The organism is Paenarthrobacter nicotinovorans, assembly GCF_007670255.1.
In the GTDB taxonomy this organism is placed as follows: Bacteria; Actinomycetota; Actinomycetes; order Actinomycetales; family Micrococcaceae; genus Arthrobacter; species Arthrobacter nicotinovorans_B.
In genome coordinates, this window is record NZ_SZVS01000006.1 from 57,006 (window position 1) to 114,169 (window position 57,164).

Sequence of the window (57,164 nt, forward strand, 5' to 3'; positions counted from 1 at the left end):
CAGCCGACGACGTCAGGAAGCGAATCCGATGACCAGCCTCTACAGCATTCCCATCACCTTCAACGACGGCTCCGAAGGCGACTTCGGCCGGTTCGAGGGCAAAGCGGTGATGGTGGTCAACGTCGCTTCCAAGTGTGGCTACACCCGCCAATACGCTGGCCTGGAAGAGCTGTACGGCGAATACCGCGGGCAGGGGCTGGAAATCCTCGGCGTGCCCTGCAACCAATTCGGCGGCCAGGAACCGGGCGCCGATGAGGAAATCGCCGAATTCTGCGAGCGGAATTTCGGTGTCACCTTCCCGTTGACCAGCAAGGCGAACGTCCTCGGCAAGGAGCAGCACCCCCTGTTCGCCGAGCTGACCCGGGATGACGACGGCCAGCCGGTCAAGGTGAAATGGAACTTCGAGAAGTTCGTCATTAACCGTTCAGGCGAACTCGTGGGACGGTTCCCATCCGCAGTGGAGCCTGACTCCGAAGACCTGTTGAAAGCAGTGGAAGAAGCGTTGGCGTAAGCCGGCAGAGCTGAAGGGGAGGAAAGTAATTTTCCAACATTCCGCCGGGAGTTAGCCGGTTGTTGGCTTTCTGTCTGGTTGGATTGGACCTACTGGGGTTGACACGGGAGGCGCCGTCTCCCACCAAACGCTAAGGCAGCTATGGAGTTCATCGAGGCCGAATATCCCAAACCAGGTCATGTGCTGCTGCACTTGAGCGATCTTCACCTGGTTGGTGGTCCGGGCACGCTCTATGGCTCTGTGGACAGCTCTGCCAGGATGCAGGAGATCTGCGACCAGATTGTCGCTTCCAGGCTCAAGCCCGAAGCCATCATTTTTACCGGAGACCTCGCGGACCGGGGCGAGCTGGAAGCCTACAAGCGTCTCCGGGACATGATCGAACCGGTGTGCGATTCGCTGGGAGCCAAGGCCATCTGGGCCATGGGAAACCACGACGACCGCGCGAACTTCCGATCCGCCTTCGCCGATGCCTCAGAGGCCAGCAAGCCCGAAGACCCGGTAGACCGCAGCTACTTCATCAATGGGCTTCGGATTATCACCCTGGACACCACGGTTCCGGGCTACCACTACGGCCAATTGTCGGAATCGCAGCTGGACTGGCTGGCAGCCGAACTGGCCACACCGGCGCCCGACGGAACCATCCTCGCACTGCACCACCCGCCGGTACCCTGCGTGCAGGACCTCGCGGTCCTGGTGGAGCTGCGCGGCCAAGCCGCACTGGCCGCCGTCGTCCGTAATACGGACGTCCGCACCATCCTGGGTGGGCACCTGCACTATTCGACGACGGCGAGCTTCGCCGGCATCCCGGTCTCGGTCGCCTCGGCCACCTGTTACACGCAGGATCTCGGGGTACGCGCCGGAGGCCAACGGGGACGCGACGGAGCCCAGTCCTACAACATGATCCACGTGTACGAACACACCATCGTGCACTCGGTGGTCCCCTTGTCCGGCGGTGTCACCGTGGGCGAGCCGGTGGACGCGGAGGAAGTACAGCGTCGACTGGCAGCCGCAGGTATCCGCATCCCACGCGAGTCCCGGGTGGGCACGCACACCTCACCCGGTACCTTGACGTCGTCGCTGCCTCTTATTTCTCCCAGGGTGCCTTGACGGGGAAGTACTTCTCCAGGAAGTCGGTTACCAGTTCGGCACGTTCATCCGCCTCGACCTCGGGGAAACTGCCGTCGTTCAGGCAGAAGAAGTCCATGTGGCGCTTGGCCAGCAGCTTGGGCAGGTAGTGCAGTCCGGCCCACATGGTCGAATCCACATAGCGGACCTTGGCAGCCGTCTGGGTGACTGCGCGGCCCGTGAGCAGGGCGTAGTAGTGGTAGAACGAGTTCGTGACCGAGATGTTGTCCGCGGCGCGGAAGCGGCTGGCTGCGGTCTTGGCGAACTCGGCCGGGAATTCCTCCTCCATCTGTGCCACTACGCTGCGCCGCAACGGAGCAGCGGTGTGCTCCAGGTGCCGGGTGGTGATACGGCCGAAGCGTTCCCAGAGGAGCTTCCGGTTGACCCGGGCCGCGTTCTCGAAGCCACTGCGCTCGGCATCGTTCTCGCCCAGGCCGATGCGGGTGTCCGCTTCGATGAACTTGGTAATGCCGCCGGGCGTGAAGAACATGTCCGGTCCTACGGGACGGCCGAAGAACATGTCGTCATTGGAGTACAGGAAGTGCTCGGACAGGCCCTCGATGTGGTGCAGCTGGCATTCCACAGCCTGCGAATTGTGGGTGGGCAGGACGGAGGGATCGGCGAAGAATTCCTCGCTCCGAACGATCGTCACGGACGGGTGGTCGGCCAGCCATTCCGGAGCGGGAGAGTCTGTGGCGATAAAGATCCGTCGGATCCATGGCGCGAACATGTGCACCGAACGCAGGGCATATTTCAGCTCGTTGATTTGCCGGAAGCGTGCCTCGTGGTCGTCGCCTTCGCCAAGGACGGCGCCGGCCTGCTGGGCGCGGCGGCGTGCAATGTACTCCGGGTCGCTGCCATCAACCCACGAAAAGACGATGTCGATGTCGAAGGCAATGTCGCTGGCGTGGTCGGCGAACATGTTCTCGATGGTGGGCCAGGTGAGGCCATGCCGCTGCACGGTTCCACGGACGGCGTCCTGCCGCAGGAGTGTCCGGCGCGTCAACGAGTTCTCCACCGGGAGTTCCAGGTGGTCGCCCTCGAACCTCCACAGCTCGAGCTGGACACCCAGCGCCGGGCCGTACCAGAGGCCGCCGCCGACTTCGACCCGGGGCCGGTAGAGGCGGAAGATCCGGGCCTTCCGGTTGGCCGAGAGCTCGCCGTCGGCTACTAGCACGGACGTCTTCTTCCTGGCATCCACTGTCATGGCGTAGAAGGGTTCATTCCGGAACGCGTCAACCAGGGCGTCCCTGACGTCCTTGCGGGCCTCCCAATCGACGGCGATCACGGGCCGCTCATCATTGCCGCGCACCAGGATGAAATCGATGCCTGCGGCATCCAGGGCTGCCCGAACCGCCAGGAGATCGGAAACCATGGCCTGTTGCGGTGTGAGGTCGGCGTTGACCAGGGCGTACCGCCCGCGGTGACGGACGACGTCGGACCTGTGCCTGAGATGCGCAACGACGGCAGGCGAGACCGCCTCCGCAATCGTGTCCTCTTCGACAGATGGGCTGCCGTGGTAAATCGGATCGACCTGTGCTTGTGTGATGGCTGTTTCTCCGGGATCGTCGGTGGTGCGTGTGTCAGTGGTGGTGAAGCTCTAGATGGCCAGGGCCCCGCGCCAGCTGCGCAGGAAGGCTCCGCCGGCGTCGTCGTGGATCACGTCGTCGGCAAGGTCCAGGTCCGCGGCGGTCAGGATGGCGTACGGCTTCACCGGCACGCCGTCCGCAGGCCGGACATCCACGTGCTTCACGTCGTGGTCGTTGTGGTGCAGCCAGTCTGCCATGGCGTAGTCCGTGCGGGAATCTCCGACGGTGCGCCAGGAGCGCGGCGTAATGCCCTGGGCGGCCAGGAGCTCCACTGCGCGGCTTGCTCCGAGGTCCTTGCCGAGCCGGACGGACTCGATGTCCGTGGAGATGATGGTGGGGTCCAGGCGGTAGTCGGCGGTGTCGTCGGAGCCGGGAGCGTGGTGGTCCAGGATGGCGGCGTTGAGGCCGTGCTGTTCCATGATGCCCAGCGCGTCGGCGTCGAACAGCTTCTGCTCAGCCAGGTAATCTGCGCTGGCCACATCCAGGTGTTGCTCCACGGAGACCATGGCGCGCTTTGTCTCGTCGAAGAACATGTGCGCCGAGTAATCCTCCGCCACGAGCCTGCGGATGTCGTCACCGTAGGCCTTGGGGACGGCGAGTTCGTGGTCCACGTGGATGGGGCCGGGCCCTTCGGCGGTGTAGCTGAACCAGACGGCGCCCTTCTCGCAAATCGCGTGGATCACTGTATTGGCGGGCATACCCGCGGCAATCATGGGTTCCATGACCTGCTGGGCTATGAAGGCGTCGGAACGGCCGGTGTTGAAGATGACCGGAATGCCGGCCGAGGCGAGGGCCACCAGATCAGCGATGATGTCCGGCTTGACATCGCGCGTCACGGGGCTGGCGATGGGGCCATCGACATCCAGCAGCAAAGCCAGTTCGGGCTCAGTGCGGGCAGCGGTCCGGTCGGTACCTTGGAGCGGTTGGGTCATGCCCCTATTCTGTCAGTCCCGCAGAGTCCCCACACAGCTGTGACGTTCGACGACGATTAGTCACCTTTTGGCTACAACCTGCCTGTGCCGCGGGTCACAAGTTCCGTTAGGGCGGCATCTTCCATAGGCTTGCAGGGTGATCTTCAAAGCTGTGGGCGAGGGACGCCCGTACCCCGACCATGGATACACCGCGCCCAGGGACTGGGCGGCACTGCCACCGCGCCCTGTGCGGTTGGATGACCTGGTCACCACCAAACGGACCTTGGACCTGGAAGCGTTGCTGGCTGAAGACTCCACCTTCTTTGGAGATTTGTTCCCGCACGTGGTCCAGTACCAGGGCGTGATGTACCTCGAGGATGGCCTCCACCGCGCGGTCCGCACGGCGCTGCACCAGAGGACCGCAATCCACGCACGTGTATTGGTGATCGATGGCTAGGGTGTCCGGGCCGGACCAGATCGAGTCCCGGGCAAAAAAACGTAAGCGTCCCAAGGATGTGACGCAGTTGCACGGCCATCACGTGGTGACAGGGCCGGAGCTCAGGGCGACGTTTGCCGATGACGAACCGGTCCGGCGCGGCAGCTTCGGGCGCCGCTTGTTCCACGGAATTGTCCTGGTCTTGCTACTGGGCGTGATAGCGGCCGGTGCCGTGGGTGCCTGGGCCATCATGAACGGCGTCATCAAGGTGCCGACAGCGATTGCCAGCAAAGCGCCCTCAAGCCTGTGCCCTTCCGCGACGTTCGACTACGTGCCCAACGAGACCGTCCAGCTCAACGTCCTCAATGCCACCTCGCGCAGCGGGCTGGCGGCGACGGTGGCTGACCAGTTCACCGCACGTGGCTACAAAGTAGCTTCCGTCGGGAACAGTGACACCGCCTATTCCGGTATTGGCGTGGTGGTCTCCGGCGTCAAGGGCCAAGCGGCTGCCTTCAACATCCAGCGCAACCTTGCCGGCACTGACTACTTCCAGGACAACAGGGAAGACGAGTCGGTGGATGTGATCATTACACCGGGCTATGAGGGTCTGGTGGAGCCCCAGTTGGTGGACCAGACTCCCGGCAAGCTCATGTGCCCGCGCGAGGAACTGCGGATCGCCGACAACTCCAAGTGGCCCATCATTCCCACGAGGCCCGCCGGCTGACACACCAGGCGCTTATCGCCACTCAAAGCGGCGGGCGATGGTGGTTTCAGGCCGTTGCCGTGGCCGTGGCCAGCAGGATCGGCCTGCCCGCTTCATCGAAGCGTGCACCGGCTCCGAGCTGGATAAAGCGCACGGTTTGGGCGGTTTGCGCCTCTTGCGCGGCAAGAAGCCCGACGTCGGAGGTTGCGGACGGCGCGGAAGTGTCGCCGTCGGGCGTCCGGTTGCGTCGTGCGGCGCTGGCCGACAGCGTTCCGTGGATGAGGCGCGCGAGCTGGGCGACATCGGTGTCCGGAAGGTAACCCTGCTGCACCCCATCCTGGAGGATGTCCTGGAGCAGGGCATTGAGCTCACCCACGTGGTCTGCGAGCTTGGCGAAGGAACCGGGGGAGAGGACGGCGGCCATTGCCGGCCCTGGAGGCAGGTGGCGGCGGCTGAGGTCCTCCACCTGCGCCCGGACGTAGAGTGCCAGGCGATCCACCGGGTTGTGGAGCGCGGCCAGTGAGTCGCGGAGGTCCACGAGGAATCTCTCGGTCTCATCCAGGGCATAGGCGATGAGGAGCTGCTCCATGTCCGCGTAGTAGTTGTAGACCGCGGTCCGGCCCACACCGGCGTGGCGGGCAACATCGGTCATGGTCAGTCCGGGCAGGCCATGGGTGAAGAGGAGCTCGCCAAAGGCAGTGAGAATCCGACGTTGGGTCTCGGCGCGTTGGGCAGCGTTCGTGGCGGCCGTGATCCTGGGCATATAGACACTTTACAGCGATCTGTCAGCAAACCGGGTCTCGGCGCGTAAGCTGCCCAACCGGGCGGTAACATCGTGGAAAACCGGGAAACCGGAGAACCGGAAAACTTGCAGCAAGGGGGCGTCTTGCGCGCAACGGTCAAGGACGTGGCGCGCCGCGCGGGGGTCTCACCCAAAACGGTCTCGAATGTCATGAATGGAATCGTCCCGGTGAGCGGACCTACGCGGCTCAGGGTTGAACGGGCCATGCAGGAGCTGGACTACGTCCCGAATCTTTCGGCGCGGGGACTCCGAAACGGCCGCTCAGGCGTCATCGGCTTGGCCCTGCCGAACCTGGGCACACCGTTCTCCGCGGAGCTCGCCCAAAGTGTCGTCGAGCTGGCCCACGCGCAAGGTTGGAGCGTGCAGATCGAGGAGACGGGTTCCGATCCGCATCGTGAGCACGAGCTGATGACCCGCGCTCGCGCCAATTTGATCGACGGCCTGATTCTCAACCCGGTGGTGCTTGATGAGAGTGCCGTGCGGGTGGGGGTGGCACTGCCTCCGGTGGTCTTGCTGGGTGAAGTCTCCCAGGAGCTGGCCGACCGCGTTTTCGTGGACAGCTTTGCCGCGGCCCGTGACATGACCCTGGCGCTCGCCCGGCCCGGCCGCCGCCGCATCGCGGTCCTGGGCATTAACCGGGGAAGGAAATCCGCCACTGCCATTCAGCGCACGCAAGGATATGAGGCAGCCCTGCAGTCCCTGGGCATCCCGCGGGATGAGTCGCTGATGATCGCCTGTGAAGAATGGACCCCGGCCTCAGCAGCGGAGTCACTGATGCGGTACCTCGACAGCAACCCGCTGCCGGAGGCGATCTTCTGCTTCACCGACTCGATGGCCCTGGGCGCCCTGAATGCCCTGTGGAAGCGGGGAGTCCGCGTTCCGGAGGACATTGCCGTGGCGGGTTTTGACGACATCGCTGACGGCCGCTTCGCCGTGCCGCCCCTCAGTACGGTGTCCGTGGACAAGAGGGCGATTGCCGCCGAGGCACTCCGCCTGCTCACTGAGCGCATGGCCGACAGGGATCACCCGCAGCGCGTTGTGTCTGTTCCCTACACCATCGAAGAGCGGGACAGCAGCCGCTGACGTTGCGCCAGCAGTCACTGAGATTGCTCAATAAGTAAAATTGTTCGCGCTAACAATTTTTCTTGCCCTGCCTATTACAACGATGTAATGTGAGAGCTGCGTCACCCTGGGGCCACCTTTTACCCACGCGAGGAGACGTACCGGAGCCGGACTTCAGTGCAGCAGTGTGTTTCCTTTCAGCGGACCCTTCCAAAGGAGTGACGGGTGAAGCAGTTTGAATCATTGACCGGGAGAAGTATGTCCCGGAGACAGCTCTTGACGGGCTCGGCGCTGCTTGGCGGCGGGCTCTTGGCCACCGGCCTCACAGGCTGTGGCGGCGCAGCAGGAGCCGCATCCACGCCGACCATCAATTTCTGGCATCTCCTCTCCGGAGGAGACGGCACCAAGATGCAGGCCATGATCGCCAACGCCAACAACGGGAATCCGGGCTTCAAGGTCCATCCCACGGTGTTGGCCTGGGGTGCGCCGTACTACACCAAGCTCGCCATGGCATCGGCGGGCGGCCGTCCGCCGGAAGTGGCCATCATGCACGCAAGCCGCGTACCCGGATATGCTCCCGGTGGCCTCATTGAGCCCTGGGATCTGGGCCTGCTGGCGGAGAACGGCATCACCCCGGAGAACTTTGCGCCGCGCATCTGGGAAAAGAGCCAACAAAACGGAAAAGTGTTCTCCCTGGCACTGGATTCCCACCCTTTCATCATGTTCTACAACACCGATATCGCGGGCAAGGCAGGATTGCTGGAAAGCAATGGCCAGCTGCGCGACGTGAGCTCGCCGGCGGAGTTCAAGGCCGTGGCCCTGGAGATGCAGAAGGTCACCAAATCCCATGGTTTGTCCTTCGGCTACCTGAACCTTGGCTCACAGATGTGGCGCCTGTTCTACACGCTCTACAAGCAGCACGGTGCCGAGATTGTCCTGACTCCGGGCCAACCCATGCAGGCAAACCGGGACGCAGCCGTAGAGTCACTGGAGTTCATGGCGTCGCTCTTTGACGACACCATCGCGGCCAAAGGCAACGACATCAACACCGGCATCGCCGAGTTCGTCCGTGGCGACTCGGGCATGCTCTTCAGCGGTGGCTGGGAACTGCCCACCATGAAAAAGGCAAAGCTGCCCGTTGACGCGCTCACCATTCCCACCCTGTACGGGACGCCGGCTTCCTACGCCGATTCGCATTCGTTCGTCCTTCCGCGGCAGCTCGCTGTTGACGAGGAAAAGCGCAGGGATGCCTACAAGTTTGTCAGCGACATCCTCAAAGGCTCGTTGTCGTGGGCCGAGGCAGGCCATATCCCGGCGTACCAACCCGTGGTGCAGTCACAGGCTTACAAGGAACTCACCCCGCAGGTCCATTACGCCAACGCCGCAGAGATCATTTCCTACGACCCCGAGGCCTGGTTCAGCGGATCCGGCTCGGACTGGCAGAACTACTTCGCCGAGTTCATCCAGAACGTGCTGCTGGGACGCAGCAAGGCACAGGACGGATGGGACGGCTTCGTAGGCCGCACCAACGACCTTCTATCCCGGCCCAACCCGGTCTGACCGGCACCCGCACACCGAGCGACAAAGGAGTCATTCATGAGTTCCTCTACTGTGTCCCGGCAGACCAGCCAAGCACGGACAACAACTGCACCCGGTAGCAAGACCGGTCCCTCCCTGCGCAGGAGCAGGGACAACGTGAGCGGATGGGCCTTCGCAGCCCCGTTCCTCGTCTTCTTCCTGGTGTTCCTCGTCTGGCCCATTTTCTACGGGTTCTACATGAGCCTTACGGGCAAGTCCCTTACCGGCGCCAACGACGCCCTCATTGGTTTTTCCAACTACTCCGAGGCCTTTGCCGATGCCGGGATGTGGCGTTCCCTGGGCAACACGCTCTACTTCACGGTGATCAGCACGGTGCCGCTGGTGCTGGTTGCACTGGTCATGGCCGCGCTGTTGAACATCGGCCTCCCGGCCCAGTGGCTCTGGCGGCTTTCCTACTTTGCCCCGTTCCTCCTGGCATCCACGGTTGTCTCCCTGTTCTTCGTCTGGATGTACAACCCGCAGCTTGGCCTGATCAACGATTTCCTGTCCAAGTTCGGCATCCCCAAGGTCGGCTGGCTCAACGACCCCAACGTGGCCATGTGGTCCATCGTGATCGCAACGCTTTGGTGGACGGTGGGGTTCAACTTCCTTCTCTACCTGGCGGCCATGCAGAACATCCCTGCCCAGCACTACGAAGCGGCCTCCCTGGACGGTGCCGGCGCGTGGAGGCAGTTCTTCTCCATCACGCTGCCGCAGCTCACGCCCACCACCGTGATGATCGTGCTTCTGCAGATCCTTGCTTCGCTGAAGGTCTTTGACCAGATCTACCAGATGACCTCCGGCGGCCCGGGTGGATCCACCCGTCCGGTGGTCCAGTACATCTTCGAAACCGGGTTCACCGGGTACCGGCTGGGATACTCCGCAGCCATCTCCTACATCTTCTTCGGACTGATCGTGCTGGTTTCCGCCTTGCAGTTCGTCGTCACCCGTCGCAGGAGCGCATAGCCATGGCAAATACAACCCTCACCCGTTCCATCCCACGTACCGGTCCCGGCCAGGTCATGCGTCAGCCACGCAAGAAGCTGACCGTAGGCAAAATCGCAGCGGTGGTGGTGGCTGCCGTCCTCGCAGTCCTCTGGTTGGTTCCCTTCGCCTGGGCGACTGTCACCGCCTTCAAATCCGAAGCGGATGCCTCGGCGTCGAAAGTCAGCTGGATCCCGCCGTCGGGCTTTACGTTCGATGCTTTCGCAAGCGTGTTCCAAGCCGGCAACATCCCGCTGTGGACGTGGAATTCGCTGTACACCTCGGCGGCCATCACCTTCATCACCCTGGTGATCTCCGCCTTGGTTGCCTACGCACTGTCCAGGATCGAGTTCAATTGCAAGAAGGTGCTGATGATGGCCATCATCGCCAGCATCATCGTGCCGCCACCGGTGCTCATGATCCCGCTCTTCTACCAGATGCTTGCGTTCAAGATGATCGATACGCCGTGGGCCATCGTGCTGCCGCAGGTCATCCATCCTGCCATGGTGTTTGTCCTCAAGAGGTTCTTCGACCAGATTCCGCATGAGCTCGAGGAAGCGGCAGTCATGGACGGGGCGAGCCGGCTCAGGATCTTCCTCCAGATCATCCTGCCGTTGTCCCGGCCGATCCTCGCCGCCGTCGCGATCTTTGTGTTCATCGGCGCGTGGAACAACTTCCTGTGGCCGTTCATCTCCACCAACGACGACGGTCTGCTGACCCTTCCCGTGGGTCTGCAAACCATCAAGAGCGCCTACGGCGTGCAGTATGCGCAGAACATGGCGTCGGCACTGCTGGCCGCGCTGCCCCTGATCGTCGTCTTCCTGTTCTTCCAGCGCCAGATCATCAAGGGCATCTCCACCACCGGCCTTGCCGGAACCTGACCGATACCAACCGCCTACCAACAGTTTTCAGAACACAACCAAGGAGATTCATGTCCCGCGCACGCATCACCCTCGACCGCGACTTCACGGTTGGGGAAGTACCCCGCCGCCTCTTCGGCTCCTTCGTGGAGCACATGGGCCGCTGCGTCTACACCGGAATCTACGAGCCCGGGCACCCCGAAGCGGACGAGCACGGTTTCCGCCAGGATGTCCTCAAGCTGGTCAAGGAACTCGGTGCCACCGTCATCCGGTACCCCGGCGGCAACTTCGTCTCGGGCTACAACTGGGAAGACGGAATCGGCCCGCGCGAAAACAGGCCCCGCCGTCTGGACGGCGCCTGGCACACGGTAGAGACCAACGCCTTTGGCCTGCATGAATTCGTGGACTGGTCCAGGCAGGCCGGCACCGAAATCATGGAAGCCATCAACCTGGGCACCAAGGGAGTGGAAGAAGCCCGCGCCATCGTGGAGTACTCCAACCATCCTTCAGGCACCTACTGGTCGGATCTGCGCGCCAAGAACGGCCACAAGGACCCGTTCGACATCAAACTCTGGTGCCTCGGCAACGAGATGGACGGACCGTGGCAGATCGGGCACAAGACGGCCGACGAATACGGCCGCCTGGCCCAGGAAGCCGCCAAGGCCATGCGATACGTGGATCCGTCCATTGAACTCGTGGCCTGCGGAAGCTCTAAATCCGCGATGCCCACGTTCGGCGAGTGGGAGCAGACTGTCCTCACGCACACCTATGACGAGGTCGACTACGTTTCCCTCCACGCCTACTACTTTGAAGAAGAAGGCGACGTCGGCAGCTTCCTGGCTTCCGCCGTCGACACCGATTTCTTCATCGAGTCGGTCATTGCCACAGCGGACGCTGTCCGGGCCAAGGGCAAGCACAAGAAGCACATCAACCTGTCCTTCGACGAGTGGAACGTCTGGTACCAGCGCGGCCGGGACACCGAGGACCAGCTGCGCAACATCGTCAAGGGGCCGTGGCGCGAGCACCCGCGGGTTATCGAGGATCACTACAACGTGACGGACGCCGTGGTGGTGGGGACCTTGCTCAACTCGTTGCTCCGGCACGGCGACAGGGTCAAGATCGCCAACCAGGCGCAGCTGGTCAACGTGATCGCGCCGATCCTTTCGGAGGAAAACGGCCCGGCGTGGAAGCAGACCATTTTCCACCCGTTCGCCCGGATGGCGGAACTCGCCAAAGGCCAGATCCTGCGGCTCTCGGTGGATTCGGACAAGTACTCCAATGCCCGTTTCGGGGACACCGACCTGGTGGATGTCAGTGCCACGTGGAACGAGGAAACGGGCCGGGTTGCCTTGTTCTTCGCGAACCGCGGCCTGGAGGAGGCGGCCGACGTCGAAACCGCCCTGCGCGGCTTCGACGCCCGCCAGGTTGTGCGCGCCGAAGTCCTGGAAATTCCCGAGGACGGCGACCGCTTCACCATCAACAGCCAGGAGCAGCAGGACCGGGTGGGTTTGAAGCCTTTGGAGAACGTCAAGGCCACTGGCTCGGAGCTACGCCTGACGCTGCCCGCATTGTCGTGGGCCGTCGTCGAGCTTGAGGTCGCGAAAGCCTAGCCCCGCACCCAACCGCGTGGCGCCCAACTGGGGGACAGATAACGTCGCTATGAACGCTCATAGCGACGTTATCTGTCCCCTACTTGGGTTAAAGTACGACGGCGGCCGGCTGGCTATACTGCGCAGCCGTCGGGGCCGCACGCCTCGGCGTCGGAGGCGCCCACCGGGATCAGCGGGTTGGCTTCCTGCCACGCCTGATTCAGGGCCTGGGAGAAGAGCTCGGCCGGCTGCGCGCCCGAAATGCCGTATTTGCGGTCAATGACGAAGAACGGAACGCCGGTCACCCCGATGGCGCGGGCCTCGTTGATGTCCTGGTTCACCTCTTCGGTGAACTTGTCGGTGCTGAAGAGTTCTTCCACTTCCTCGGAAGGAAGGCCCAGTGATGCGCCGAGTTCCGTCAGGTACGTCTGGTTGCCGATATCCTTGCCGTGCTCAAAGTGGTCGCTGAGCAACTGTTCCTTCGCGGCATCCTGCTTGCCGTGGGTCGCAGCGAGGTGGATGAGGCGGTGGGCGGTAAAGCTGTTGGCCACTACCACCTTGTCGAAGTGGTAATCCAGGCCTTCACCCTTGGCAGTGTCGGTCACGTGGGCGAACATCTGCTTGACCTGCTCCGGAGCCATGCCCTTGCGCTTGCTCAGGTAGTCCAATTCCGTGCCGTCATAGTGCTCGGGGACGGAGGGATCCAACTGGTAGCTCTTCCACTCAACATCCACTGAATCGCGGTGCGGGAACTGTGCCAAGGCAGTCTCAAAACGGCGCTTGCCGATGTAGCACCACGGGCACGCGACGTCTGACCAGATCTCAATCTTCATGGTCTCGTCAACCTTGGAGTGCACTGAGGCATTCCAAACACAAGCTGTTATTTTGCTCACTGCGCGAATAGCCTTGAGGAGGGTTGTGAAGCCAGCCCACCTTGGAGGGGTAATGCGCGGAGGCCCGCATGCGCATCGGACTCATTGTTGGACCCTGGTTTACCGTCCCGCCGGAACGCTATGGCGGAACGGAGCGCGTAGTCGACTGCCTGGCCCGGGGGCTGGTGGATGCCGGGCACGAAGTCCTGTTGGCCGCCGCCTCCGACAGCACGTGCCCGGTGCCCCAAATGCCCGGCTTCGGTCCCAGCCAGCCGGAGGAAATTGGCCTCAGTCTCAGCGAGCTGAGCCATGTGATCAAGGCATACCGCGGTATGGACGGGGTGGATATCATCCACGACCACACGCTGGCGGGGCCGCTCTACGCACACCGGCCTCCCGGCATACCGGTGGTCACCACCATCCACGGACAACTGACCGCCCAATCGGCGGAGCTGTACCGCGCCATGCAGAGGGACACGTCCATTATTGCGATCTCCCATGACCAGAGGTCGATGCTCCCGGACCTCAACGCAGCGGCCGTTATCCACCACGGCCTGGACCTGTCCACCGTGTCCGTGGGAAGCGGCAAAGGCGGCTACGTTTGCTTTGTAGGCCGGATGTGCGCGGACAAGGGCCTCATGGAAGCCCTGGCGATTGCCCGTGAAGCCGGAGTTCCCCTGAAGATCGCCGCCAAGATGCACGCCAAAGATGAACGGGAATTCTTCCGCGATGTCGTCGAGCCTGCGCTGGGGCCGCAGGAAGAGTTTTTGGGAGAACTCTCCGACCCCGAGAAATACGAGCTCATGGGCGGGGCCATCGCGCTGATCAACCCCATCCAGTGGCCCGAACCGTTCGGCCTGGTCATGATCGAGTCGCTGGCTACCGGCACGCCAGTAGTGGCTACTCCCATGGGGGCCGCCCCGGAAATCGTGAAGCACGGAGTGACAGGCTTCCTGGGGGAAATTCACCACCTGGCCGGTTTCGTGGACGCGGCTGCCCGGTTGAGCCGGGCGGACTGCCGGCGTTCCGTCGATGACTACTTCAGCGCCGGACGCATGGCAGCTGACCATCTGGACCTGTATTCACGAATCCTTGAACAATTCGGCAGCAAAGGGGTTCACGGCGGCGCCTACGTGCAAGAGAATCAAAGGCAGGCCCGTTAGGCTGCCGGCCCCGAACCCCAACCCTGAAGGAGCCTCGGCACATGACCGCATGGAACGCAGACACAGAAGCCGGAGCCTCCGAACTGGGGGCAGTGACGGTCGTCGAGGGCTCGTCCTTCTGCATCTCCGCGCACGCGGGGGACATCCACGGAGGTGGCTCGCAGGGCGCCTACTACCAGGACACGCGCATCGTGTCCCGCTGGGTGCTGCGGATCAACGGCGAACCCCGGGAGCCCCTGGTCGCCCGCAACCCCGCTTCCTTCCAGGCCGAATACGTCGGCAGGGCCTGCACCGAAGACGGACGCTTTGAGAGCCCGCTGCTTGTCCGACACCAGCGCAGTGTCGGCTCTGGACTGCGCGATGACATCACCATCACCAACTACTCCGGCATGCCATCAACCTGCACCATCGAACTGCTCCTCGACGCCGACCTCGCAGACCTCTTCGACGTCAAAGGCGGCAGGGTGGGAACCGCGGAGGAGACCATTCGGGCTGCACAGGAAGACGGCCTGCACATCGATGCCCTGCACTCCAGCGGCCAGCGTCGCGGGGTAATGTTCCAGGCCCAAGGGGCAAAAGTCACCAGTGAAGGGTTGACCTTCAACGTCACCATTCCCGCCCGCGAGGACTGGTCCACCACCATCATCGCCTTGCCCTTGGTCAACGGTGAGGCGCCGGAAGACCGCTTCACCGTGGGAACGCCCCTGCAGCACAGCACAGGTGCCCGCCGCCAAACGCAGTGGGAGGAACACGTTCCACGCGTCACGGTCACTGACCAGAACGTCACCGACGTCCTGGAGCAAAGCCAACGGGACCTGGGGGCGCTGCGGATTTTCGACGACGAACACCCCGGCCGTGCCGCCATCGCCGCCGGGGCGCCTTGGTTCATGGCCCTGTTCGGACGGGACTCGCTCCTGGCCTCCTACATGTCCCTCATGGTGGACCCGAGCCTGGCCGCGGGCACCCTCCAAACCTTGGCCGGGCTGCAGGGCAGCAAAGTGGACAACGACTCCGAAGAAGAACCCGGGCGCATGCCGCACGAGGTCAGGCTGGGAATTACCGCAGGACTCTCCTTGGGCGGCACGGCCTATTACGGAACAGCCGATGCCACCCCGCTGTTCGTCTCCACCCTCGGCGAACTGAGCCGCTGGGGACTCGGCGAAGACATCATTGAGTCCCTGCTGCCCCACGCCGACCGGGCCATCGAATGGATGGAGAAGTACGGAGACCGCGACGGCGACGGCTTCATCGAATACAAGCGGCCCAACGAGCACGGCCTGGTGAACCAGGGCTGGAAGGACTCATGGGACGGAATCAATTTCGCCGATGGGCGCATGGCCGAGGCCCCGATCGCGCTCTGCGAAGTCCAGGCCTACGCCTATGCGGCCTACGTGGGCCGGTCCCTGTTGGCACGCGCGGCGGGGGACACCGCCGTCGAACGCCGTTGCGCGGACCGCGCCGAAGAACTCAAGGAGGCCTTCAACAAGACGTTCTGGCTGCCGGACAAGGGCTACTTCGCGCTGGCGTTGGACAAGGACAAGCAGCCGGTGGATTCGTGCACTTCCAACATGGGGCATTGCCTGTGGGTGGGCATCGTGGATGAGGACAAGGCCGCGCAGGTCGCAGAGCGGCTCATGTCCCCGGAGATGTTTACCGGCTGGGGCATCCGCACCCTCGGCTCCGACATGGGCGCCTACAACCCCGTTAGCTACCACAACGGCTCGGTCTGGCCCCACGACACCGCGCTCGCGGCCACCGGTCTCATGCGCTACGGCTTCACGGACGAAGCCAGCCGGGTGGCCAGCGGACTGTTCGACGCCGCCGAGCACTTTGGCGGGCAGCTTCCCGAGTTGTTCTGCGGCTTTGACCGGCGGGACTTTTCGGAGCCGGTCCCGTATCCGACGGCGTGTTCCCCGCAGGCGTGGGCGGCTGCGGCTCCCGTCCAACTCGCCAGGATCCTGCTGCGGTTCGACCCCGACTTCACCCGCGACGTGCTGCATCTCGCGCCGATCCTCCCGGCTTCATTCGGTGAGTTCACGGCAGACAACGTGCTGCTGGGCAGTTCACGGCTCACGGTGCGGGCTGCGGGCACTTCCGGGACGGTGGAAGGACTGCCGGAGGGGCTCCAGTTGCGCAACGATCCGCGGCCGCCACTGGCCGGGGACCTGTTTGGCTAGAGCCTGTTCTCCATGACGAAGTCGTGCTCAACGGTGTTGCCGAGCGTGAACGACTTGGTACCAACGCGCTGGAAACCGCTCTTCTCGTAGAAGCGGATGGCCTTGGCGTTCTGGCTGTTCACGCCGAGCCACACACCCGCCGCGCCCTTGTCCGTGGCCAGTGCCAAGGATGCGTGGATCAGCCTCGACGCCGCGCCCTTGCCGTGGTGGTCGGGGTGGACGTAGCACTTGCTCAGCTCCGTCGAGGGCAGCGCCGAAAGCACGGAGGCGACGTCGGGGTCCCCGGTGGGCTTCGCGATCAGCATCGTGTACCCGTTGAGCTGCCCGTCGTCGTCGAGCACCATGATGGTGATGTTCGCGTCGGCGAGGTACTCCGAAAAGTTGGCTTCGCTCAGCGTCTTTTCAAGGTGTGCCTGGATGTCCGCCGGTGAGGAGCCTGGAGGGCACGCCAGCGGGAAGGTGACGGCCGCGAGCTCGGCCAGCTTCCCGGCGTCGTGTGCTGTTGCGGTACGGATGGTCTCGGCCACGTGGCCCCCCTTGCGAGTTTTTGTACAGGTAATGCCCCTAAGAACGCATCTTAAGGGCATTAGCTGTACGAAAACTCCACGTTAGGGGGTGGGGCGGATGGCGTTTGTGGCACGGTCTGCGATGATTTGTGGGTCCCGGCCGGAGTCGAGGATAGTGTTCCGCGCTGATTCCGGGTCCACCAGGACAGCTGTCACGGCCAGCTCCTTGGCGGCATCAGTGGTCAGCAGGGCATCCACCTGGGCCTCGAAGCAGTCGTCGCTGGCGGTGGCATGGACGTTCATGGCCACCACGTGGTTGTTCGACACGAGATTGCCCGTGCCTTCACGCAGCCGGATGGTGACCGGCGTCGCGCCCTCCGGACGGATGTGCTCCGAATCGATGATCTGTGAAAAGTGGTTGCCGATCACCGAATTGTTGTTGCCGCTGATGCTGAGGACCCCGTCGAGATCATCCTGCCCATTGTCGATCCCGAGGAACGGCGTCCAAGGCTCGTGGTCGCGGAGGAAATGGTTGGTGGCCACAAGATTCTCGGAGCTGTTCCGCTCCAGGACCACCATGCCGGGATAGAAGGAATGCAGCCGGTTGTTGGTGATGCTGGAGCGCGTCACCCCGCTGAAATGGACGCTGCTGGCACCCCGTGGGAAGACGTTGTTCGCCGTTACCAGGAGTCCGCCATGGTTCTCCGCGTAGATCGAGTGGCCCTTGAAACCTGCGCCGATCAGGTTGTCCGTGATCTTGGATGCCTGGCCCCAGCCGCGCAGCTCGATGCAGCTTCCACATTCGGCGATGAAGTTGTTGTGGATGGAGAGGGCATCGGCGTTGTGGATGGTCAGGGCGTGTTCGAGGTAGATGAAGCCCATCTCGTTGACCCGGAAGGAGTCGTTGGCGGTGGCAATGTGGATCCCGGTCTTGCCATTGACGTAGGTATTCTCCGCCGGCAGCTCCGAACCGTCCGCGGTGAAATGCAGCCCGTCGATGCAGAAGTTGGCGAACTCCACCGAACTGATCCGCGGGCTGCCGGCACGCTCAACCCGGAAGGCGGCCCCGCTGGCCGGGTCCGCGCTGTCAGCAGCAGGAAGATCAACCAGCACGCGGCTGCCACCGGGCCACAGCTCATGGAGATCGGGCCATTCGTCCTCGGGAACGTTGAACCTGATGCTCGAGGATGTGAAGCCGTGGCCTGAGCCCTGGATCCTGAGGAAACTGATGTCGATCAGCACCTGCGTTCGCAGGCGGTAGTCGCCCGGCGGCAAGTAGATCACGGCACCCGGCTTGCCGCCGTCGTTCACGTCCGTGTCGTGCTGGCGTTCCTTGATGTCGGCGATGATGCTGTTGATGACCTCGCCGATATCCTTGGACGGGTCGCCGATGGGCCAGGTGGTTACGTCGTAGTAGTTGCTGCTGGACATGGTGTGGATCCTCTTGGGGTGTTGGAGGTGGTCAGTTGGCGGGCTGGTGTTCCGGCAGTCCGGCCAGCAGTTCGTCCGACGTCGGCGGGTTGGCTCCGGCGCGACGCACGGTGATGGCTGCGGCCTTGGTGGCCCTGCCGCCCAACGACTCCAAAGCCTCCGGCGTGAGCCGGTCAACCCCGGTCTGGAGAAGCCCGTAGATCAGGGCGGACATGTACGAGTCGCCCGCGCCGATGGTGTCAGCCACGGCGGACTTGATGGACGGAACCAGTACCTGTGCTGCGGGGGTCGAGAGCATCGATCCCTCGGAGCCACGTGTAACCACCACAAGGCCGGTCCCCAGGTCCAGGATGCGCCGTGAAGTGTCTTCGAGGGACAGGCCCGGGTAAAGCCAGTGCGCATCCTCATCACTGAGTTTGACCACGTCGGTGAAGGGAATGAGTTCCTCGAAAGTGGTTTTCGCTTGGGCATGGCTGCCAACCAGGGCCGGCCGGATGTTGGGATCGTAGGTGACCACGCACCGCTGATGTGCCTGTGCAAGCAGCTCCCGCACCGCTGCTGCGCCGGGTTCCAGGAACGTGGCAATCGAGCCCGTGTGCAGGATCTTGGGCAGGGTAGTGGGGGTCGCCCGGGGGAGCTCCCACTGAATGTCGAAGTCATAGCGGGCCGAGCCGTCCGAGGCCAGGGTGGCGGTTGCCGTAGCGGTTCTGACGCCTGGGCGGGTGCCGGCCAGGAGTTCGACGCCGGCACTCGCCAAGTGCCGTTCGATGGCGGCCCCGTGGGGGTCGTCTCCGAACGAGGTCAACAATGCGGTGGGCACGCCGAGGCGTCCGAGGCCGTAGGCAACGTTCGCGGGCGAGCCTCCGGGGTGCTCCACGGTTCCCCGCGAGGAGACGACGATATCCACCAAGGCTTCACCGACAACTACGACTTCTGTCGCCTGATTCGATGCCGGCTCTTGAACGATGAGCGGCTCTGGGATGATCTGCATGACGTACTCCTTAGGCGTTTTGCGAGACAGCGAGCTTAAGAACCGTGGCGGTGCCGCCCTCCGCGGTAAGCCAGTTCTCCTGGCTGGTTGCATCCGGGAACACCAGATCCGTCAGGACCACCTTGCCGTCCTGGGCGAAGACCTCCACGGAGCACTGGTCCACCACAACAAGCAGCTTGAGGAGGCCGTCCTCCAGGGCAACAGGGGAGGACTCGGCGGAGGCGAACTTTTCGTGGAACGCGGTGTCCCCTGAACGGGTGCGGTCGAGGGTGAGCCGTCCGCTGCCTGCGGTGTAGCTCAGGACAGTGCCTTGGAGTCCGTCAGAGCTGGCGAGCAGGCGCAGCTCGACACGCTCTGCGGTTCCCGGGAGGATTTCAGCCTCGATCACCTGGGCTGCCCCTGGAACGGCGTCCGGCAAGCGGAGGGCTGATGCTCCCACGTCTGTGCTGACCGCGTGGAACAGCTCGTCTTGCGGGTTCCCGAGGACCGGGCGCTGGACCAGCCGGGCAGCCCCGTTCACCGTTTCAAGGCGCAATTCGCGGGCGAGAGTCATGGAGGACCGCCAAGGTGCAGTGGGCAGCTGGTTGGCGTAGTCCCAGTTGTTCATCCAGCCGATAATGATCCGCCGGTCGTCCGGGGTGTTGCTGAAGGAAACGGAGGCGTAGCAATCACGTCCCCAATCCAGCCACAGGCTCTGCTGCAGTGCTTCCGTCCGGGCAGAACCCTCCGGCAGGGAGGTGACTCCGCAAGGCGCCGCAAGTGAGCCTGCGTCCGGAACGAAAGCGACGCCGTCGAACCGTCCCACGAAGTACTGTCCGCCCGAGCCCCCTGCGACAGCGCCGGGATTGACGTTGATGATCAGCACCCACTTGATGTCCTCCGGATCCCCGTCCATGGGAAGGGGAAAGAGGTCCGGGCATTCCCATTCGCCGGCGTCGGCGTTGGCCGGGCCGAAGTCGCTGAGGAATTCCCAGGTCTTGAGGTCATCAGAGCGGTAGAGGACCACCTTTTGCTGCTGCGCTTCAACGGCGACCATCACCCAGAAGGAACCGCGGGCGCTTTCGTAGCGGAAGACCTTGGGATCGCGGAAGTGGGCAGAGTTTCTGGTCAGGACAGGATTTTGCCCGTATTTCCGCCATGTCATCCCGCCGTCTTTGCTGTAGGCGAGGGACTGGGCCTGCGTACCGCCGTGGGGTGTCCCTGCCTTGAAGGCGCTGGTGTACACAGCCACCAGGGCCGGCGACTCCAAAGTTCCGAAACCGGAGGTGTTGTCGTGGTCCACCACCACGCTTCCGGAGAAGATGTCCTCTGATTCATCCCCGGCAATGGCAACCGGATGCTCCGTCCAATGCAGGAGGTCGGGGGACGTGGCGTGGCCCCAGGACATGTTGCCCCAGACGTTGCCGAAGGGATTGTTCTGAAAGAAGAGGTGGTACAAACCGTCGTGGAAAACCAGCCCGTTGGGATCGTTCAGCCAGGTGTCACGTGCCGTGAAATGGATGGCAGGCCGGAACCTGGGGGTGAGGGCCGGGGCTGTTTCCGGGCGTGCGGCGTCAAGGCTACTGGACATGAAAGGCGTTCCTTTTGGGACGTTCGAAGTGGTTTGGTGGGGCTATCGAGGGGCCGCGACCGAGTCACGGCGGACCAGGGGACAGCCCAGGACAGTAGGGTGGAGCGCCATCAAGGAAAGGTCTTCTTTGCCCTCGATGGCGTCGATGAGGTGATCCGTTGCCCAGGCCCCCATCTCGTAGTGGGGGAGGGCCACGGTGGTGAGGCCGGGGTAGAGGTTGGCGGCGATGAGCTCCTGGTCATCGAAGCCCACCACGGAAAGGTCGCCCGGAATGCTGAGCCCCAACTCGGCGGCAGCCCGGTAGGCGCCCATGGCCATCCGGTCGTTGTAGCAGAACAGCCCGGTAGGCCGGTCTTCCCTGGACAGGATTCGTTTGGCTGCCTCATAGCCGCCTTGCACTTCGGAGACCTCGGACTCAACAGGTGCCGCACCGCCGTCGAGCCCTGCTTCGGTCAGCATGGCCCGGAAGGCCTGCAGCCGCTGGCGGGTAGCGGGAACATCATCGGTGTTGTTGATGAAGCCAACCTTGGTGTGGCCGGCGTCGAGAAGTGCCCCGACAGCAGCGCGGGCGCCGCCGTCCTCGTCCGGGACCACGGCCGTGATGTTCCCGGCAGTGGCAACGGAGTCCACCAGGACCGACGGTACGCTGCCCAGGTTGCCCGGAAGCTCGACGTTCCGGTGGTACATCGTGGCGTACAGGATGCCGTCAACCCGCCGCTCCAGCAGCGCCTGCACATCGGCTTGCCGTGATTCGAGACTGGCCGAGCCCGGGGTATTGATGATCATGAGGTTGTAGCCCCGGGCCTTCGCGGCCTCGTCCGCGCCCAAAATGATCCGGCCGGCGTGGGGCGTGGTGGCGATTTCCTCGCTCACCAAACCGAGCATGCCGGTCCGTTGCGTGCGCAGGGCCTGCGCCAGTCGGTTGGGGCCGTAGCCGAGCTGTTCGGCGGCTGAGCGGACTTTGTCCCGGGTTTCCTCGCTGATCCGGGCATACGAGACCTCGTTAAGAACGTGGGAAACGGTGGTGACGGACACACCGGCGGCGACGGCCACGTCCTTGATACCGATGTTCTTGCTGCTCATCTGACTCCCACGTCCTTATGGTTGGTGATGCCCCGGAGGGCTATCTGTAGGCTACTCGTTGATGGTGGCGCTAGCCCTTGGTGACGCCGGGCCCTTGGTGGCGCTAGCCCTTGACCGCGCCCAGCGTCATGCCCGCTACGATCTTGCGTTGCAGCAGGAGCGTGAGCAGGATGACCGGGATCGAGTACACGGCGGCGAGGGCCGTCATGGATCCCCAATCCAGGCCGAACTGGGTCTGGAAGTTCGCGATCACCACGGGCGTTGTCTGCGAACGGATGGCCGTCATGAGCAGCGCGAACAGGAACTCGTTCCAGGAAGCCAGGAAGGCAAAGATCGCTGTGACGGCAATGCCGCCGGACACCACGGGGATCACCACCCGCCACAGGGCGCCCAGCCGGCTGCAGCCGTCCACGGTTGCCGCTTCCTCCAGGTCCCGGGGCACGGACTCGAAGAAGCTGGACATCAGCCAAATTGAGAGCGGCAGCGAGATAGTGGTGTGCGCGATGGACAGCGCAATCGGTGTATCCGACAAGCCCACGGAGGCCATCATGGAGGCCAGCGGAATGCCGATTGCCACCGGCGGCACCATTCGGGTGACCAGGGCAGCCATGATGAAGACGCGTCCGCTGGGCGTCTTGTAGCGCGTGATTCCGTAGGCTGCCGGGACTGCAAGAACCAGCGACAGCAGGGTGCTGATGACGGCAGTCTGGATGCTGTTGATGAAGGACGCCACGACGCCGCTGCGGCCCAGCGCGTTGGTGTAATTCTCCAGCGTCCATTCCTTGGGGAGGATGGTTGGTGGGACAGCGATGGTATCGATCGGCGTTTTGAACGAGGTGAACAGCAGGTACAGGAACGGGAACCCGTAGAGGACCATGGCTACGGCCAGCAGGATCCACAGGATGGTCCGAGTGCTGCGGCGGCCCGCCTCCAGCCCTTCGCGGTTGACTCCCCGCCGCATGCGCAGCGGTTGCGGTTCCGAAATGTTCGACGGCGGTTGGCTGGCCATTGTGGCGACGCTTGTGGTGCTCATCAGTTGTCCTTTCCTGGCCGCCAGATGGTGCCCACTGCAACGAAGGCAATGGCAAGCATCGCCAGAAGGTAGATCGTGCCCATGGCACTGGCCAGGCCGGGGTCGCCGAAGCGGATCATGGTGCGGTAGATCAGCAAGCTCATGGTTTCGGAGGCCGACTGCGGGCCGCCGTTGGTCTGGATGAGGATGGTGTCGAAGGCCCTTGCCGCATCGATTCCGCGGACCACCAGTGCTACGGCGATCACGGGACGCAGCAGGGGGAGAATGATCCTGAACAAGAGCGCCGGAGCCCGTGCACCGTCCAGGCGTGCCGCCTCGAGGAGGTCGCCGGGGATGTTCTGGAGGCCGGCGAACAGGACGAGGCACATGAACGAGGTGGTGAGCCAGATGTCCGGGATGGCCACGGAGAACAACACGATGTTCGGATCGGAGAGCCATCCGATCTGGTTGGGGTCGGACAGGATGCCTGCCTGGTGGAGGAGCGTTCCGATCAGGCCGAAGTTGTCGATCATCAGGAACTTCCACAAAAGGCCTGCAACGATCGGGGCAATCATCAGCGGGTAGAGGAAGACGGTCCGCCAGATCTGGGACTTCTTTCCCAGTGTGGTGAACAGCAAGGCCATGCCGAGCCCGAGCGCGAACTCGAGGGTCACCACCACAAGGGTGTAGGCGAACGTACGCCATCCGGCGCTGGTGAAGGCCTCGGAGGTGAACGCAGTGACGTAGTTTTGGAACCCCACGAAGTCGCGGGGGCCGCCGGCAATTGGGGAGATCTTGAAGAAGCTGTCTGCCACCAGGCGGAAGAGCGGGTAGGCCACGAATACGGCCAGGAACAGTGCCGCGGGCGTCATCAGGTAGAGGGCGAAGCGGCGATCGGAGATACGCACGGTTTTCTTTTCTGCTGGTTGGGACCGCGGCCGGCACTGTTTTTCGCGCGGTGCGCGTGCCGGTGCCGGCCGCGGAGTCTTACTTCAGGAGGTCCTGGATCTGCTTCTTGGCATCGGCCAGCAGGGCGGAGGTGTCGCCACCGGCCACGGCCTTTTGCAGCAAGGGGATCAGGACGGTGTCAACGATCTGCTGCCACTTGGCCGTTGCGGGGCGGGTGGCTGTGGCCTGGCCGTTCAGGGTCTCGATCAGCGGCTTGAAGCTCTCGTAGCCAGGCTGGTCCTGGTACTTCTGGAAGGCGCTGATGCGTGAGGCCAAGCCAAGCTTGGATTCAATTCCCTTGTCGTTGTAGTCGTAGGCGCACTTGACGAACTTCTTGGCCGCGTCCGTGTTTTTGGTTGCCTTGGGAACGGACAGGTACCAAGGTCCCGGAACACCCGCGACGCCGGCGCTGCCGCCGATCATCGCTGCGGCTCCCACTTTGCCGGCCACCGGAGAATCGGCGGGAATCTGGCGGTAGGCGTGGGCCCAGAAGCGGGTCATCGCGGTCTTGCCCTGGTTGAACAGGTTTTGCGCTGCAGCCCAGTCAACCTGTGCCGCGCCGGTGGGGGCGTCCTTGGTGAGGCTCACGTAGAAGTCCAGGGCCTGCTTGTGGGCGGCGTTGTCGATGACCACGTTGTTGTCCTTGTCCAGGACCATCGGAGAGCCGGCCTGGAGTACGTGGGCCAGCCATTCCGTTTCCACGGCGCCCTTGACGTCGGTGCCGAACATGCCGTCCTTGGTGAAGAACTCGGAAATGTCCTGGTACTGCTTCCACGTCTTGGGGGCAGCGAGCTCGTAGCCGTACTTGGCTTGGAAGTCGGCCTTGTTCTTGGCGTCCTCGAACAGGTCCTTGCGGTACAGGATGATCTCGGCGTTGGTCCATGCCGGCATGCCGATGAAGTGGCCATCCACGTTGGCTTCCTTCACCAGGGCCGGGAAGATGTCCTTCTTTGCCTCGTCGGTGAAGAGTTCGTCGATGGGCTGCACAGCGTCCTTGAAGCTCGGAAGCCATACGGAGTCCAGTGCCGCGACGTCGAAGGAGACGTTGCCGGAGGAGAACTCGCTGGAGAGGCGGTTGAACATGCCGTCGTAGGGGAGTTCGACGAAGTTCACGTCGACGCCGGCGTCCTTCTTGCACTGCTCGGCCACGCCGGTCAGTTCTGCGTGGCCACCGGCTTCGACCAGGACGTTGATGGAGCTGGAGCCGCCGGAGCCGCCCGACGATGGTGCGGGACCGCCGGCGCCACAACCGGTGGCAACGAGTGCGACGGCGGTGCACAGCCCGCCGAGGGTGACGAGCTTGGAGATGGTGTTTCGAGTGGACATCGCTGTCGACTCACTTTCTCTTGAACGGAAATTGCAGAGAGATGGGGATGACATGTCTTTGGCTTGAAAAATCGTTTTGCCAAAACGACTTGGCAACGACATTAGGGCTGGACGAATGGGTGTGTCAACTGTTTTCCACGAAACTTTTCGGGCTCTTGACGGCCGGGATCGGATGACCATAAAGTGATCGGCGCCGCACGACAAATCGTTTTGGCACATTTTGGCTGATTTGGCACTTTTTGGCAACGGGCGGGGCTGCCCGGCCGCATCTGTTTGCGCCGATCGCCCCCGTACCCACGGGTGCGTGACCCGGGCCGCGCCCGTTTGCGCCGATCGCACCCGTACCCGGGGGTGCGTGGGGCGGGAAGGGGTGCGTCCCATCCCACGAAGGGGTGCGCCGGGCGGGAAGGGGCGCGTCCCGTTCCACCGTCCTTACACATGTCCACCTGACCGACCAAGCAACAGCCAAAGCAGTCACCGAGTTCGAAGGAGAACCATGGACCCATCTCTGCCCCTGAGCCGGAGGAGCATCCTCCGGTTGATTCCCGCAGCGGCAGTCGCGGCCACCGCCGTCGTGCTGTCCGCCAAGGAAGCTCTGGCAAAAGAACCAGCCCAGCAGGCAGTTGCCGCGGAGACCCCGGCAGGTCCGGGCCATCGCGCGATCATCGGCATGCTCTAGCGCAACGCATGCACTACCCACCACGAAGCTAGGCCACTCAAGCAGTACCCCCAACGATGTGAGGAGAACACGCTGTGACCACTGTCTACGACGTCACCACCTGGTCTGTCCCCGGAAACCCGTCCGCAACGCCCTACAACGACATCGGGCTCATCATCAACAGCATCATTGCCGATGTGAAGTCCCAGCAGACCAACCAGGCATCCAAACCCGGGGCCGTTGTCTACATCCCGCCGGGAGACTACTCGCTCAAGACCCGGGTCAACGTCGACATCAGCTTCCTGACCATTCGTGGATCCGGCCACGGCTTCACGTCCAGCAGCATCCGGTACAACGCCGGGAACACGTCAAGCTGGTACGAGATCAACCCCGGCGGCAGCCGGATCCGGGTGGAAAACACGGACGGAAACACCGATGCCTTCAGGGTTTACCGCACAGGCGATCCGAGGCTCAGCTCCATCGTGTTCCAGAACTTCTGCCTGGATGGGGTGTCCTTCAACTCCAACCAGAACTCCTACCTCAACGGCAAAACAGGCATCCGCTTCGATTCGGCAAATGACTCCTGCCGGGTGGAAGGCATGGGCATGGTTTACCTGGAACACGGCCTGGTGGTCCGGGATACTGATGCCCTGAGCGTGAGTGGCAACTTCCTGGCTGAGTGCGGCAGCTGCGTGGAACTCACAGGTTCCGGGCAGGCTTCCAAAGTCACGGACAATCTCATAGGGGCGGGGTACGTGGGTTTCTCCATCTTCGCGGAGGGCCACATGGGCTTGCTGGTAAGCGCCAACAATGTGTTTCCCCGGGGCAAGAGCAGCGTGCACTTCAAGAACTGCACCCGCTCCACCATCACCAGCAACCGGTTCCATGCGTTCTACGCCGGGATGGTCAACTTCGAGGGAAGTTGCACGGAAAACCTGGTAGGAGCCAACCACTTCCTGCGGCAAATGGAACCGTTCGATCCCCTCAAGCCCTACAACAATGGCTTGGATGACCTGTTCGGCCTGGTTCATCTGGCAGGCAGCGGGAACACGGTTACTGGCAACCACTTCAGCTACGACGTTCCCGCGGGTTCAGTGAGCCCGTCCGGCCAGAAGCCCACCATCATCCTGGTGGCCTCCGGCGCCAATAACTACATTGCCGCGAACAACACCATCTCCTCGGTGGCTGCGAACACGGTGGTGCTGGACGGTTCAACCACCGGCACCAAGGTGCTGGACAGCGGTGGTGCCGGCGAATTTGTGCACTACACCAGCTCCTACTCGTTCCGGGCAACCCCTTAGCGCCGGGCTGAGCAGGAAGGTCTGTCAATGATGACAAGACGCACCAAACCGCCGGTGGTCGCCTCGGTGATGGCCGCCGTCGTGGTTTCACTGTCCTTGGCGGCGACAAGCGCTCCGGCGCATGCCACCGATCCTGACCCCGCAACCCAGCAGTACCGTCCTTCTGTGCACTACACCCCGTTGAAGAACTGGATGAACGATCCCAACGGGCTGGTCTACAACAACGGGACGTACCACATGTACTACCAGTACAACCCTACGGGACGACGTGGGGGAACATGAGCTGGGGCCACGCGACCTCCACGGATTTGCTGCATTGGACCGAACAGCCGTTGGCCATCCCGCAGACCGTCAACGGCAGCGGACAGGCTACGGAAGACATTTTCTCCGGTTCCATCGTGGTGGATTCGCAGAACACCAGCGGCTTTGGAACACAACAGAATCCTCCAATGGTTGCTGTTTACACCAGCAATTTCACCGGCAACCATCCCCTGTACCCGGGTAAGCAGGCCCAATCACTGGCCTACAGCACGGACAGTGGGCAGACATGGACCAAGTACTCCGGAAATCCCGTGCTCAGCAGGAACACCACGGACTTCCGGGACCCCAAAGTGTTCTGGTACCAAGGGCCGGCCGGTTCCTACTGGGTCATGTCGGCCGTGGAAGCCAATGAGCACAGAGTCCTGTTCTACAAGAGCAGCGACTTGAAGAGCTGGACCTACTTGGACGACTTCAAGCCAGCCAATGCCACCGGCGGGCAGTGGGAATGCCCGGATCTTTTCCCCTTGGCAGTGGATGGCAACGCGAACAACACAAAATGGGTGCTGGTGGTGAACATCAACCCGGGATCAGTGGCCGGCGGCAGTGGAGGTCAGTATTTCGTTGGAAGTTTTGACGGCACCACCTTCACGTCCGAAACCACCGATCCGGTAGAAGTTGCCCCGCCGGGGAACCTGCTCGCGGGGTTCAATGGCGGGAGCTACAGCGGCTGGAACGTGGGCAATGACCCGGCCAACCCCGCAGGACCGTGGGGGAGTGCCCCGGCCGGTGGAACACTCTCCGGCCAGCAAACCGTGACCGGTTCCATCGGTGCAGGACTTGTGAACGGGTTCAACGGCGGAGACGTCCCCACAGGCACCTTGGAGTCGGCGCCCTTCACCGTCACCAAGGACTACGTCAACTTCCTGGCTGGCGGCGGAAACCACCCGCGGCAATCGGGGGAGCAGATGGGCAACACGCCGCCGCCGGGCTACCTCTTGTTCGACGGCTTCGATTATCCGGGAACGCTCAGCGCTGCCGGCTGGCAGCTGAGCGGAGACTTCGAGGCAGCCAGGAACCCGTCAACAGCGGGCGGCGAATACGCCATCGGAAAGCGCATCAACACCTTCGAGGGCGGACCCAACGCTGATAACAACACTGGAACCATCACCTCACCGGAGTTCTATCTGACCAACACGAACATTGGGTTCCTCCTTGGCGGCGGCAACCGGACGGACGGCTCACTCCAAGTGGAACTGTTGGTAGGCGGCGTTCCCGTCCGGAGCACCACAGGCAGCAACTCGGGTGATCTGAACTGGAAGAACTGGGATGTCTCCCAGTATTACGGGCAGATCGCACGAATCCGGATCGTGGACAACGCCACAGGACCCTGGGGCCACCTGACACTGGACAACATGGTTCTGGGCTCACAACCGGCGCAACCGCGTAGCAGCGAGACCACGGTCAACCTGATCATCAACGGACAAGCCGTCCGCACCACTACGGGCTCCGACTCCGAGCACCTGGACTGGAAGGCCTGGGACGTCAGTGCCTACAAAGGAAGCCAGGCGACCATCCGGATCGTGGATAATAACCGCGGTGGATGGGGCCACATTCTCGCTGATGAGTTTGTCGCCTCCGACATCACCCGCTTGGAGCAGCACGACTGGCTGGACTGGGGCAGGGACTACTACGCGGCGGTCTCGTTCAACAACGTCCCGAACGGCAAGCGGATCATGCTCGGCTGGATGAACAGCTGGGATTACGGGCAGTCCACACCCACCAGCACCTGGCGGGGTTCCATGGCCTTGCCCCGCGAAGTCCAGCTCACGCAAACCAGCCAGGGTCCCCGGCTCACCCAGAAAGCTGTCCAGCAGGTGGATGGCCTGAAGAACACAGGGGCTGCCTACACGGCTCCCGCCCAGGATATTGCGACGGGAACCAGCAGTCTTCCCATTTCCGGGGACGTGCTGCAGATCGATGCGCAGTTCTCTCCGGGAACGGCGTCGGCGTTCGGGCTGAAGGTTCTGGGTGACGGCACGGAGGCCACCAGGATCGGCTACACAACGGCCTCAGGGCGGGCATTCATTGACAGGACCGCTTCCGGAAACGAGGGCTTCCACCCTGCCTTCGCGTCTCTGGATGATGCCCCGGTCCAGCTCATCAAGGGCAAGCTCAGCCTGCGGATCTATGTTGATAAGGCCTCTGTGGAGGTCTTTGCCCAGGACGGCCTGGCCACCCTCACGGACCAGGTCTTCCCTTCGGCGGGCGCCAACTCCGTGTCCCTCTTCTCGGAAGGAGGGACCGCCCGGCTCGAAAGCCTTACTGTCACGCCGCTCAACAAGGCGATGTGGTAGCCGGTGATTAACCACGACGGCGGCTGGTCACCTAAGTGACCAGCCGCCGTCGTGCGAAAACGCCTAGTCTGCTTTGACCGCGAGGACCGGGCAGTCCGCTTCCAGGAGGATGCGCTGGGACACGCTGCCCATGATGAGCTTGCCCACCGGACTGCGGCGTCGAAGGCCGATGACGATCAGGCCGGCGTCGTGCTCCTCGGCTGCATCAAGTACCTCCGCCGCTGCGTCGTGGCCGCGGACGGGCTGCTTGATGACGTGCTGGATGCCGTGTCCGGCGAGCCTGTCCTCGATGCTTTGGATATCCGGCTCTTGGGCGAAACGGTTGTCCACCAGGGCGTCGCCCTTGGACGAGTTGATGACCAGCAGTGTGTCGTTGCTCTTCTTGGCCTCGGCGATCGCCTGCGTCAGCGCAGCTTCGCCCTCTGGCGTGGGGACGTATCCCACCACGATGGTCATGGTTTCTCCTGTTTGTGCTGGACCGGGGTGGTCTCGTGGTGGATTGATTCGGGCTCTTCATGGCTGTCCGGACCTGACGGTACGGTGAGCACGGGCGCCGGACGGTTCCGCCGGATGAGCTTGAACACCAGTGGCCAGGCCAGGATGATGCCGATGATGACGTAAATCCCGACGGCGATCGGCTCGCTGAAGAGCCCTGCCGGGTCGCCGGCGCTGAGCTGAAGGGTCTTGCGGAGCTGGCCTTCCAAACGCGGGCCCAGGATGACGCCCAGGATGAGCGGCAGGACAGGAAGCCCGAACCGTCGCATCATGAACCCCAGGGCACCCAGGACCAGCAGTACCACCAGGTCGAACGCCTGCAGGTTCACTGAGTAGGCACCCAACGTGGCGAAGAAGAGAATTCCCGCGTACAGGTACGGGCGGGGCAGCTGCAGCAGCTTGGCCCAGAGTGGTGCCAGGGGCAGGTTGATCAACAGGAGCAGCAGGTTGCCGATGAAGAGGCTCGCGATCAGTGCCCACACCAGCGGTCCCTGGCTCGAGAAGAGCTGTGGACCCGGCTGGATGCCGTAGGACGTGAACGCTGCGAGCATCACCGCGGCCGTGGCGTTGGTCGGGAGGCCGAGCGCCAGCATGGGGGTGAGGGTACCGGCGGCAGCAGCGTTGTTCGCCGCTTCCGGACCCGCCACGCCTTCGATCGCCCCGTGGCCGAACTCTTCAGGATGCTTGCTGAGGCGCTTCTCAGTGACGTAGGACAGGAAGGTGGGAATCTCGGCGCCGCCCGCGGGCAAGGCTCCGAAAGGGAAACCGAAAACCGTACCGCGAAGCCAAGGCTTCCAGGAGCGCTGCCAGTCCTTCTTGCCCATCCAGGGACGGCCAACAGGGATGACGTGCAGGGGTGTGCGGCGCAGGTGCGCAGCAACCCAAAGGGCTTCGCCCACCGCGAAGATGGCCACTGCCACCACCACAATGTCCAGTCCGTCGGACAACAGCGGGATACCGAAGGTGAGGCGGCTCTGACCGGTCACGGAATCCAGGCCCACCAAGCCGATGGCCAAGCCAAGGCCCAAGGAGGCGAAGCCACGCAGGCGTGACTTGCCGAGGACTGCGGTGACGGCCAGGAGCGCGAGCATCATGATGGCGAAGTAGCTGGGGGAGCCGAGGCTGACGGCGAACTTCACGACGATCGGTGCGCAGACGGCAAGGAGGGTGGTGCCGATGGTGCCTGCCACGAACGAGCCGATGGCCGCCGTCGCGAGCGCTTGGGCGGCGCGGCCCGCCTTGGCCATTTTGTTGCCTTCGATGGCCGTCACCACCGACGACGATTCACCGGGGGTGTTGAGCAGGATGGACGTGGTGGAGCCGCCATACATGCCGCCGTAGTAGATACCGGCGAACATGATGAACGCGCTGGTGGGCTCGAGGGCATAAGTGACGGGGAGGAGCAGTGCCACGGTCATGGCCGGGCCCAGCCCGGGGAGGACGCCGACGGCGGTGCCCAGGATGACGCCGATCATGGCGTACATCAGGTTCAGGGGAGTCAGGGCGGTGGAGAAACCGTCCATCAAGGAGGACCAGACGTCCATCAGAGGATTCCTTCCAGGAGCCCGGCCGGCAAAGCAATGCCCAGTCCGAGGTAGAAGCCGTAGAAGGTGAGCAGGGAAAGCGCCACGGAGATGATTCCGTCGCGGATGTACCGGCGGCTGCCGAGGGCGAGGACGCTGCCCCAGAACAGGATCGTGCCGGAGATGACCCAGCCGGCCCAGTCGATGAGCAGGATGTTCAGCAGAAATGCGCCAGCGAGCGGAAGGATGGTCTTCCAGTCCGCAGGGTGGGTCAGGTCCACATCTTCGCCTTCTTCGGCTTCGCCTTTACCGCCGCGGAGAACGTTGATGGCAAGCATCACGGCGCAGACGAGCAGAATTCCGGCAACAATGAAGGGGACCGTTTTGGGACCCACCGGATCCGATTTCGAGTACGGGGTTACCAGGCCGTTGGCATCCAGGAAGACAAGGACCCCGACCACGCCGAGCAGGAGGGCGACCCCCAGCTCGGCGCGGCCTTTCAAGCCTGTTGCTGGAGAGCTCACGCCAAACCAAGCTTGGTGAGTACGTCTGCCACCCGCTTGTCCTGGTCAGTCAGGAACTTCTGGAACTCGTCACCTGTGACAAAGGCGTCAGTCCAGCTGTGGGTCTTCAGCGCCTGCTTCCAGCCCTCGGAAGCGTGCATCTTCTCGAGTGCGGCGATCAGCGACTTCTTGTCGGCGTCGCTGATGCCCGGAGGGGCCACGATGCCACGCCAGTTGCTGAACACGAGGTCAATGTTTGATTCCTTGAGTGTCGGGGCATCCACACCGTCAAGCCGCTTTTCGCCACTGGTGGCCAGGACGCGGACTTCACCGGACTTGATCTGCTCCAGGTACTCACCGGCACCCGATGCGGCAAACCCCAGCTTGTTGCCGAGGATGGCGGGGAGGAGATCGCCGCCGCCGTCGTAGGAGACGAAGTTGACCTTCGTGGCGTCGATGCCCACGGCGCCAGCCAGCTGCATCGGCAGGAGGTGGTCCGGTCCGCCGGGCGAGGAGCCGCCACCTACGGAGATGGACGCCGGGTTGGCCTTCCAGGCTTTCACGAGGTCGTCGATGGTCTTGTAGGGGGAGTCCTTGCTGACCATGATGGCGCCCGGCTCTTCAATCAGTTTGGCCAAGGGGGTGGTGTCCGTCAGCTTCGATTGGGACTTGTTGGTGTAGCTGGCGCCGACGACGCCCAGGCCCATCAGCATGGCGAGATCGCCGTTGCCCTTCTCATTCACCACGCGTGCCAGGCCCACAGTGCCGCCTGCGCCTGCGAGGTTGAAGACCTCGGTGTTGTTGGCGATTTTTTCGTCGTCCAGCACCTTGGCCGCTGCCCGGGCGGTGGTGTCGTAGCCGCCACCGGGAGTGTTGGGAACCATGATCTGGAGGCCGGTGATGGGGCCGGCAGCAGCGCCGGAGCTTTCAGAACTTGTGGAGCTCTTGCCCGTGGCACCGCAACCGGTGGCCATCAGGGCGAGGCCGGCGGCGACGGCGGCGACTCGCAATGCGCGGATCTGGCGCATGGTGTTCCTCTTCTCAGTGTTGAATTCTGTGCAGGGCGATCAACGTTGTGCCCCGTGCATTGATGCTAGGGGCGGCCGTGACGGCGATCACTCTTGTGTTCGCAGTGATCTTTAAGTTCATTGCGTTCACGGTGGTGGAAGGTCCCCTGCGGCTCTGGGGTATAGTTCCGGTACGCCACGCGGAGCGCCCCCAACATGCTCCACTCTCTGGCACCACCAAAGGAATTTTCAGTGACTCGACTGGCTCGAAGAAGAGGCATGTCCCTTGCCGGGCAGTACCTTGTGCTGCAGTTGCTGATTGTCCTTGCCGTCCTGGTGGCGGTGGTGGCCATCTCGCTGGCACAGTCTGCCGCCGCTTTTGAAAGAACCGAGGGGCGCCGGGCACTGTCCGCTGCCGAGGCCCTGGGCAACAACCCCACGGTACGCGCCTTGCTCCCCACCGCCGAGCCGCGCGGCGGTTCGGCGCTCCCGGCCGTCGCGGAGTCTGTCAGGACGGTCTCCGGATCAGCCCACGTGGCCCTCGCCAAAATGGACGGCACCGTGATCACGGCCTCGGACCCTGGCTTGATTGGCCGGCCCTTGCCGCTAGGTGAAAGCAGGGTGATGGAAGGACGGGCCTGGACGGGTGTCCTCAAGGGAAGCACCGGGGAAGTCCTCTCCGCCCATGTCCCCGTGATTGACGACGCCGGAGAAGTGATCGGCATTGCGTCCATCAGCCGCAACTACCCCTCCACCTTGGAAAGGCTAGGCGACGCCGTACCCAACCTCCTCACCTACCTCGGCGTGGCCAGCATCCTGGGAGTAGCGGGTTCCCTGCTCCTGTCCCGAAGGGTGAAACGGCAGACCCTCGGCATGGAACCCCGCGAAATCACCGGGCTCGTGGAGAACCGGGAAGCCATGCTGCAGGGCCTGAAAGAAGGCGTGGTGGCATTGGATCCCCACGAACGGATCACCGTTGCCAACCAAAGTGCCCGCCAATTGCTTGGTTTGCCCGATGACTGCGTGGGTAAGAAGCTCCGCACCCTGCCGGTGGACCCGGCACTGAAGGTGGTGCTGACCCGGGAACAGTCGGATCCTGACCAGCTGGTGCTGGTCGGCGAACGGCTGGTGGTGATGAACCGCGTGGCCCTCCATTCCCACGGGCGGGACATCGGCTCGGTGACCACCCTGAGGGACCGCACCGAGTTGTCCTCCCTGGAGAGCGAACTCGGTGCCACACGCACAGTCACCGACACCTTGCGTGCGCAGGCCCACGAGTTCGCCAACCAACTTCACGTCATTTCCGGCTTGATCCAGATCGGCGAATACGATTCCGTGGTGCAGTTCGTCAACGGTGCCACCGTGGAACGCACCCGGCTCAACGACGACGTGACCCGCCGGATCGAGGACCCGGCGCTCGCCGCCCTGCTGATCGCGAAGGCCAGCCTGGCCACTGAACGCGGCGCCGAGCTGAAGCTGGAGCCGCAGTCCGCGCTTCCGCGCGTTGAGGACGAACTTTCGCGGGACATCACCACAGTGGTCGGCAACCTGGTGGATAACGCGTTCGACGCCGTCACCGGCCTTCCGGGGGCATCGGTCCGCGTGCTGGTGGTCGACTCGCCCGACGACGTGGTGGTGACCGTACAGGACAACGGGCCCGGAGTGCCTTCTGAATCTGCTGAGGCTATCTTCCAGCAGGGCTATTCCACCAAGGAACCGGGACCTGGAGATGCCAGGGGCTTTGGCCTTGCGCTGTCACGGGTTATCTGCCGGCGCAGCGGTGGCGACCTGACAGTGGCAAACGACCCGGGTGCGGTGTTCACCGCCCGATTCAGCAAGAACAGTACCGAAATGAACAAAGGGGCAATACGACAGTGATCAAGGTCCTGATTGTCGATGACGACTTCATGGTGGCCAAGGTTCATGCCGGCTTCATCCAGCGGAGCCCCGGGTTCGGGGTGGTGGGCGTTGCCCATACAGGTGCCCAGGCATTGGCGGAAACACAGCGGCTGCAGCCCGATCTTGTGCTGCTGGATATCCATCTCCCGGACGTCAACGGGCTGGACCTCATGCATCAGCTGCGCGACGTCGCCCCGGACCTGGACGTGTTGGTGATCAGTGCTGCCCGCGAGGTAGAGACGGTGCGCAAAGCCCTTCGCGGCGGCATTGTCCACTACCTGATCAAGCCGTTCTCCCAATCCGATCTCCAGGAACGGTTGGAGCACTACCTCAGTGCCTACCAGGGGCTGGATGCTTCCAAGGTCGAGGCTGAACAATCCGACGTGAACAGGGTCTTCGGGCTCAGTGTGTCCGAGCGTTCGCTGCCCAAAGGCTGCAGCGTCGAGACACTGGAGCTTGTTGAGTCCGCGTTGAAATCAGCGCCGGGTGACCTCTCCGCAGCGGAGGTCGCCGAACAGTTGGGTACCTCCAGGGTCAGTGCCCGCCGCTACCTTGAGTACCTCCATGACGAAGGTGCGCTGGACGTGAGACTCAAGTACGGCGTCGGGCGTCCTGAGAGGCGGTACGTGCTCAAGGGGCGGTGACCCGCTGGCGCTGGCAGACGGACCCCAGCAGGCTTCAGCTGTCGCGCCAAACAGCGCCGTGAAAGCACCGCCATCTATCGCAGCGGATCATGCGGTTTGCCACTTTCGATGGCCCCTATGAGTGCCCGCATCGTTCGAGAGATCGTCGAGCGGACTTCCTCGTCGTGCACGATTCCGTCCTTGCCGATGAGTGCCCGTGGCACAGGGATGTCGACGCAAGCCTGTTCGACAACGTTCGCGCCGGTGTAGTCCAGCACGGTCCGCAAGGAGGCATATGTGCCCGCGGCGTGGGTGAACGTTGAAGAGGGGTTGATCCAGCCGACGGGTTTTCCTGAAGTTTCCGCGCCGCCGACGGTCCACTCCAACAGGTTCTTTAACGCGCCCGGCATGGCACCGGCGTACTCAGGAGTGCTGAAAAACAATGCGGACGACTCCTCAATCTGACGTCGCAGCTCCGAAACGTAACGGGGCAAAGGGTCCCGATCCGAGTCAGGGTTAAAGTGCGGAAGGTCCCCGATGGCGTCATACACAACCGCAGTCGTGCCGTATGGCAACAATTCGGCCGCTGTCGCAATCACCGCCGAGTTCACCGAACCATCGCGGACGCTGCCGCTGATCATAAGAATGCTCCCCATCAGCCAAGACTATCCGTACAGACGATCTTGTCGGCGATCACAGTGGCAGCGAGGGCCAACCGCGTTCAATCGCGCAACCTCGCACAGGCGAAGTGCGACTCCTTGACCCCCGAACGAGTGTCATGACACCCCTGTAGAATGGGACCTGAGCACTCCTTGGAAGGGAGATCACTATGTCGGCGGGCACGCCCAGACGCTCCGTCCGTATTGAGGACGAGCTATGGAACCAGGCACACGCGAAGGCGGCCAGGGAAGGCACCACCGTAGCTGAACGCGTGCGTGCCGGGCTCCGCGAATACATAAACGGACCAGAAATCAGGCACACAATCGCCGATTCCCTTGTCTACCTCGTCCCTGAATCCCTGGAAGACCTCAAAGGCCCAGCATCAGGCACAATCGAACTGCCAATCCATCTGGACTGGGGACCTGAGCGTCGCTACGACGTCGCCGATGATGCGAGCTGCAGGTCCCTCTACCAACTGACGCTGCAGAACTCAGGGTCCACGGAGGAGATGGCAGAGATCATTAACGCTGGCAGACTGGTCAGTTTGTGGCCCTCCATACGTCTCCCGGAACGTTGCCGTCAGCTATGGAATGACGCCTTTGCCCAACTGCCCAGGCATCGCGAAAGCAAGGAACATCCCGCATGGACGACGCTCAACGCGTAGCAACAGAGCTAGCCCTGTCCGTTCTTGACGCCGAGGGGTTCATCCTCGCTGGTGGACAAGATCACGCATGCGCTTGAGGAGGCGGGGTACTCGGTAGAGGTCACCCGCCAATACGAGGAGTTCGCCAGCCTTACCGTGACCAAGTTGCAAACGGCCGTTGTGATTGATCTAGGACTGGACTGGTGGGAGAACAAACCCGCAATCGTGGACATTGGGCCGGTCATGTCACTGGAGGACTCGGTGGCTTCGAAGTTGCTCACCGTCTACTCACGCGGCTACGCCCGTGACTACCTTGATGCCTACTCCATCCTCAGCAGCAAACGCTTCACCCCGCAGCAGCTGATTTCGCTGTGCCAGCGCCGAGACCCGCACCTGGACCTTGAAATGCTCGCTGCGGCCATGACCGGCCACCGCATACTCGCCCCCACAGACTTTATTAAGTACGGGCTTCCCGAAGCTGAGCTTCCACAACTGGATCAGACGCTTACAGGCTTCGCAAAAACCATAGGCCAACACGCTTCCACGACGGTTGTCGAGTGATCAATATGGTCGACGGAAGCCCGTCTTAAACCCCAACCGTCTTCAGGTAGTTCCGGATCCCGTCCACCACGAGCTGATGATCCTCGTCGGAGCTCAGACCGGACACCGTCACGGCCCCGATCACACCTGCACCACGGACGCGGAGAGGGAAGGATCCACCCGCCAACGTGTAGTCCTCGTGCGCCAGCCAACCTCCGCCCACCGGGCTGTGGCCCCGGGCAGCGAATTCCTCGGAAAGCAAAGCGGTGCTGTGCTCAAAACGCAGCACCGAAGCGGATTTCCGGCGGATCCACTCTTCCTGGTCGGACGTGGCCCCGGGCAGCACGCAGCGGAAGAGCACGATGTTGTGCCGGCGGATGTCGATGGCCACACCAAACTCCGAAGCGATGGCATGGTTGGTGATCAACGAACCGAGGCGCCAAGCGTCATGATGGTCAAACGAAGCGAAGACCAGCTCTTCTTCCTGCCGGCGGAGTTCGGTGAGGCGCGGGGATTCAGTCATTGTCGTCTCCCGACCGGACAGAGTCTTCCGCGACAGCGTCCGCCTCGTAGCGCAGCCCGATCTGTCGCCTTATTTCATCCATGGCTGCCATGATGGCCACGCTCTCGTCCGGGGGCAAGATGGTTCCGGCAGTGGAACCTTCACGGACCAGTCGTTCCAATTCCGCGGCTTGGTATTGCATTCCCCGGCTGTTCACTGGCTGGTCGTACCGCTCCACAACGCTGCCATCCACCGCGTGAACCGTGAACGGAACGGGGTTGTACCAGGTGTGCTCGATGTCGATCCACCCCTCGGTGCCGATCACCAAGGCGCGGTTGGCGCTGGCCGCGTCCAGTTCGCAATCCACCAATGCCTGCGCACCGCCGTCGTAATCGAAAATCGCCGCCGTTTGGCGGTCGACGCCGGTAGCAGTCATGGACGCGCTGGCGTGGATGGCGGACGGAGCGCCGAGGATGTCGAACGCGAAGGAGATGGGGTAGATGCCAAGGTCCAGCAACGCGCCGCCGCCTAGGGCGGGATCGTTGAGGCGGTGTGCAGGATCCTTGGGCAGGCTCTGGTTGTGGCTGGCGATGACTTTCCGGACCTCGCCGATGGTTCCGGCGGCGATGATTTCGCGGATCCTGACCATGTGGGGAAGGAAACGCGTCCACATGGCTTCCAACGCGACGAGCCCTTTGGAAGCGGCGAGGTCAACGATTTCCTGTGCTTCGCGGGCGTTCATCGTGAACGATTTCTCCACCAGCACGTGCTTGCCCGCGTTCAGTGCCAGCAGGGCATTCGCGTGGTGCATGGGGTGCGGCGTGGCGACGTAGACCACGTCCACCAGGGGATCCGCCACCAGCTCTTCATAGCTGCCGTGCGCCGTTGCCACCGCGTGCTCTTCCGCGAAGGCCCGGCTGGTGTCCAAGGAACGCGAACCAACGGCCTGCACGGTGAAGCCGTTGTCCTTCAGGTCCCGCGTTTGCAGTCCGGCGATGAATCCGGTGCCGAGGATTCCCCAACGGATGGTGCCCTCGGATGTCCCATTGCTAAGCGTCACGTGGTAGGTCCTTTGCCGGATCGGTAACGGGGTACGCCACAAACGCAAAGCACGCGGAATCCGGCGACCAGCTGTTGACGTTGAGGGTACCCTGACCGCCGGAAAGTGGCCACGTCCTGAGCGGGGCGGCCCAGTTTTCGGTCGAAACAAGCACGACGTCGACAGGCAAGTCAGCGGGGTGGCCTACGGTCCCGCGGGGGAACCGGAGGTAACTGGCATAGCGGCCGTCGGGGGAAACATGGGGGAACCAGTCAACTGACCCGGACTGGAGCAGCTGCTCGAAACCGCTGCCGTCCGGGCGGATCCGGGCGAGTTGTGCGTGGCCCTTGGCCGTGCTGAAGGATTCAGTGTTCAGGTACAGCCAAGCACCGTCGGGAGAGTACTCCGGCCCGTCGCAGTGGCCGGGACCGACGTCGATGGGGGCGCCAGCACCGCCGTCGGACGCCATGACCATGAGGCGACCGGGCTTCGAAAAGTCGCCTGCTTCGATGCCCACGTAGGCGAGTTCTTTGCCGTCGGGGCTTACGCCGTGGAGGAAGTGGAAGGCGCCGTCGTCCTTGGTGATGCGCTCCGCCCTGCCGCCGGCCAAGGGGGCGCGGTAGATGTGGCCGTCGTTGGCGGAGAGGAAGATGTCGTCGCCACCGGGATCGAGGACGTGGTCATTGTTGAGGTCCGGGATGCCCGTGAGCGGGATTTCCGTCAACTCGGCGGAATGCGCGTCCAACTTCCAGAGCTTTCCGTCCCCGTTCAGGATCAGGGACTGACCGTCCAGGGTCCAGTTGGGGGCTTCAAGGAGGATGTCCCCGGTGCTGTAAAGGAGTTCGCTGCGGCTGGAGACCGACGCGATCCGCACCTCACAGCGTTGTCCCGTTTGCAAGGTGCGGATCACGTGTGTGTCCTTAGTCTTTGCTGCTGAAGGCGGCGTCGAAGGAGGTTTGCGACGCCGGGAAGTCGAACTTCTTCAGCGCGGCGAGGGCTTCGGGGGCGCCGTGGAGGCGGTCCATGCCGGCGTCTTCCCATTCGATGCTGATGGGTCCGTCGTAGCCGATGGCGGTCAGGGCGCGGAAGGAGGCTTCCCAGGGCACGTCGCCGCGTCCGGCGGAGACGAAGTCCCAGCCGCGGCGGGGGTCGCCCCAGGCCAGGTGCGAACCGAGGACCGTGTTCCGGCCGGTTTGCCGGACCTTGGTGTCCTTGCAGTCCACGTGGTAGATCCGGTCCTTGAAGTCCCAAATGAAGGAGACGGGATCGATGCCCTGCCACATCATGTGGGACGGGTCCCAGTTCAGGCCGAAGGCTTCGCGGTGGCCGATCGCCTCGAGCGTGCGAACGGTGGTCCAGTAGTCGTAGGCAATCTCGCTCGGGTGGACTTCATGGGCGAAGCGGACTCCGCATTCGTCGAAGACGTCCAGGATGGGGTTCCAGCGGTCGGCGAAGTCCTGGTAGCCGGCTTCGATGACCTTCTCGGGGACCGGCGGGAACATGGCCACGTACTGCCAGATCGAGGAACCGGTGAATCCGACAACGGTGTCCACGCCGAGCGCCTTGGCAAGGCGGGCAGTGTGCTGCATTTCCTCGGCGGCACGCTGGCGGACGCCTTCGGGGTCGCCGTCGCCCCACACTTTGGAACCGACGATTGCTTCATGGCGGAAGTCGATCGGGTCATCACAGACGGCTTGGCCCTTGAGGTGGTTGGAGATCGCCCAGACCTTGAGGTTGTACTTCTCCAAAACGGCAAGTTTGGACTCGACGTAGCCGGGCTCATCCCAGCGCCAGGCGTCGAGGTGGTCTCCGGAAACGGCGATTTCCAGGCCGTCGTAGCCCCAGCCCGAGGCGAGCTTGGCGACTTCCTCGAACGGGAGGTCGGCCCACTGGCCGGTGAACAGGGTGTACGGGCGGGGCATGGTCAGGCTCCTTCGATAGGGGTGTTGATTGGCTTGGGGGATAGTTGGATCAGTGAGCTTTTGGCGGCCGCCGACTCTTCGACGGCGGCCAGGATGTGCTGGACGTTCAGGCCCTCCTCGAACGACGGCGACGGCTGGCTTCCGTCGCGGATGGCGGTCAGGAAGTCCCGGATTTGGTGCGTGAACGTGTGTTCCCAGCCGATGATGTGCCCTTGAGGCCACCATGCTTCAAGGTACGGGTGCCCGGGCTCGTTGACCAGGATCCGGCGGAAGCCCTGCTCCCGCACCGGAACTGTCGAGTCCAGGAAGCCGAGCTCGTTCAACGCCTCGAGGTCGAAGAGGATGGTGCCCTTGTCGCCGTAGATCTCGAGGGTGAGGGAGTTTTTCCTGCCGGTGGCCACGCGGCTGACTTCCACTGAGGCGATTGCTCCGGAGGCGAGGGTCAACGTGGCCCAAGCGGCGTCGTCGACCGTTACTTCTTCCATCCCCGCGTCGCCGGGGCGGCGGTCTACGAAGGTCTGCAGGCGGCCGGAGACCTCGGTGACGGCATCGCCGAGGAGGTAGAGGACCTGGTCGATGGCGTGCGAGGCGATGTCGCCGAGCGCGCCCGAGCCTGCGGTTTCCTTCCGGAGCCGCCAAGTCATGGGGGACCCGGCATCCGAGAGCCAGTCCTGAAGGTAGGCGGCGCGGATATGGCGGACGGTGCCGAGGCGGCCCTCGGCAATCAATTCGCGGGCCAGGGCAAGGGCGGGCACGCGGCGGTAGTTGAAGCCGATCATGGACTGGACACCACGCTTGCGGGCTTTCGCCGCGGCGGCGGTCATGAGTTCGGCTTCACCCAGTGTGTTGGCCAGCGGCTTCTCCACCAGGACATGTTTGCCGGCCTCAAGGGCGGCGATGGCGATCTCGGCGTGCATCCAACCGGGTGCGCAAATGTCGATGATGTCGATGTCCTCGCGCTCGATGACTTCACGCCAGTCTGTGGCCGATTCGGCCCATCCGTACTTGGCGGCGGCTTCGGCCACCTGGGTGGCGTCCCGGCCCACCAGCACTTTCTGTTCGAAGGCCGGGACGTCGAAGAAACTGGCCACGTTCCGCCACGCATTCGAGTGGGCCTTCCCCATGAAGGCGTAACCGATGGCGGCCACGCCGAGGGGGCGGTCGGTGCTGTCCTTCGACAGTGCGGGCGTCTGCGCCGTGTTCATTGTGATGCTCCTAAATAAGGGTCCGGTGGACAGTGCCCGGAGGCGTGATGTGCTCGGCAGCTACTTGACTGCGCCCGCTGAAAGGCCTGCGACAAGGTGCCTCTGGACCAGGATGAATCCGATGAGGACCGGCAGGCTGACCACCACGGAGGCGGCCATGAGCTGGTTCCAGAACACATCCGATTCGCTGGCATAAGCCTTCAAACCAAGGGACAGAGTCTTGGTGGACTCATTGGTAAGGACCGAGGCGAACAGCACTTCACCCCACGCCGAGATGAATGAGTAGACGGCCACAGCGATGATGCCCGGCTTGGCGACCGGGAGGATGACGCGGAAGAGTGCGCCCATGCGGCCCGTGCCGTCGATCATGGAGGCTTCCTCCAACTCCTTGGGGATGGAAGCGAAGTACCCGCTCAGCATCCAGATGGCGAACGGCAAGGTGAACGTCATGTACGTGATGATCAAGCCGAGGTAGGAACCCTGGAGCTGAAGGCCGGTGATGTTCCGGATCTGGGTGAAGATCAGGTAGAGCGGCAACAGGAACAGGATGCCCGGGAACATCTGGGTGGACAGGACCGTGAGGCTGAAGGCGCGCTTGCCCTTGAACGGCAACCTTGCGATCGCGTACGCGGCCAGCACCGCGACGGTGACGGAGCACGCCGTGGCAGCAACGGTGATGATGAGGCTGTTCTGGAAGTACTTCGCCAGCGGCACCGTGGTCCAGATATCAAAGTACGGAGCAAGGGTGATCTCGCGCGGAATCCACTGGAACAGCCCGGCGACATCCTTCAGCGGTTTGATGGACGTTGAAACGACCACGAAGAGCGGTATTGCGACCCAGAGGGAGAGGATGGTCAGGACCACGTTCCTCAGGATCCGGAAGTTGCGGGTCTCAATCATTGTCGGCTCCCTTTGGCAGCACCATGCGGATGTAGAAGACAGAAGCGATGAAGAGGGCGATCAGCAGGAGGACACTCATTGCTCCGCCGAGGCCGAAGTTCCAGCTGCCAAACGAGTTTTGGTAGATCAAGGGGGATATGAGGGTGGCTTCCTTAGGGGAAGTGGCACCAAACAGGACGAAGGGAATGTTGAACTGGTTGAACGTCCAGAGGGACATCACCATCAACAGCACTCCGTTGGCCGGGCGGACCATGGGCAGGGTAATGGTCCGGAACTGCTGCCAGAGGGTGGCGCCGTCAATGGCTGCTGCCTCGTAGACATCGTTCGGAACATTTTGCAGTGCCGCCATCAGCATGAGGAAGGCGAAGGGCCACAGCTGCCAGACATTGACTACCACCATGGCTCCGAACGAGTTCTCGCCAAGGAGCCAGAAGGGGCGGTGGTCACCGAAGAGATGGAGGGTGTCCACCAGGATCTGGTTCACCGCGCCGTCGCGCTGGTTGAACATGAAGGCCCACGCAATGGTTCCGACGTAAGCAGGAAGCGCGTACGGAACCAGGAAGAAGGTCCGCAGAAGGGCGCGGCCCTTGAAGTTCGAGGAAAGGAAGACGGCGCCGGCCATACCGAGTACCCATGAGAAGCCCACTACGAGGATGGTGTAGAGGAGGGTACGGCCAACTGTGCTGAAGAAGGCCTGCCCGATGGTGCTCTCCGGGTTGAGGCCGTTGATGAAGTTCTGCAGGCCCACGAACGGCGCGTTGAGCCAGTTGGTGAGATTGAGCTGCGTCAGGGAAATGAACGCGATCCACACACCCAGGAGCATGGGGCCGATGTGGATGAGGAGTTCGAGGATGGCGGCCGGAGCAATCAGGCCGTAGGGAAGGAAGGACCGGCGCCGTTTGCGGATCGGCGTCGAAGGGGTGGGCCCGTCGGGCTCAGGATGGGCGGCCGTTGTGCTGCCCGCAGCGGCTTTTCCGCTGTCCAGCGCTGAATGTGACATGGAAACTCCTTTGCCGGAGTGGAGGCGCCACAAGCTGTGGCGCCTCCACCCTCAGGGCATGGTTACTGGGCCGCGGCCATCTGGTTATTGGCGTCCTTGAGAGCCGCCTTGATGTCGTCTTCGGAAACAGTTCCGGTTGCTGCCTTGGCAAAGAGGTTCTTGATCGCGGTACCCGTCAGGGTCTCCATCTGACCTTCTTTGGCGATCAGCGGCATCGGCAGGGAGTGGTTGGACAAGGCTTCGTTCTTGGCCTTGACCTCTTCGGTCTGGAAGGCAGCGTCCTTGGATGCGGCGCTGACCACAGGCAGGGAGGAGTAGGCCTTGTTCAGGGCTACCTGCTCCTCGTCACTTGTCAGGAAGGCAGCGAGCTTGATGGCGTTTGCCTTGTTCTTGCTGTTCTTGAACACGCTCAGGTTGATACCGGCCACGTGGCTCTGGGTGGCGCGGTCGCCCGTTGCGTCAGCGGTCATCATCGGGACAGCGGCTACGCCCCAGTCCTTGAAGTCACGTGCTGCGAAGTTCTTCAGGGGGCTCTGGTCAAACATCATGGCTGCCTTGCCGTTGATGAGGTTGTCCACCTTCTGGCTGCCCTGGCTGAGCTCGGCGTCGGAGGGCGACATCACCTTGTCAACAGCCATCAGGTCAACGAACTGCTTGACGCCCTGGACCTGTGGGTCGCTGTCGAACGTCGGCTTGCCGTCCTTGTCGAAGAGCGTGCCACCGTTCTGGAGGCCCCGGACGAACGCCTGGTGCGAGTTGGCCGAAACCGAAGCTCCGGCTGCGGTGAAGCCCCACTGGTCCGGCTTGCCGTCGCCGTCGACGTCCTTGGTCAACTTCTTGGCGTCGGCCACGAACTCGTCCCAGGTGACCGGCGCCTTTTCGATGCCGGCTTCCTTGAACATCTTGGTGTTGTAGTACAGGTTGTAGGCCAAGCCGTACAGGGGGATCGACGTCGGCGTCTTGCCTTCGGCGCCACCGGTTGACCAGCTGGTCTGCAGGAAGCGGTCCTTGCCGCCGATGGCGTTGAGGAGTTCGCCTTCCACGGGCTCAAACGCTCCCGTTTCCTGCAACGTCACGGCCCAGGTGTTGCCGATGTTCAAGACGTCGGGACCGTCCCCACTGGTTACTGCCGTAAGGATGCGGTTGTAGAGGTCGGTCCAGCCGATAACTTCCAGTTTGACCTTGACGCCCGTCTTCTCCGTGAAGCGGTCGAGGCTGGGCTTCAACTTGGCCGCGGTGTCGTCAAGGCTGTTGCCCTGGTCGGAGGCCCAGTAGGTGATGGTGTCGCTGGAGGCCTGTGGAGTGTCGCCTCCACCGCAGCCGCTCATGCTCAGGGCCAGGGCGGCAGTGGCGGCGAATGCCGAAAGGACTTTCAGGGGGTTCTTCATTATTGCTCCGATTTCTCGTCGTCGAGCTGGGGCTATGGTGATTGGGGCTGGTGCTTGCTGTTGATCAGGCGGAGAGAGTTGCTGCGGTGGGGTCCCAGTCCTCGGGCAGGGCCGGAACCTTGTCAGCGGAGCTTTCGACATCCACGAAGGCCCGGTTGTCGATCGACTCGGCGATGGATGCCATGGTGTCCAGGACGTGGAAGGCCAACTCGCCCTGAGCACGGTGCGGACGGCCTTCGCGGATGGCGCGTGCCATTTCAAGGACGCCGGCGCCCCGGCTCGCGGTTGAGCCCACTGACGGAACGGTGGTCCAATCGTCGGAACCCAGCGCGCAGATCCTGATGTCGCCGTCGAACATGTTGGGGTCCGGAAGCGCGATGGTGGCGTCCGTTCCCGTGATTTCGACAAACCCTGCACGCTTGAGCGGCGAATCGAAGCTGAAGATGCTCTGCGCGGACTCGCCATTTTCGAACTCAAGGATGGAGCTGACGTGCGTGGGAACGGTGACGTCGAAGACCTCGCCTGCCTTGGGGCCGGAACCGATGACGCGGGTCTCGCGGGACTTCGAACCGAAAGCGGCAACCCGGCGGATGCTGCCAAAGGTCTGAACCAGCGTGGTCAGGTAGTACGGGCCGATGTCGAACAGCGGCCCGGCGCCGTCCTGGAAGAGGAACGCGGGGTTGGGGTGCCAGGACTCAGGACCGGGGGACTGCATGAGCGTCAGGGCGGTCAGCGGGGTGCCGATGTCTCCACGCTCGATCATGCGGCGGGCAGTCTGGAGCCCGGCGCCGAGGAAGGTGTCCGGCGCGCAACCCAGGCGTACACCTGCAGCATCAGCGACCTTGAGCAGACCAAGTCCGCTTTCGCGGTCCAGGGAAAACGGCTTTTCGCTCCACACGTGCTTTCCGGCGTTGACCGCCTGGGTAGCAACTTCGACGTGCGCGGCCGGAATGGTCAGGTTGACGACGATTTCGACGTCGGGGTCATTCAGGACGGCGTCCACGCCGCCGTGCTTCCCAATCCCGTATTCGGCGGCGCGGGCGGCAGCGGCTTCTTCGAACAGGTCGCCGATGGCAACTACCTTGACGTCCGGAAAGCTGGTCAGGTTGTCCAGGTACTGCTTGCTGATGACACCGGCGCCGATGATGCCGACTCCGACAGGGCCGGAACCAACCGGGCCGAAGGATGCTCCTGTTGCGTGGCTCATGCGTTGACCTTTCCAGCGCTGAGGTAGTTGTAGCTGTCGCGGACGGCTTCGAACATGTCGCCCTCGAAGTCGTCAAGCTCGACGACGCCTGCCTCGAGCGAACCGGCCGCGTCGAGAACCTCCCAAATGGGCATCTTGCCGTCGCCCACAGCCAACTGCTGGGACGGATCCGAGGTGACGGGGCCGTCCTTGATGTGGATGAACTTCACCCGGTCACCGAGGCGTGCCAGGAGTTCAGCCGGGTTCTGGCCACCAACGGCTGCCCAGTAGGTGTCGAGCTCCAGAACGACCTCAGGTGCCAAATGGTCGGCGAGGTGCTCGATGGCGGTCTTCCCGTCAATGACCGACTCAACTTCCCACCAGTGGTTGTGGTAGCCGACACGAACGCCGTACTCCGCACCCTTGGCGGCGGCTGCGTTGAGCTGGTTGGCGGTTTCCTTGATGTCTTCGATGCTGTTCCAGCGCTCAATGGGAACGTGCGGGTCGATGACAGTGCCGATGCCCAACTGCTGTGCAGCGGCGAAGATTGCGTCCTGGTCGTCGCTCAGCAACGGAGCGTGGCCGGAGGGAGCGGTGAGGTTGTTCTCTGCCAATGCCTGCTTCAGCTCAGCGGCCTTGGCGACAAAGCGGTACGGCTCCACCATCGTGAAACCAATTTCTGCCAAACGCTGGATGGTTCCAGCAAGATCCTCTTCCAAGGCCTTTCGGACCGTGTAGAGCTGGATCGAATATGACACTGTCTCTCCTCGTCATTGTGGGTGAGTGCGGAATCGGCCGGGGTGATAACCACCATCTGCGGTCGTGATGTGCTGCTCATCACAACCTAGGGGGACTTTTGACGGCGGTCAAGCAAAAGTTGAAATATGGCCGACAAACTTTTATTGCATGACACGCATAAGCAATCGTGCTTCACTAAGTGCATGACTCCAGCACCCGCAAACGACGCCGGAAACGCCCCGGTCTTAGAGGCCGGCAATCTGTCGCGCGCTGGTGATCTCTTCCAACTTCTCCGCGACGGCCAAGCCCGGACCCGCGCCGAGCTGGCCCTCACCACGGGGTTGGCCCGCTCCACCGTTGCCTCCCGCATCGACGCACTGATCAACTCCGGACTGGTCGGTCCGGCGGGCGAGGCAAGCTCCAGCGGCGGCAGGCCGCCGTCGCGCTTCGCCTTCAACCCTGCCGCGCGGGTGGTACTGGCGGTCGACGTCGGAGCGACCCACATGATTGTTGCCGTCACCGACCTCGGCGGCAGCGTCCTCGCGGAGCGGCGGCTGAAGCAGGAAGTAGCCGACGGTCCCGAGGTGGTCCTGAACCGTGTGGTCTCCGCGGGCCGTGAGCTCCTGGCCGAAGCAGGACGGGAGCCGGGGGACCTCGCGGGCATGGGCATCGGACTTCCGGGCCCTGTGGAACACGACACCGGGCGGCCCGTGAAGCCGCCGATCATGCCGGGATGGGACGGATTCGACGTCGTCACTTACGTCCAGCGCTCGCTGGCTGTTCCCGTGTTGGTGGACAACGACGTCAACATCATGGCGTTGGGGGAGCGGACCGCGTACTGGCCCGACCACGACAATTTCCTCTTCATCAAAGTCGCCACCGGCATCGGTGCGGGCATCATCAGCAGCGGTGAGCTGCAGCGTGGCGCCAACGGCACCGCCGGCGACCTCGGCCACGTCCGGGTTCCACGCGGAGACGACGTCCTTTGCCGCTGCGGCAACTATGGCTGCCTCGAGGCGCTTGCCTCAGGTCCCGCCGTCGCGCACCAACTCCGGGCGCAAGGGCTGGAAGCCAGCAACGGCGCCGATGTGCTGAGGCTCGTAGGCGAGGGAAACCTGCAGGCCATCCAGGCGCTGCGGCAGGCCGGACGCGACGTCGGCGATGTCCTCGCGACAGTGGTCAACCTGCTGAACCCGTCCATGATTGTCATCGGCGGCAGCGTGGGCGAGGCCGGCGAGCACTTGGTGGCAGGCATACGTGAGGTGGTCTACCGGCGTTCGCTCCCGCTGGCCACCACGCACCTTCGCATCGGCATCTCGATGGCGGGCGAGCGTTCTGCGATCCTTGGCGCGAGCCAGATGGTGACCCGGTATGTCCTCTCGCCTGCGGTGATCGAGGCCACGCTGCAAGCCACGGGGTGAGCCTTCACGGATGCCGGTGGGGGCGCGCCGGCGTGATAGCAATGAAACTGATGAAAACGTTTCCTGCCATTTTTTGGCCCGCACCATGACCCAGTTCCTCGCCAAAGTTCCCAGAGGCTGGTTGCTGCTGGCCTGCATCGGGCTGATTGCCCTGAACATGCGCGGGCCGTTTGTCGCTGTAGCGCCCGTGGTGGATCTGCTCCGCCAGGACCTGGGCTTTTCGCCGGTGGAACTTGGCTTGCTGACCGGTATCCCCGTGCTTTGCTTCTCGCTCGCCTCACCGTTGGCGTCATTGGCCGGGCGCCGTCTGGGCGCCGAGTTCGCGGTCATGCTGACATTGCTGGGCGTGCTTGCAGGTGTGGTGATCCGCTCTGTAGGTGGCGGCGCGCTGGTGATGGCAGGGACGGTGGTCATTGGCGTGGCCATCACCATTGGCAACATCGCAGTTCCGTTGATCATCCGGCGTGACTTCGCTCCCAGGCGGCAAGCGACCGCGATGGGCGTCTACACGGCGGCACTGAACATCGGCTCGTTCCTTACTTCTGTGGCCACAGCACCGTTGGCTGAACTGGTGGGGTGGCGGCTTTCCTTGGCGGCAAGCGCGGTGCTGGCGCTGGCGGCGATCCTGTTCTGGATCCCCACGGTAGGTGCGAGGCGGGCTTTGGTGCCGGCCGCCGTCGTATCTTCCGCGCCGTCAGGTTCGGGGCGCGTTGCCGGTGTTGGATGGCTGACTGCAGGCTTGACTCTCGGCTTCGCGGGCCAGGCGTTTTCTTATTACGGCGTTACGGCGTGGCTCCCGAGCTTCCTGTCGGACGAACTCGCGATGGACACTGCCCAAGCCGGCGCCGGTTCCTCGCTGTTCCAGATATTCGCGATCGTGGGCGGCTTGGGCGTGCCGCTGCTGGCCCGCTTCAGCAGTACGACGGCGGTCGCGGCCACCTTGAGCGCGTTGTGGCTGACGGTTCCCGTTGGTTTGTTGCTGGCGCCGTCGTGGTGGTGGCTGTGGTCTTCCCTCGGTGGGATTGCGCAGGGCGGCGGGATCACGGTGATCTTCATTGCCATCATCCAGTTCGCCCGTTCCCAGGCCGCGGCAGGGAAGATGTCCGCAGTGGTGCAGGGTGTGGGTTACTGCTTCGCTGCGTTGGCGCCGACGATTGTTGGCTACGTCCACAGTGTGTCCGACGGCTGGACCGTGCCCTTGTTCGTGATTCTGGGCTCGGTGCTCGCGTTCTGTGTGTGCACCACGTTGTCCGTGCGCTGGGTATCCCGCCAGGCCTAAACCCCCTTAACCCAAGTAGGGGACAGCAAACGCTCCATTGAGCCCTCAATGGAGCGTTTGCTGTCCCCTAGTTGGGTGGTTGTTCCGGTGCTGGGCTGCCTCCCCGGCCTTCGGGGTCACTTGTTGCGAAAAGTGCAGGCAGCCCAGCGTCGGGGCTATGTGGCCGTCGCTAGGCGGCGACCAGTTCTTCTTCCGTGGCTTCTTCGCGGGCTTCGGTGAGGAAGCGGGCGTAGGCGGGGATGGTCAGGAAGGTGGGGAATTCCTCGGCCAGGGTCACTTCTTCGAAGATGGCGCGTGCATCAGCGAAGCGGTCGCCGTCGAAGCGTTCCAGTCGGGCAAATTCCTCATCCAGCATGTCCTCAACCCACTCGCGGGTGATGATGTCGCCCTGGTCGGTGATGGCGTGGGAGTGGATCCACTGCCACAGCTGGCTCCTGGAGATCTCCGCGGTGGCGGCGTCCTCCATGAGGTTGTGGATGGCCACCGCACCGTTTCCGCGCAGCCAGGACTCGATGTACCGGATGCCTACCTCGATGTTCAAGCGGACTCCGGCCTCCGTAATGCTGCCCTCGGTGCTGGCGATGTCGATCAGTGCACGGTCATCCGGGGTGACGTCCTCGCGGGTTTTGTTGAGTTGGTTCGGCTTCTCTCCGAGCACGGAGTCAAAGACCTCGCGGCAGATGGGCACCAGGTCCGGGTGGGCCACCCAGGAGCCGTCAAAGCCGTCGTTGGCTTCGCGGGTCTTGTCCGCACGGACCTTCTCGAAGGAGGCCCGGTTGGCGGCCTCGTCCTTGCGGTTCGGAACTGCCGCTGCCATGCCCCCGATTGCCATGGCTCCGCGTCGGTGGCAGGCGCGTACCAGTTGCTCGGTGTAAGCACGCATGAACGGCTGCGTCATGGTCACCTGGCCGCGATCCGGGAGCACGAAGCGCGGGCCCCGGGTCCGGAAGTTCTTGATCAGCGAGAAGATGTAGTCCCAACGGCCGGCGTTCAAGCCGCTTGCGTGGTCGCGGAGCTCGTACAGGATCTCTTCCATTTCGAAGGCAGCCGTGATGGTTTCGATCAACACGGTGGCGCGGATGGTGCCCTGCGGGATGCCGAGCAGGTCCTGGGCCAGGATGAAGATGTCGTTCCACAGCCGTGCTTCGAGGTGGTTCTCGATCTTGGGCAGGTAGAAGTAGGGGCCCTTCCCTTGGGCTAGCAGGCGGCGGGCGTTGTGGAAGAAGTACAGCCCGAAGTCCACAATGCCGCCGGCGATCGGCTTGCCGTCAATCAGCATGTGCTTCTCCGGCAGGTGCCAACCACGCGGGCGGACCACGATGGTCGGCAGGTCCTCGGCGGCCTTGAGCTTGTATTCCTTGCCTTCGGGGCTGGTGAAATCGATGCGGCGTTCCAGCGCATCGGTCAGGTTCAGGTGGCCCTGGATGACGTTGCGCCAGGTCGGAGTGGAGGAGTCCTCCATATCCGCGAGCCACACCTTGGCGCCGGAGTTCAACGCGTTGATGGTCATCTTGCGGTCCACCGGACCGGTGATCTCCACGCGGCGGTCCTCCAGGCCAGGGGCCGGGGGAGCCACGCGCCAGGACGGGTCGTTGCGGATGCCCTCGGTTTCCGGCAGGAAACGGGGATCCTGGCCACTCGAAATCGCGTTACGCCGGGCGTGCCGTGCCTGCATCAGCTCCTGCCGACGATCAGCAACAGCACGGTGCAGCTTGCCGACGAACTCAAGCGCATCCGGAGTGAGGACCTCGTTCTGCCGCGAAATGGGCTGCGCGGTCAAAGTAATCCCGTTGATAGTGAAGTTGTCGGTGAAGCTGTTCATTTCAAGACTCCTAAGAAAATGTTCGACGGCGGCAGGTCGGGTGAGGTGCCCACGAGGCCGAAGGTGCGGTGATGCGGCAGCCTGCGTAAAAGGGGCCCTGCGTCCCGGTCCGTCCTCGCTCAGCGAGGTCGAAACCGGGACGTGGGGAATAGCAGGCAGAGCATTACCGCTCCGCAGGCCGGAGGTGACAATCGCCGTCGTGCCTTTCGGTGAGCGAAGCGAACAGCTCACCTTGGGCGTGTTGGTTAGTGGAATTGGCCTTCTTCGGTGGATCCCACCAGGGCCAAGGTGGAGGCGTTCGGGTTGAGCGCCGTGGCGATGTCGTCGAAGTAGCCGGTGCCGACTTCGCGCTGGTGCTTGGTGGCGGTGTAGCCGCGTGCTTCGGAGGCGAATTCCTTCTCCTGGAGCTCGACGTAGGCGCTCATGCCTTCACGGGCGTAGCCGTGGGCGAGGTCGAACATCGAGTAGTTCAGGGCGTGGAAGCCGGCCAGGGTGATGAACTGGAACGTGAAGCCCATGGCACCGAGTTCGCGCTGGAACTTGGCGATGGTGACGTCGTCCAGGTGCTTGCGCCAGTTGAACGACGGGGAGCAGTTGTAGGAGAGCATCTGGTCCGGGAATTCGGCCTTGACCGATTCGGCGAACTTGCGGGCCAGCTCCAGGTCCGGGGTGCCCGTCTCCATCCAGATGAGGTCGGAGTACGGTGCGTAGGCCTTGGCGCGGGCGATGCAGGGTTCGATGCCGTTGCGGACCTTGTAGAAGCCCTCGGGGGTACGTTCACCGGTGATGAATTCCTGGTCGCGTTCGTCGACGTCGGAGGTGATCAGGGTTGCTGCCTCGGCGTCGGTGCGGGCGATGACGACGGTCGGGGTACCGGCGACGTCGGCTGCCAATCGGGCGGCGTTCAGGGTCCGGATGTGCTGCTGGGTGGGGATCAGGACCTTGCCGCCCAGGTGGCCGCACTTCTTTTCGGATGCGAGCTGGTCTTCCCAGTGAACACCCGAGGCGCCGGCGGTAATCATGGATTTCATGAGCTCGTAGGCGTTGAGCGGGCCACCAAAGCCGGCCTCGGCGTCGGCGACGATCGGCACCAGCCAGTCCTCAACGGTCTTGACGCCCTCGGCGTATTCGATCTGGTCTGCGCGGAGCAGGGCGTTGTTGATGCGGCGGACAACCTGCGGCACCGAGTTGGCCGGGTACAGGGACTGGTCCGGATAGGTGTGACCGGAGAGGTTGGCGTCGGCTGCAACCTGCCAGCCGGACAGGTAGATGGCTCGAAGGCCGGCCTTGACCTGCTGTACCGCCTGGTTGCCGGTCAGCGCACCGAGGGCGTTGGTGTACCCGCCGGTGGGGGCTTCCTCGGTGAGCTGCTTCCAGAGCTTCTCCGAACCGCGGCGGGCCAGGGTGTGCTCTTCGGAGACGCGGCCGCGGAGGCGGACGACGTCGGTAGCCGAGTAATCGCGGGTGACGCCCTCCCAGCGCGGGTTGGCGGACCATTCAAGTTCCAGCGCGGCTGCCTGCTGTTCAGCGGTCTGTTCGGCTGGTTCAAACGATGCGGTCATTGCATGTCTCCTCATATCCTGGCGGGGCTCCCCGGGGCCGGCGTCCGCTGCTTCCTTGCTGCTTCGGCCGGCTTGACCGGGGTCTGTATTTCTTTTCGTGAGAACTACTTTTCTGCACTTTCAAGAGGCTTTCTAGAGGAAAAGTATGGAAAGAAATGCACTTCTTCGCGTATTCTCAAGAAATGTCGCCTTCAAGCTGGAATCGCGACGTCGCGTCGCCGTCGTCGTCCGTCCCGTCCCCTGAACTGGATGTCATCAGCCTCGGCCGCCGCGTGCGCCATTTGCGCAAGCAGGCCGGCCTGACGCTCGATGACCTGAGTGCCGCCGTCGGGACCGCACCAAGCCAGCTGAGCCTGATCGAAAACGGCAAGCGCGAGCCCAAACTGGGGCTGCTGCAGCAGCTGGCCGCGTCCCTCAACGTGAGCATCGACCAATTGCTTGGTGCGGAACCGCCGAGCCGCCGCGCGGCCTTGGAAATCGAGCTGGAAAGGTACCAGCGCGGACCTCTGTACGAGTCGCTGAACCTGCCCAAAATCCGCATCAGCTCGCGGCTTCCGCTGGAGGTTCTGGAGTCTCAGGTGGGGCTGCTTCAGGAGCTCGAACGCAAACTTAATGAGCAAGCCGCGACGCCGGAAGAAGCCCGCCGTGCGAACGGCGAGTTGCGTGCCATGATGCGCGAGCGCGGTAACTACTTCCCCGAGTACGAGGCCGAGGCGCAGAAGGTCCTCAAGGGGGTCGGCTACACGACGGGTCCACTCAGCCAGCACGTCATTGCGGACATTGCCGAGAACCTCGGATTTTCGCTTCACCATGTGGGTGACCTGCCGCATTCCACGCGGTCCGTGACGGATTTGAAGAACCGCAGAATTTACCTGACACAGAACCAGAGGCAGGACCACGACCCCCGTTCTGTGCTGCTGCAGGCACTGGGACACTACGTCCTGGGGCACGAAACTCCGCGGAACTACGGCGACTTCCTGGCACAGCGCGTGGCAACCAACTACTTCGCGGCGGCCTTGTTGCTGCCCGAGCATGCCACAGTGGAGTTCCTGCAAAAGGCCAAAGCTGCCAAGGAAATCGCGGTGGAGGACATTCGCGATGCCTTCGCCGTGTCATACGAAACCGCCGCGCACCGCTTCACCAACCTGGCCACCAAACACCTGGGCATCACCACGCACTTCCAGAAGACCCACCAGTCCGGCATCATCTACAAGGCCTATGAGAACGACGGCGTGACCTTCCCGCAGGACCACACCGGGGCGATCGAGGGGCAGCCGTCGTGCAAGGCGTGGACCTCGCGGGCTGTATTCGATGTGCCGGACAAGTTCAGCGCCTACAGCCAATACACCGACACGCCGTCCGGAACGTACTGGTGCACCGCCCGCACCGAGCGCTCGGCTTCAGGGGAGTTTTCGTTGAGCATCGGGGTGCCGTACCAGCACGTGAAGTGGTTCCGTGGCCGTGAAACCACTGCCCGGGCAACGTCGAACTGCCCGGATCCGAATTGCTGCAAGCGCCCGCCTGCGGCGTTGGCCGATGAGTGGGCCGGAAACGCGTGGCCTTCGGCCCGGGCCCACTCACACTTGCTCGCCGCGATGCCCCCGGGGGCGTTCCCCGGTGTGGACGAGACCGAGGTTTACTCCTTCCTGGAGGCCCACTCCGGGCGCTGAGTCTTTCGGTGGCCGGCGGCTCGGGGCGCGTGGGACTGCGGCTCGAGTTCGCGGGAACCTTGCGGGATCGCTGGAAGTTTCCGGGCGATCTCGCCGCTTTCCCACGAACTCGCGGCGCGCCTGGGCGCTCCCGGCCGGGGGCTCGCCGCGGCCAGGGCTAGGGAACCAGCCGCGCCACCAGCACTGCCGCAGCGTTGACGACGTCGTCCGCCGCCTTTTTGGTGGCACTCAAGGCGACCTCGTGGCCGGCAACCGTAATGATGTCCGTGATCACCGCGACGGTGAGCCGTCCCAGGGTGTCCTCGCTGGTTCCGAGCAGCACCGAGTTTTGGCGGACCCATTCACGGCCGCGTTCACGTCGGAGGACCTCAAATCCGGGGGGAGTGTCGCCCTCGATGAAGACCCGCTCCAGGTCGCGGTGCTTCCAGGTGTACTCGAAGTAACTGCGGCTGCCGATGTTGAACAAGGCCAGGGGATCGGCCTCCCCGGCTTTGCGGGCCTTGGCCACTGCGGCAGCTACCAGGCGTTCGTGCTCGTTTTGGTAATCGTCCCAGAGGGCCAGGAAGAGCTCGGTCTTGCCGCCAAAGTGGTGGTAGAGGCTGCCGACGCTGGATCCTGCGCGGGCCACGATGTCGGAGATGCTGGCGTCCGTGAAGCCGTGTTCCACGAACACGTCGGCGGCGGCATCCAACAGGTTGCGCTGCGTTGCCGCGGTGCGTGTCCACTTCCAGGAGCCCGCGGAGGTTGCTGCTTCGGAGGTTTTGCGGACCAAACCGGAACTCCCTTCGCGGATGGGCCAGGACTCGGCGTGTTTCACCGTTACTTTCTGGAATCCTACCCTCGAAATTATCCACATAGCCAGCAGTGACCCTTGACCAGCGCAACAGGGACGGGAAATAATTTTGGAAGTCGGTTCTAGAAATACATATTGCGGCATATATCCGAATGCTGCGATTTTTGACGTGGGAGGCCCCGAAACCCGGGTGCCGTTTTCGCCGTCGGGCTGCAACTGGTTGAATCGCTATATAGCGCCAACTGGTCGCAGCCAACCAAGCCAGAGAGGAACGCGGCCTGATGTCCGTTTCAAGCAAGTCGTCCGGGATCACGTCGAACAGGTGGTTCAAACCCGTCGTCGTCACTGCGGGAGCTTTGGTGGTGGCCCTGATCGTGGTTCTGGTGGCTCAGTGGCTCCGAACCCTGCAGCCGGTGCAGCAGTTCCTGACGGACTACCCTGGCCACTCAGCGATCCCCGAGGGCACGCCCACTGGATTCCCGGCGTGGCTTGGCTGGCAGCACTTCCTGAACATGTTCTTCATTGTCCTGATCATTCGTTCGGGTTGGCAGGTGCGCACCACTACCCGCCCGCCGGCGTATTGGACCAGGAACAACAAGGGCTTCATCAAGACCAAGAACCCGCCCGGCAAAATAAGCCTGGACCTCTGGTTCCACCTGACGCTGGACGCCTTGTGGGTCCTGAACGGCATCATTTTCATCGTTCTGCTCTTCGCGACCGGCCAATGGTTGAGGATCGTTCCGACCAGTTGGGACGTCTTCCCGAACGCGGTTTCGGCCGGCCTGCAGTACGCCTCGCTGAACTGGCCCGTTGAGAACGGCTGGAACAACTACAACAGCCTCCAGCTCCTGACCTACTTCATCACCGTCTTCATCGCCGCGCCGCTGGCCATCATCACAGGTATCCGGATGTCCGGTGCGTGGCCCAAGAAGGCCGCCGTCAACAAGTTCTACCCCATCGAACTGGCCCGCAAGATCCACTTCCCCGTGATGATCTACTTCGTGGCGTTCGTGATCGTCCATGTGACCCTGGTGCTGGCCA

Annotated in this window: 52 protein-coding genes and 1 pseudogene (1 of these 53 only partly in view); 23 read left to right on the forward strand and 30 right to left on the reverse strand. The window is 63.2% G+C overall.

The annotated features are described in order from the left end of the window. Positions 1 to 28 precede the first annotated feature (28 nt). Positions 29 to 511, forward strand: a complete 483-nt coding sequence (locus FDP28_RS10835; RefSeq protein WP_144661447.1) for a glutathione peroxidase — start codon at positions 29 to 31, stop codon at positions 509 to 511. A gap of 141 nt (positions 512 to 652) precedes the next feature. Next, positions 653 to 1,618, forward strand: a complete 966-nt coding sequence (locus tag FDP28_RS10840; RefSeq protein WP_144661448.1) for a phosphodiesterase — start codon at positions 653 to 655, stop codon at positions 1,616 to 1,618. Here the strand turns inward: FDP28_RS10840 and FDP28_RS10845 are convergent. Both FDP28_RS10845 and FDP28_RS10850 read right to left on the reverse strand, forming a co-directional pair. Then, positions 1,596 to 3,011 carry a stealth family protein gene (locus FDP28_RS10845; RefSeq protein WP_144661449.1) on the reverse strand — a complete coding sequence of 472 codons (1,416 nt, stop codon included), beginning with the start codon at positions 3,009 to 3,011 and terminating at the stop codon, positions 1,596 to 1,598. The genes FDP28_RS10840 and FDP28_RS10845 overlap by 23 nt on opposite strands. A gap of 225 nt (positions 3,012 to 3,236) precedes the next feature. After that, complete coding sequence (locus FDP28_RS10850) at positions 3,237 to 4,157, reverse strand: Cof-type HAD-IIB family hydrolase (RefSeq protein ID WP_144661450.1); 921 nt, start codon at positions 4,155 to 4,157, stop codon at positions 3,237 to 3,239. Positions 4,158 to 4,293: 136 nt separating this feature from the next. Here FDP28_RS10850 and FDP28_RS10855 point away from each other — a divergent pair, with 136 nt between their 5' ends. Further along, the gene (locus tag FDP28_RS10855; protein WP_144661451.1) at positions 4,294 to 4,593 is read left to right on the forward strand and encodes a type II toxin-antitoxin system VapB family antitoxin; all 300 of its coding nucleotides are present in this window, start codon (positions 4,294 to 4,296) and stop codon (positions 4,591 to 4,593) included. 58 nt (positions 4,594 to 4,651) lie between these two features. After that, a complete protein-coding gene (locus FDP28_RS10860; RefSeq protein ID WP_144661452.1) occupies positions 4,652 to 5,296 on the forward strand; it encodes a LytR C-terminal domain-containing protein in 645 nt (214 codons plus the stop codon). A 46-nt stretch (positions 5,297 to 5,342) separates the two neighbouring features. Here the strand turns inward: FDP28_RS10860 and FDP28_RS10865 are convergent, their stop codons facing one another. Beyond that, entirely contained in the window at positions 5,343 to 6,038 is a 696-nt protein-coding gene (locus tag FDP28_RS10865; protein WP_144661453.1) for a TetR/AcrR family transcriptional regulator, read from the reverse strand. A gap of 123 nt (positions 6,039 to 6,161) precedes the next feature. Between FDP28_RS10865 and FDP28_RS10870 the strand changes: the two genes are divergently transcribed. From FDP28_RS10870 to arfA, 5 genes are all read left to right on the forward strand, one after another. Continuing rightward, on the forward strand, positions 6,162 to 7,160 hold the full coding sequence (locus tag FDP28_RS10870; RefSeq protein ID WP_144661454.1) for a LacI family DNA-binding transcriptional regulator: 999 nt from the start codon (positions 6,162 to 6,164) through the stop codon (positions 7,158 to 7,160). A 204-nt stretch (positions 7,161 to 7,364) separates the two neighbouring features. Next, positions 7,365 to 8,699, forward strand: coding sequence for an extracellular solute-binding protein (locus tag FDP28_RS10875; RefSeq protein WP_144661455.1), 1,335 nt, complete (start codon positions 7,365 to 7,367; stop codon positions 8,697 to 8,699). Between the two features lie 36 nt (positions 8,700 to 8,735). After that, complete coding sequence (locus FDP28_RS10880) at positions 8,736 to 9,683, forward strand: carbohydrate ABC transporter permease (RefSeq protein WP_144661456.1); 948 nt, start codon at positions 8,736 to 8,738, stop codon at positions 9,681 to 9,683. A 2-nt stretch (positions 9,684 to 9,685) separates the two neighbouring features. Further along, positions 9,686 to 10,582, forward strand: a complete 897-nt coding sequence (locus tag FDP28_RS10885) for a carbohydrate ABC transporter permease (RefSeq protein ID WP_144661457.1) — start codon at positions 9,686 to 9,688, stop codon at positions 10,580 to 10,582. A gap of 50 nt (positions 10,583 to 10,632) precedes the next feature. Then, complete coding sequence (gene arfA / locus FDP28_RS10890) at positions 10,633 to 12,171, forward strand: arabinosylfuranosidase ArfA (protein ID WP_144661458.1); 1,539 nt, start codon at positions 10,633 to 10,635, stop codon at positions 12,169 to 12,171. 113 nt (positions 12,172 to 12,284) lie between these two features. Here the strand turns inward: arfA and FDP28_RS10895 are convergent, their stop codons facing one another. Continuing rightward, entirely contained in the window at positions 12,285 to 12,983 is a 699-nt protein-coding gene (locus FDP28_RS10895; RefSeq protein WP_144661645.1) for a DsbA family oxidoreductase, read from the reverse strand. Between the two features lie 128 nt (positions 12,984 to 13,111). Between FDP28_RS10895 and FDP28_RS10900 the strand changes: the two genes are divergently transcribed. After that, positions 13,112 to 14,185, forward strand: coding sequence for a glycosyltransferase family 4 protein (locus tag FDP28_RS10900; RefSeq protein WP_144661459.1), 1,074 nt, complete (start codon positions 13,112 to 13,114; stop codon positions 14,183 to 14,185). 41 nt (positions 14,186 to 14,226) lie between these two features. Further along, complete coding sequence (locus FDP28_RS10905) at positions 14,227 to 16,362, forward strand: amylo-alpha-1,6-glucosidase (protein WP_144661460.1); 2,136 nt, start codon at positions 14,227 to 14,229, stop codon at positions 16,360 to 16,362. Here FDP28_RS10905 and FDP28_RS10910 read toward each other — a convergent pair. The 8 genes from FDP28_RS10910 to FDP28_RS10945 form a co-directional block, all read right to left on the reverse strand. Continuing rightward, on the reverse strand, positions 16,359 to 16,889 hold the full coding sequence (locus tag FDP28_RS10910) for a GNAT family N-acetyltransferase (protein ID WP_144661461.1): 531 nt from the start codon (positions 16,887 to 16,889) through the stop codon (positions 16,359 to 16,361). The two genes, FDP28_RS10905 and FDP28_RS10910, sit on opposite strands and share 4 nt — an antisense overlap. Positions 16,890 to 16,970: 81 nt before the next feature. After that, positions 16,971 to 18,299, reverse strand: a complete 1,329-nt coding sequence (locus tag FDP28_RS10915) for a NosD domain-containing protein (protein WP_144661462.1) — start codon at positions 18,297 to 18,299, stop codon at positions 16,971 to 16,973. A 31-nt stretch (positions 18,300 to 18,330) separates the two neighbouring features. Beyond that, positions 18,331 to 19,290, reverse strand: coding sequence for a carbohydrate kinase family protein (locus FDP28_RS10920; protein WP_144661463.1), 960 nt, complete (start codon positions 19,288 to 19,290; stop codon positions 18,331 to 18,333). Between the two features lie 10 nt (positions 19,291 to 19,300). Next, positions 19,301 to 20,860, reverse strand: a complete 1,560-nt coding sequence (locus FDP28_RS10925) for a glycoside hydrolase family 32 protein (RefSeq protein WP_144661464.1) — start codon at positions 20,858 to 20,860, stop codon at positions 19,301 to 19,303. Positions 20,861 to 20,902: 42 nt separating this feature from the next. Next, a complete protein-coding gene (locus tag FDP28_RS10930; RefSeq protein ID WP_144661465.1) occupies positions 20,903 to 21,943 on the reverse strand; it encodes a LacI family DNA-binding transcriptional regulator in 1,041 nt (346 codons plus the stop codon). 103 nt (positions 21,944 to 22,046) lie between these two features. After that, a complete protein-coding gene (locus tag FDP28_RS10935) occupies positions 22,047 to 22,952 on the reverse strand; it encodes a carbohydrate ABC transporter permease (protein ID WP_397321057.1) in 906 nt (301 codons plus the stop codon). A gap of 23 nt (positions 22,953 to 22,975) precedes the next feature. Beyond that, a complete protein-coding gene (locus tag FDP28_RS10940; RefSeq protein ID WP_144661466.1) occupies positions 22,976 to 23,863 on the reverse strand; it encodes a carbohydrate ABC transporter permease in 888 nt (295 codons plus the stop codon). A 79-nt stretch (positions 23,864 to 23,942) separates the two neighbouring features. Beyond that, on the reverse strand, positions 23,943 to 25,229 hold the full coding sequence (locus tag FDP28_RS10945; protein WP_144661467.1) for an ABC transporter substrate-binding protein: 1,287 nt from the start codon (positions 25,227 to 25,229) through the stop codon (positions 23,943 to 23,945). A gap of 496 nt (positions 25,230 to 25,725) precedes the next feature. Between FDP28_RS10945 and FDP28_RS10950 the strand changes: the two genes are divergently transcribed. From FDP28_RS10950 to FDP28_RS20920, 4 genes and pseudogenes are all read left to right on the forward strand, one after another. Beyond that, the gene (locus FDP28_RS10950) at positions 25,726 to 25,908 is read left to right on the forward strand and encodes a hypothetical protein (RefSeq protein WP_144661468.1); all 183 of its coding nucleotides are present in this window, start codon (positions 25,726 to 25,728) and stop codon (positions 25,906 to 25,908) included. Between the two features lie 74 nt (positions 25,909 to 25,982). After that, the gene (locus FDP28_RS10955; RefSeq protein WP_144661469.1) at positions 25,983 to 27,188 is read left to right on the forward strand and encodes a NosD domain-containing protein; all 1,206 of its coding nucleotides are present in this window, start codon (positions 25,983 to 25,985) and stop codon (positions 27,186 to 27,188) included. 192 nt (positions 27,189 to 27,380) lie between these two features. Further along, positions 27,381 to 29,248: pseudogene (locus tag FDP28_RS10960) on the forward strand (glycoside hydrolase family 32 protein); the annotation flags it as partial. Further along, positions 29,249 to 29,803, forward strand: a complete 555-nt coding sequence (locus FDP28_RS20920) for a GH32 C-terminal domain-containing protein (protein ID WP_313955646.1) — start codon at positions 29,249 to 29,251, stop codon at positions 29,801 to 29,803. A 63-nt stretch (positions 29,804 to 29,866) separates the two neighbouring features. On the opposite strand, the gene FDP28_RS10965 is transcribed toward FDP28_RS20920, so the two are convergent. From FDP28_RS10965 to FDP28_RS10980, 4 genes are read right to left on the reverse strand one after another with little or no spacing between them, the layout of a single operon-like run. Then, complete coding sequence (locus FDP28_RS10965; RefSeq protein WP_144661470.1) at positions 29,867 to 30,259, reverse strand: universal stress protein; 393 nt, start codon at positions 30,257 to 30,259, stop codon at positions 29,867 to 29,869. After that, positions 30,256 to 31,842: a tripartite tricarboxylate transporter permease gene (locus tag FDP28_RS10970; RefSeq protein WP_260842428.1), complete on the reverse strand. Its 1,587-nt coding sequence runs from the start codon at positions 31,840 to 31,842 to the stop codon at positions 30,256 to 30,258. Before FDP28_RS10970 ends, FDP28_RS10965 begins: the two co-directional genes overlap by 4 nt. Then, positions 31,842 to 32,345, reverse strand: coding sequence for a tripartite tricarboxylate transporter TctB family protein (locus FDP28_RS10975; protein WP_144661471.1), 504 nt, complete (start codon positions 32,343 to 32,345; stop codon positions 31,842 to 31,844). The genes FDP28_RS10970 and FDP28_RS10975 overlap by 1 nt, the downstream gene beginning before the upstream one ends. Beyond that, positions 32,342 to 33,352 carry a Bug family tripartite tricarboxylate transporter substrate binding protein gene (locus FDP28_RS10980; RefSeq protein WP_144661472.1) on the reverse strand — a complete coding sequence of 337 codons (1,011 nt, stop codon included), beginning with the start codon at positions 33,350 to 33,352 and terminating at the stop codon, positions 32,342 to 32,344. The genes FDP28_RS10975 and FDP28_RS10980 overlap by 4 nt, the downstream gene beginning before the upstream one ends. Before the next feature lie 258 nt (positions 33,353 to 33,610). On the opposite strand from FDP28_RS10980, the gene FDP28_RS10985 reads away from it, so the two are divergent. Both FDP28_RS10985 and FDP28_RS10990 read left to right on the forward strand, forming a co-directional pair. Then, entirely contained in the window at positions 33,611 to 35,209 is a 1,599-nt protein-coding gene (locus FDP28_RS10985; RefSeq protein ID WP_144661473.1) for a sensor histidine kinase, read from the forward strand. Further along, the gene (locus FDP28_RS10990) at positions 35,206 to 35,874 is read left to right on the forward strand and encodes a response regulator (RefSeq protein WP_144661474.1); all 669 of its coding nucleotides are present in this window, start codon (positions 35,206 to 35,208) and stop codon (positions 35,872 to 35,874) included. Before FDP28_RS10985 ends, FDP28_RS10990 begins: the two co-directional genes overlap by 4 nt. 74 nt (positions 35,875 to 35,948) lie before the next feature. Here FDP28_RS10990 and FDP28_RS10995 read toward each other — a convergent pair whose 3' ends face one another. Next, entirely contained in the window at positions 35,949 to 36,509 is a 561-nt protein-coding gene (locus FDP28_RS10995; RefSeq protein ID WP_144661475.1) for an NADPH-dependent FMN reductase, read from the reverse strand. A 173-nt stretch (positions 36,510 to 36,682) separates the two neighbouring features. Here FDP28_RS10995 and FDP28_RS11000 point away from each other — a divergent pair, with 173 nt between their 5' ends. Together FDP28_RS11000 and FDP28_RS11005 are read left to right on the forward strand one after the other, a co-directional pair. Further along, entirely contained in the window at positions 36,683 to 37,177 is a 495-nt protein-coding gene (locus FDP28_RS11000) for a hypothetical protein (RefSeq protein WP_144661476.1), read from the forward strand. A gap of 51 nt (positions 37,178 to 37,228) precedes the next feature. Beyond that, positions 37,229 to 37,717 (forward strand): nucleotidyl transferase AbiEii/AbiGii toxin family protein, encoded by a 489-nt coding sequence (locus tag FDP28_RS11005; protein ID WP_144661477.1) that lies wholly within the window; start codon positions 37,229 to 37,231, stop codon positions 37,715 to 37,717. A 25-nt stretch (positions 37,718 to 37,742) separates the two neighbouring features. On the opposite strand, the gene FDP28_RS11010 is transcribed toward FDP28_RS11005, so the two are convergent. The 10 genes from FDP28_RS11010 to FDP28_RS11055 form a co-directional block, all read right to left on the reverse strand. Further along, the gene (locus FDP28_RS11010) at positions 37,743 to 38,219 is read right to left on the reverse strand and encodes a heme-degrading domain-containing protein (protein ID WP_144661478.1); all 477 of its coding nucleotides are present in this window, start codon (positions 38,217 to 38,219) and stop codon (positions 37,743 to 37,745) included. Next, entirely contained in the window at positions 38,212 to 39,258 is a 1,047-nt protein-coding gene (locus tag FDP28_RS11015) for a Gfo/Idh/MocA family protein (RefSeq protein ID WP_144661479.1), read from the reverse strand. The genes FDP28_RS11010 and FDP28_RS11015 overlap by 8 nt, the downstream gene beginning before the upstream one ends. Further along, entirely contained in the window at positions 39,248 to 40,147 is a 900-nt protein-coding gene (locus tag FDP28_RS11020) for a TolB family protein (protein ID WP_144661480.1), read from the reverse strand. The genes FDP28_RS11015 and FDP28_RS11020 overlap by 11 nt, the downstream gene beginning before the upstream one ends. Before the next feature lie 10 nt (positions 40,148 to 40,157). Continuing rightward, on the reverse strand, positions 40,158 to 41,159 hold the full coding sequence (locus FDP28_RS11025; RefSeq protein ID WP_144661481.1) for a sugar phosphate isomerase/epimerase family protein: 1,002 nt from the start codon (positions 41,157 to 41,159) through the stop codon (positions 40,158 to 40,160). A gap of 2 nt (positions 41,160 to 41,161) precedes the next feature. Further along, positions 41,162 to 42,364, reverse strand: a complete 1,203-nt coding sequence (locus FDP28_RS11030) for a Gfo/Idh/MocA family protein (RefSeq protein WP_144661482.1) — start codon at positions 42,362 to 42,364, stop codon at positions 41,162 to 41,164. A gap of 60 nt (positions 42,365 to 42,424) precedes the next feature. Then, on the reverse strand, positions 42,425 to 43,264 hold the full coding sequence (locus FDP28_RS11035; protein WP_144661483.1) for a carbohydrate ABC transporter permease: 840 nt from the start codon (positions 43,262 to 43,264) through the stop codon (positions 42,425 to 42,427). Continuing rightward, entirely contained in the window at positions 43,257 to 44,264 is a 1,008-nt protein-coding gene (locus tag FDP28_RS11040) for a carbohydrate ABC transporter permease (protein ID WP_144661484.1), read from the reverse strand. Before FDP28_RS11040 ends, FDP28_RS11035 begins: the two co-directional genes overlap by 8 nt. A gap of 62 nt (positions 44,265 to 44,326) precedes the next feature. Beyond that, positions 44,327 to 45,652: an ABC transporter substrate-binding protein gene (locus FDP28_RS11045; RefSeq protein ID WP_144661485.1), complete on the reverse strand. Its 1,326-nt coding sequence runs from the start codon at positions 45,650 to 45,652 to the stop codon at positions 44,327 to 44,329. Between the two features lie 64 nt (positions 45,653 to 45,716). Continuing rightward, positions 45,717 to 46,859, reverse strand: coding sequence for a Gfo/Idh/MocA family protein (locus FDP28_RS11050; protein ID WP_144661486.1), 1,143 nt, complete (start codon positions 46,857 to 46,859; stop codon positions 45,717 to 45,719). Next, a complete protein-coding gene (locus FDP28_RS11055; RefSeq protein ID WP_144661487.1) occupies positions 46,856 to 47,596 on the reverse strand; it encodes a sugar phosphate isomerase/epimerase family protein in 741 nt (246 codons plus the stop codon). The genes FDP28_RS11050 and FDP28_RS11055 overlap by 4 nt, the downstream gene beginning before the upstream one ends. A 183-nt stretch (positions 47,597 to 47,779) precedes the next feature. Between FDP28_RS11055 and FDP28_RS11060 the strand changes: the two genes are divergently transcribed. Both FDP28_RS11060 and FDP28_RS11065 read left to right on the forward strand, forming a co-directional pair. Further along, a complete protein-coding gene (locus FDP28_RS11060; RefSeq protein ID WP_144661488.1) occupies positions 47,780 to 48,997 on the forward strand; it encodes an ROK family transcriptional regulator in 1,218 nt (405 codons plus the stop codon). 85 nt (positions 48,998 to 49,082) lie between these two features. Beyond that, on the forward strand, positions 49,083 to 50,276 hold the full coding sequence (locus tag FDP28_RS11065; RefSeq protein WP_144661489.1) for an MFS transporter: 1,194 nt from the start codon (positions 49,083 to 49,085) through the stop codon (positions 50,274 to 50,276). Positions 50,277 to 50,445: 169 nt separating this feature from the next. Here the strand turns inward: FDP28_RS11065 and aceB are convergent, their stop codons facing one another. Next, positions 50,446 to 52,098, reverse strand: coding sequence for a malate synthase A (aceB, locus tag FDP28_RS11070; protein ID WP_144661490.1), 1,653 nt, complete (start codon positions 52,096 to 52,098; stop codon positions 50,446 to 50,448). 245 nt (positions 52,099 to 52,343) lie between these two features. Next, on the reverse strand, positions 52,344 to 53,660 hold the full coding sequence (gene aceA, locus FDP28_RS11075) for an isocitrate lyase (protein WP_144661491.1): 1,317 nt from the start codon (positions 53,658 to 53,660) through the stop codon (positions 52,344 to 52,346). Between the two features lie 155 nt (positions 53,661 to 53,815). Here aceA and FDP28_RS11080 point away from each other — a divergent pair, with 155 nt between their 5' ends. Beyond that, a complete protein-coding gene (locus tag FDP28_RS11080; RefSeq protein WP_144661492.1) occupies positions 53,816 to 55,330 on the forward strand; it encodes an XRE family transcriptional regulator in 1,515 nt (504 codons plus the stop codon). A 157-nt stretch (positions 55,331 to 55,487) separates the two neighbouring features. Here FDP28_RS11080 and FDP28_RS11085 read toward each other — a convergent pair whose 3' ends face one another. Then, positions 55,488 to 56,147, reverse strand: a complete 660-nt coding sequence (locus tag FDP28_RS11085; RefSeq protein WP_260842429.1) for a TetR/AcrR family transcriptional regulator — start codon at positions 56,145 to 56,147, stop codon at positions 55,488 to 55,490. A 257-nt stretch (positions 56,148 to 56,404) separates the two neighbouring features. Between FDP28_RS11085 and FDP28_RS11090 the strand changes: the two genes are divergently transcribed. After that, positions 56,405 to 57,164, forward strand: the 5' portion of a protein-coding gene (locus FDP28_RS11090) for a cytochrome b/b6 domain-containing protein (RefSeq protein WP_144661493.1). The gene runs 170 nt beyond the window's last position; only the first 760 of its 930 coding nucleotides appear in the window; its start codon is at positions 56,405 to 56,407; the stop codon falls past the right edge of the window.

Excerpts from the sequence above, each read along its gene's own strand:
- FDP28_RS10850 (WP_144661450.1), bottom strand. The coding sequence starts at position 4,157 with ATGACCCAACCGCTCCAAGGTACCGACCGGACCGCTGCCCGCACTGAG.
- aceB (WP_144661490.1), bottom strand. The coding sequence starts at position 52,098 with ATGAACAGCTTCACCGACAACTTCACTATCAACGGGATTACTTTGACC.
- FDP28_RS11050 (WP_144661486.1), bottom strand. The coding sequence starts at position 46,859 with ATGAGCCACGCAACAGGAGCATCCTTCGGCCCGGTTGGTTCCGGCCCT.
- FDP28_RS11025 (WP_144661481.1), bottom strand. The coding sequence starts at position 41,159 with ATGCCCCGCCCGTACACCCTGTTCACCGGCCAGTGGGCCGACCTCCCG.
- FDP28_RS10845 (WP_144661449.1), bottom strand. The coding sequence starts at position 3,011 with ATGGTTTCCGATCTCCTGGCGGTTCGGGCAGCCCTGGATGCCGCAGGC.
- FDP28_RS10905 (WP_144661460.1), top strand. The coding sequence starts at position 14,227 with ATGACCGCATGGAACGCAGACACAGAAGCCGGAGCCTCCGAACTGGGG.
- FDP28_RS10840 (WP_144661448.1), top strand. The coding sequence starts at position 653 with ATGGAGTTCATCGAGGCCGAATATCCCAAACCAGGTCATGTGCTGCTG.
- FDP28_RS10970 (WP_260842428.1), bottom strand. The coding sequence starts at position 31,842 with ATGGACGTCTGGTCCTCCTTGATGGACGGTTTCTCCACCGCCCTGACT.
- FDP28_RS10900 (WP_144661459.1), top strand. The coding sequence starts at position 13,112 with ATGCGCATCGGACTCATTGTTGGACCCTGGTTTACCGTCCCGCCGGAA.
- FDP28_RS11065 (WP_144661489.1), top strand. The coding sequence starts at position 49,083 with ATGACCCAGTTCCTCGCCAAAGTTCCCAGAGGCTGGTTGCTGCTGGCC.
- FDP28_RS10945 (WP_144661467.1), bottom strand. The coding sequence starts at position 25,229 with ATGTCCACTCGAAACACCATCTCCAAGCTCGTCACCCTCGGCGGGCTG.
- aceA (WP_144661491.1), bottom strand. The coding sequence starts at position 53,660 with ATGACCGCATCGTTTGAACCAGCCGAACAGACCGCTGAACAGCAGGCA.
- FDP28_RS10965 (WP_144661470.1), bottom strand. The coding sequence starts at position 30,259 with ATGACCATCGTGGTGGGATACGTCCCCACGCCAGAGGGCGAAGCTGCG.
- FDP28_RS11060 (WP_144661488.1), top strand. The coding sequence starts at position 47,780 with ATGACTCCAGCACCCGCAAACGACGCCGGAAACGCCCCGGTCTTAGAG.
- FDP28_RS10880 (WP_144661456.1), top strand. The coding sequence starts at position 8,736 with ATGAGTTCCTCTACTGTGTCCCGGCAGACCAGCCAAGCACGGACAACA.
- FDP28_RS11035 (WP_144661483.1), bottom strand. The coding sequence starts at position 43,264 with ATGATTGAGACCCGCAACTTCCGGATCCTGAGGAACGTGGTCCTGACC.
- FDP28_RS10995 (WP_144661475.1), bottom strand. The coding sequence starts at position 36,509 with ATGGGGAGCATTCTTATGATCAGCGGCAGCGTCCGCGATGGTTCGGTG.
- FDP28_RS11030 (WP_144661482.1), bottom strand. The coding sequence starts at position 42,364 with ATGAACACGGCGCAGACGCCCGCACTGTCGAAGGACAGCACCGACCGC.
- FDP28_RS11000 (WP_144661476.1), top strand. The coding sequence starts at position 36,683 with ATGTCGGCGGGCACGCCCAGACGCTCCGTCCGTATTGAGGACGAGCTA.
- FDP28_RS10915 (WP_144661462.1), bottom strand. The coding sequence starts at position 18,299 with ATGTCCAGCAGCAACTACTACGACGTAACCACCTGGCCCATCGGCGAC.
- FDP28_RS11080 (WP_144661492.1), top strand. The coding sequence starts at position 53,816 with ATGCACTTCTTCGCGTATTCTCAAGAAATGTCGCCTTCAAGCTGGAAT.
- FDP28_RS20920 (WP_313955646.1), top strand. The coding sequence starts at position 29,249 with ATGGCCTTGCCCCGCGAAGTCCAGCTCACGCAAACCAGCCAGGGTCCC.
- FDP28_RS10865 (WP_144661453.1), bottom strand. The coding sequence starts at position 6,038 with ATGCCCAGGATCACGGCCGCCACGAACGCTGCCCAACGCGCCGAGACC.
- FDP28_RS11045 (WP_144661485.1), bottom strand. The coding sequence starts at position 45,652 with ATGAAGAACCCCCTGAAAGTCCTTTCGGCATTCGCCGCCACTGCCGCC.
- FDP28_RS10950 (WP_144661468.1), top strand. The coding sequence starts at position 25,726 with ATGGACCCATCTCTGCCCCTGAGCCGGAGGAGCATCCTCCGGTTGATT.
- FDP28_RS10935 (WP_397321057.1), bottom strand. The coding sequence starts at position 22,952 with ATGGCCAGCCAACCGCCGTCGAACATTTCGGAACCGCAACCGCTGCGC.
- FDP28_RS10985 (WP_144661473.1), top strand. The coding sequence starts at position 33,611 with ATGTCCCTTGCCGGGCAGTACCTTGTGCTGCAGTTGCTGATTGTCCTT.
- FDP28_RS10885 (WP_144661457.1), top strand. The coding sequence starts at position 9,686 with ATGGCAAATACAACCCTCACCCGTTCCATCCCACGTACCGGTCCCGGC.
- FDP28_RS11040 (WP_144661484.1), bottom strand. The coding sequence starts at position 44,264 with ATGTCACATTCAGCGCTGGACAGCGGAAAAGCCGCTGCGGGCAGCACA.
- FDP28_RS10980 (WP_144661472.1), bottom strand. The coding sequence starts at position 33,352 with ATGCGCCAGATCCGCGCATTGCGAGTCGCCGCCGTCGCCGCCGGCCTC.
- FDP28_RS10835 (WP_144661447.1), top strand. The coding sequence starts at position 29 with ATGACCAGCCTCTACAGCATTCCCATCACCTTCAACGACGGCTCCGAA.
- FDP28_RS11010 (WP_144661478.1), bottom strand. The coding sequence starts at position 38,219 with ATGACTGAATCCCCGCGCCTCACCGAACTCCGCCGGCAGGAAGAAGAG.
- FDP28_RS10895 (WP_144661645.1), bottom strand. The coding sequence starts at position 12,983 with ATGAAGATTGAGATCTGGTCAGACGTCGCGTGCCCGTGGTGCTACATC.
- arfA (WP_144661458.1), top strand. The coding sequence starts at position 10,633 with ATGTCCCGCGCACGCATCACCCTCGACCGCGACTTCACGGTTGGGGAA.
- FDP28_RS10930 (WP_144661465.1), bottom strand. The coding sequence starts at position 21,943 with ATGAGCAGCAAGAACATCGGTATCAAGGACGTGGCCGTCGCCGCCGGT.
- FDP28_RS10920 (WP_144661463.1), bottom strand. The coding sequence starts at position 19,290 with ATGCAGATCATCCCAGAGCCGCTCATCGTTCAAGAGCCGGCATCGAAT.
- FDP28_RS10925 (WP_144661464.1), bottom strand. The coding sequence starts at position 20,860 with ATGTCCAGTAGCCTTGACGCCGCACGCCCGGAAACAGCCCCGGCCCTC.